We start from the raw sequence: 57,671 nt of genomic DNA on the forward strand, positions 1-57,671 counted from the left end.
TGTCGGCGGTGTCATCGGCGTACCTCGCTGCCTGCAGATAACACCGTCGCCCACATATCCCGAATCCGTGGAAGGAAGCCCAGGATGATGTCAACGGCACTACCTACTAGCTACGGATTACATGTAGTCGCACTCTCGGACGCCTGGCAGAAGGGCGCACAACAGCTCGATACACAGACGCGAACCAATCTGGCCAACGACCCTCGAAACCTGCGCGCTGTCGACGGGCCCACGAACCAGAAGAAGTCGGATTCCGACGCGGCGACCTGGCTGCCACCCAACAAGGCCTACCGCTGCCAGTACGTGACTGCTCAAGTGGAAGTCAAAGCGGCATACGGTTTGTGGGTCACCCAAGCCGAACACGACACCATCGCAGACATTCTCGCGACCTGCTGAACTCTTGCGGTGATCAGCGGCCCTTGATCAGATACCGCACAATCGCCATTCCGAGCGCGAGGCCCACTACGGTGGCGAGCGCTGCAACCAGACCGTGACCGGTCAGTGCGACGAACACACCGGTGATGACTGCGACGACGGCAATGATCCCCGCGTCCACTCTGCTTTGACCACGTTCAGGCATGGCACTCTCTCGTGCTGTCAGGTCCGTCCGCTCCCCTCGTAGCGGACGGACCCAGCGGCAATCTGTCGAAATGCGCGAACTCCGGTGGCCTCACCGGGCTGACTTTGCGGGCGGTCCTGCGAGGCCGGCACGTCCCCCGGAGCCAACTCACATCGGTTCACGAAGTCCGTACCTTCGCAGAATATACCGATTGGTAGGTAATTACCGAGGGCTAAAGTCCCTGGTCATGGACTCATGCGACGAGTGGTCGGAAACTCGAGACGAACGAGCACATCCGCGAGGCGAGCGTCAGCCGAGATAGCAGAGGTCCGTGGCCACGGCCAGAGGCCCATCTGGAATCAGAGCGGCGACGTCTATAACCCGAAAAGTGATCCGAGATCCAACGATCCGACTGACGACACTCGCTTCCAATCAGAGCAATATGCGGTGGTGAAGCGAGAATCCGTCAAGAGAATCGTGACTGTCGCCGGTTCGAGGGTGCTTTCGAACTCGAGTACATTCAATTCACCATCGCCGTCGACTTTTGCTCGGCCGTATATGCACGGCATGTCAGCTGATACGGGCCCAGACGTCGTGTAGGTTCCCGGCAACACCTCCCACGGCACGTCGAACAGCCCGTGACCGGGAATCGTTCCCGGCGCTGCTGAGGCCGCAGACGTCCCGATCATTGCCACACCGACAGCTACTGCTGCAGCGGACGCGAGCAAACTAACCTTGCGCATTTTCCCTACCTTGTTCATACCTGAACCGCAGCGGCGAGTTCGAAGGCTTGTTGATGTAAGAACCCGCGGTTCGCGCAGTTCTTCAACTAACGGTAGTAAAAGGGCACGAGTTTTGGTGAGCTACCTTTTTGTGGTTCTGGCCCGATTTCCGTGACGGAGACTCCCATTGAGAAGATCAGAGAACGCCGGCGTTGCGGCTCTCGGCATGATTCGAACCTGTCATTCCAGCCTTCGATCACACACCCGCATTCGAGCCGAAACGTCGACGCTCCCCTGCCGTTTGGGTGACTCAGCCTCCGAGTGAGCCCGTCGGCAGCTTCGAGAAGATGTCCCCGAGGCTTCCGGTTCCACCAGGAGTTTCCGGTTCCGTCGGATCCACCGGCTCGACGACGATGACACCAGGCACGGTGACGGTCACGGTCTTGTCCGCAGATTCCGAAGAACTGAACTTCTTGGTACCCAAGAACTTTGCGGTGATGCGATGCTCGCCCTGGTCGCGGAACGGCCAGACCAGTTCTGCATGGCCATTGGAATCGACTGTGGCGCTGCCGATCTTCGTATCGCCGTCGAAGAACTCGACCGTTCCCTCACCCGGGTTCGGGTCGATACTCGCCGCAATCTTGACGTCTTCGCCCGTCAGTGCCTCCAGTGCGACAGCGACCATCGTCTCGGTCTGGTTGGTCGTGAAGACCTCGGTAGTCGAGAGGGCGTTGCGTCCTTCCCCCGCAGCAACACAATACCCAGCGGCATTGACCCACCGGGACTCACCGAAACTCATGCTCGTGTCTTTGATCTTGATGCTCGGGCTCGTCGCCCCGGCGCGCAGGTGCGTCGTCGCATTTCCCTCGTCGGACCGAGCTTCGAGTTTCAATTCGACTGCCGGCAAACGAAAGTCCGTGTTCGCCTTGACTTGCAGCCCTTCCTTGGGCTTGTTGTCGTTCGCGCTCGGACCGTCGTTGACTGTCTTGTTGCCGGTACCGGTAATTCGCAGGTACTCACCCGCCGGGTTCGCGTTTCCGTCTGCGCCCACCCGGAGCAGCACCGCAGTCTCGCCGGTCAAGTTGGACGACGAATCACCGACGAGGGAGTACGAAACCAGGGTTGCCCCTTGCGGTAGTGCGATGTCGTACTTGATACGACCGGTGTCCGAATCCGAACTACGCATGGTGCCTGGATGCAATTTCACTGTGAACTGTTCGCCGGGACGCACGGACGTGGGCGCCGTTACCTCCATGTTGTCGGAGAACGACGAATCCCAATCGGTGGCGCCGTCGACCCGGCACTTGTGTTCGAAGGAAACTGTCCGCGTCACGGTATCGGAAGCCGCTGCCACCGGCGCGGACACAGCGAGGAGTCCGGCCGCGAGTGCTGGTACGACAGCGCAAACTGCCAGAGTGCGGGGGTTCATGTGTTGCCTTTCAGAAGAACTCGGCCATTGAAAGTTCAGTGAGGTAGGACCGTGATCACTTGCCACCGAGCGAACCCGTTGGCAGCTGCGGCAGAACGGACTCGAGGCTGCCGAGACCGCCCGGAGTGCCCGGATCGGTCGGGTCGGGATCGACCGGACCTGTGGTGTCACCGGTCACCGTGAGTACGTGTGCCGCCGACGTGTACTTCGCCTCGTCTCCGGTAGCGGTGAATACTGCAGTCACGGACTTGGTACCCGCCTTACCGAAGGTGAGATCCAGGCGCGCAATACCGCGAACCACCGGCCGCGGGTCACCGACGGGTTTGCCGTCGACCATGAACTGTACTGTTCCCGTTGTGTTTTCCGGATCGACGTGAGAAGCAAAAGACACCTTGGTACCGGTCGCGGCGGTAGCCGGTCCTTCGAGCTTAGTCACGATGTCCGCGCCTGGCTCAGGATCAACGGGCCCCAGGTCCCCGTCGATCTTCGTGGATGCCAGGGCGCCGGCACCGGCATTGAGGGGGCCGGTCTCAGCGTCGCGCGGCGAGCAGGATGTGGGCGCCCAGATGGTTCCCGCGAGCCAGTGACTGACCTGAGGGAGGAAGGTCAAAAATGACTCGGGCCCGCCGAAAGTACCTGCAGCACCCGAAGTCCGGACATTGGTTTCGACTGCGCCGGACGGCCCGGCCTTTACGGTGATTCTGATCTTCGGAAAGACGATGTTGGTCTCGACTCCGGACTGAGCATTGATCGCAAGCCCGCCGTGCGCACCCGACGACGATGACGGACTGTTGCCGATCGCTTCGTTTGCGCCGGACAACCGGAGTATCGGACCGTCCGCTGCGGGAGTGCCGTCTTCGTTGACACGAATCACCGAAGCAGGTTTCCCGGCAATAACATTGCCCGGATCGGTGACCGTCGCCGAAACGAACTCCGCGTTGGTCGGAATCGGCAGATCAATCTTCAGACGCGAGATCTTCTTGACGCTTGCGCCGCTCACATCGTTCGGGATCTGGACGCTACCCGGATCCACGTCGATGTCGAAGACCTGACCTGGCGCGACTACCGTCGGAGCCGAAACCCGCACCGTAGCAGGCTTTCCGTCTGACGAAGGACCGGAGAACGCACTCGGAACTGCGCGGCACGTGACCTGGAACGTTGTCGACGTGGTTTCTGCAACGGGCGCCGCGGTTGCCGGAATCACGGACACAGCGGTTCCACCGGCAAGGAGGCCGGTAAGGAGCGCAGCATTCAGTAGGCGTTTTGACATGATGTCCTCTCGGAACAACCTGATTGACGTTTGCCGCCGAACTGTAACGGAGCCAGCGCCCGAGTTGACCCTTTTTCAATAAACAAAAACCACACAGTAGGTAAATACTTGGTAAGGGTTACTGGTCGTCACATCTGACCGCCGCCGCAGGCCTTTCCCCTCTCGATCAATCTCGCGATTCGAGATTCACTGCGGGGAAACACAATTCGACAGAAGTTCGCACCGTAGCGAGATCTCCGGTCATACTCTACCCTTACAGGAGGGTAGAGTATGAGAACCTCGTCAGGACGGAATCTCATGGCAGTAACCATCGCTTCATCCACCAACGACAATTCGGTTCGGGCCGCGCTCCGGTCACCTCACCGTCTCAAAACGGAGGTTTTGGCCGGACTGGTCGTGGCGTTGGCACTGATTCCCGAGGCGATCTCGTTCTCGATCATCGCCGGCGTCGATCCGCGGGTAGGACTGTTCGCGTCGTTCACGATGGCAGTGACCATCGCCGTCGTCGGCGGACGACCCGCAATGATCTCCGCAGCTACCGGCGCCGTCGCACTGGTCGTCGCTCCACTGACGCGCGAGTACGGAATCGACTACCTGATTGCGACAGTCCTTCTGGCCGGCCTTCTCCAGATCGTGCTGAGCCTCCTGGGCGTCGCAAAGTTGATGCGCTTCATTCCGCGCAGCGTCATGGTGGGATTCGTCAACGCACTCGCCATCTTGATCTTCATCGCCCAACTCCCCCACCTGATCGATGTTCCGTGGCTCGTCTACCCACTCCTTGCAGTCGCACTTCTGCTACTCGTATTCCTGCCGAAACTGACGAACGCCGTCCCGGCTCCACTGGTGGCAATCGTGCTACTGACAACCGCCACAGTCGTTTTCGCGTTCGATGTCCCCAACGTCGGCGACGAGGGCGAGCTTCCGTCGAGCCTACCGACGCTACTGTTCCCCGATGTCCCCCTGGACATGCACACACTGTCGATCATTGCGCCGTACGCATTGGCCATGGCGCTCGTCGGACTCCTCGAATCGTTGATGACGGCCAAGCTCGTCGACGGCGTCACGGATACTCAATCGAACAAGACCCGAGAAGGGTGGGGCCAAGGCGTCGCGAACATCGTCACCGGCTTCTTCGGGGGCATGGGAGGGTGCGCGATGATCGGCCAGACCATGATCAACGTCAAGGTCTCCGGCGCTCGCACTCGAATCTCGACTTTCCTGGCGGGCGTGTTCTTGCTGATACTCGTCGTCGGCCTCGGCGATGTGGTGGCGTTGATTCCCATGGCCGCATTGGTGGCCGTCATGATCATGGTCTCTGTCGGCACTTTCGATTGGCACAGCATCAATCCGAAGACCCTGCGCCGCATGCCGATCGGCGAGACAGTGGTCATGTTGGTCACCGTGGTAGTCACCGTCGCGACCCACAATCTTGCCTACGGCGTGATCGTCGGAGTGATCACCGCGATGGTCATCTTCGCTCGCCGCATCGCGCATCTCACCGAAGTGATCGACGTCGCGCATCCGGACGAGGACACCCGTGTCTATGCGGTTCGAGGCGAACTGTTCTTCGCATCCAGCAACGATCTGATCTACCAGTTCGACTACGCCGGCGACCCGAAGAACATTGTCATCGATCTGTCCGAGTCTCATGTCTGGGACGCGTCGACCGTCGCGACACTAGACGCCATCACCACCAAGTACGCGGCCAGAGGCAAGAATGTCGAGATCGTGGGGCTCGACGACGCATCGGCCGAGCGCCACCTGCGCCTGTCCGGTCGCCTGGGTGACGGTCACTGAGAGTATGGAGGCCCAGCGCGAGGAAAGTGGGAGTGATGTCTGAGCCGGAACATGCGGGCCAAGGGCCGAACATGCAGATCGGACAGGTTGCCGAACGCACCGAACTGTCGATCAAGACGATTCGTCATTACGACGAGGTCGGTCTGGTTACTCCGTCCGAGCGGAGCGCCGGAGGATTCCGCCTCTATACCGAGGCCGATGTCCAACGGCTACTGGTAATCCGACGAATGAAGCCGCTCGGATTCAGTCTCGAAGAAATGAAACAACTTCTCGATTCTCTGGCAGTGCTCGACGACGAAGCTTCGGACGCGTCAACGCGCACCGCTGCAACCGAATTCGTCACCGACTGCCACACCCGGGCGGAAGAAAGCTGCACACACTTACGTAAGCAACTCGCCTACGCCGAAGAGCTGACGGGTTTGCTCGCCGACCACAGTCTCAACGGTGAACGGCATTCGTGATCTGCAAGCTGAACTAAGCTGAGTTGATGGCCCGATACTTCGACGTTCACCCGGAAAACCCGCAGCCGCGCGCGATCAGCCAGATCGTCGAAATGCTGCGCAACGACGCGGTCATCGCCTACCCCACCGACTCCTGCTACGCCCTGGGCGCCCGAATGGACAATCACTCGGGCACCGATCGGATCCGCGAGATCCGTCATCTGCGTTCGGACCATCACTTCACGCTGGTCTGTGCCGATTTCGCGCAGCTCGGGCACTTCGTCCACGTCACCAACTCGGCGTTCCGCGCGGTGAAAGCGGCTACGCCTGGGCAGTACACGTTCATCCTTCCCGCCACGAAGGAAGTTCCGCGTCGGCTGGCACACGCCAAGAAGAAGACCGTCGGAGTGCGTATCCCCAGCCACCCGGTAGTGCGGGCACTCTTGCAAGAGTTGGGTGAACCCATCCTCTCCAGCACCCTTCTCCTGCCCGGCGCCGAGGAACCGATGACGGACGGCTGGCAGATCAAGGAAGAACTCGACCACCAACTCGACGCCGTCATCGACTCGGGTGACTGCGGAACCGAACCCACCACAGTCGTCGACTATTCGTCCGGTGTTCCCGAAATCGTGCGGGTCGGCGCAGGAGATCCTTCTCGTTTCGAATGATCCCCCACCCGGGCCACATCATGGAGTCGACCAGTCACGGCGTGACGATATCGAACCACAGATCGAAGTCCTCCAGCAGCGAGATGAACGTCTCCAGTTCGGACCGATCTCCCACAGCTTTTGCCGTTCCGGCCTTGATGGATTCGGTGAGCGAGGTCGTTCCCAGATACACCTCGTTGAACACGGCACGGGTCAAGGTCAGAGTCAGGGCGGCCGAAGCATCTGCCTTGTCCATGTCGTAGTTCAGCACGCCGTTGCGCACTGTGACCAGGACGTTGTCCGCGGTGTCGGACAATACGAATCGCAACGACAGGTCTACATCGGCTGCTTTGGGACCGTCGAGGCGAACTGCCCAGAAATCCAGCATCTGTTCGAGCGGCATCACTGCGACCACGGCCGGGCCGGTGGGGTTGTTGGACGGCATCGGTGCCAGCGGATGCCGCAATTCCATCGCTCCGACCAGGTAGAAGTTGCGCCACGTACCGTTCTCGGCTTGGTAGCCGAGTTGTTCGTACGTGTCCGCCAACAACTCTCGCGCTTTCTGATTGCTCGGATCGGCGAACACCAGATGGTTCACCAGCTCGGCCGCCCAGCGGTAGTCGCCGTCGTCGAACGCCTGCTTGCCCTTGGTCAAAAGTGCGTCCGGTCCGCCGACGGCTTCGACGTAGCGCTTGCCGTTCTCCACCGGCGGATGGGGATTGAGGTGAGCGGGAACGCCGTCGAACCAACCGAGATAGAAGGTGTAGATCGCTTTGACGTTGTGACTGAGCGAGCCGTAGTACCCACGGTTGTACCACTGCTTTCCGATCGCGTCGGGTACCTCGATCTGGTCGGCAATCTCTACCGGTGTCAGTCCCTTGTTGGCAAGGCGCAACGTCTGATCGTGCAGATACTTGTACAGATCTGCCTGATCCGACATCAGCTTCAAGATCTTGTCGTTGCCCCACGTGGGCCAATGATGCTGCGCAAAGATGATTTCGACGTCGGGGAACAGTTCCATTGCCAGACGCACGTAGTGCGACCACGCTTTGGCGTCGCGAGTCTTGGCGCCGCGCAACGTGTATAGATTGTGCATCGTGTGCGTGACGTCCTCAGCTGACCCGAGCGCCTTGAAATCTGGTAAATAGAAGAGCATTTCGGATGGCGCTTCGGTTCCCGGCGCGAGCATGAACGTCACGCGCACACCGTCGATGACCTCTTCGTGCACCGGTTCGGTGATGACGTCGGTAGGCACGGCGAACGTCGAAGTGCCGTGCGAAGTGGACAGGCCGAGACCACCGGATACCTGCCCTTGTGGCCCCGGACGCAGGAACGATCCGTACATGTACATTCCGCGACGTGTCATCGCCGTGCCGGCAAGTACGTTCTCGGAAATCGCTTCCTCCGTGAAACTGTCTGGTGCGTAGACCTTTACGGCACCGGACTCGATCTCTTCGTCGGTGACAAATCCTTTGACACCGCCGAAGTGATCGCCGTGGGAGTGCGTGAAGATGATTGCCTTGACCGGAACCTTCGGGCGGTGCTGGTAGTACAACTCCAGCGCGAGAGCGGCTGTTTCCGCGGACATCAGAGTGTCACCGATGATCAACCCGGTGTCGCCCTCGATGATCGTCGTGTTCGACAAGTCCTGGCCGATCACCTGGTACAGACGATCAGCCAGCTTGAACAGTCCACCGCCCTTTCCCATTAAAGTGGCTTGGCGCCACAGACTCGGGTTGACGGTATCCGGTGCATCGCCGTCGGCGAACCCGTAGGCGTCGTACGAGAAGATGAACTGCCCTTTGTCACCTTTGACCAGTCCGCCATCGATGAGCGGTGCCACGAGACCTCGAGAAATCAGTTCGAAGTCGAAGGTGTCGTCGAAAGGAAGGTCACGGAGAACCTGGGCATTTGCCAGGCGAGTCGCTTCGGTGGCGGGCTTGGGGTCGAGTTCGGACGGTGTAGTCATCTTCTCTTACGCTCCTCGGGAACTCGCGGTGACCTGTGTCGGGATATCGGTTCATCCTCGATCCCCACGCAGCCCTCGCACATCACCCGGAAGGGATGATCAGGTGGCCCGTCCAGCAATCAACAGCGCAACGACGAACTCACGCACCAACGTCCGCTCGTCGTTCTCGTCCGCCCCCGGCACCATGAGCAGCGAGAGAATCACTCGCACGATCCAGCGCGCCCGCGACGCTGTGCCTGCTCCGAGTTCACCGAGCATGGCGACACCAAGTCCGTTGATGACGTCGGATGAATTGGCAAGTTCACCGGCAAGACTCGCATCGCCCGGGGTGAACCATGCAGCCAACGTCGGAGTGCTACGCACCGCGGACACTGCAGTGAGTATGGCCGTCTCCAGACGCTCACTCGGATCGTCGATGGTCGCTACCGATTCCGCGATCGCAGTTCCCAGCCTGCGAGCTTCGCGGTGAACGAACGCAATGTGAAGAGCCTGCCGATTCTCGAAGTACCGATACAAGGTGGCCCGGGAACATCCTGCAGCAGAGGCTATCTCCGCCATACCGACCGCATTGACGCCTTTCGCGACGAACAATTGTGCCGCGCTGTCGAGGATCTTCTCGGCTGCCGCCAAGGCGCGCCCCTCTCCGAGCCAGTCGTTGCTCATGGCCGAGTCACCGACATCGGAGCCGAGAGCGGACGGCGCACGTAGTTGCCCGGCGCGTATTGCATCGCGTCGATGTCGACATGGAAGTCGGGAATCCGGGAGAGTAACTCTTCCAACGCAACTCGAGCCTGCATCCGAGCTGCCGACGCCCCCAGACAGTGGTGGGCGCCATGACTGAAGGTGAGAATCTTCTGCGGTCGACGCAAGACGTCCAACTCCGCCGCGTCGGGTCCGTACTTCTCGGGATCACGATTGGCCGCACCGTACATCAGCAGAACCTTACGTCCTGCCGGAATCACTTTGCCACCCAAGGCCACATCTCGCGTCGTGGTGCGTGCCAGTCCTTGGACCGGCGAGGTGAGTCGAAGCAACTCGTCGACCGCGTCGGTGATCAATGCGGGATCGTCCAGCAGGATCTGACGCTGGTCGAGGCGTTCGGTCAGCATCGCCACCGAACCACCCAGCATTCCTGTCGTGGTGTCGTTTCCACCGGCCACCATGGTGAAGGCGAAGCCCAGAATCGACAGCAGGCCGGACATGTCGCCGTCTTCACCGAGTCCAGCGGCGAGTAGGTGCGAAATCGTGTCGTCACCCGGTTCGACCTTGCGGCGTTCGATCAGCGAAGCGAAGTACATCATCAGCTCACCGGTGGCGGCCTGCGCCGTCGTCGCTGCCGCGGCCACACCACCTGCCGAATTGGCAGCGACAATGGCTTCGGTCCAGCCGTCGAACTGGTCACGGTCCGATTCCGGCACACCCAGATAGTGTGCGACAACCATAGACGGCAACGGTTTGAAGAGCTCGACGACGATATCGCCGCTGCCACGCGCTTTCAGCGCCTCGATACGTTCGACGACAAATTCGCGAACCATCGGCTCGACCGCCGATACCTGACGCGGAGTGAAACCCTTCGACACCATGCGCCGGAACTCCGACTGCACTGGCGGATCCTGCATCACGAACGGCGGATTGTCCTGCATCCCGATCTGTTCGAGTTCACCGTAGACAGTGGTCAATCCCTTTGCCGACGAATACGTCTCGTAGTCGCGAGCGGCGTTGTAGACGTCTTCGTGACGGGTGAGCACCCAGTAGTCGTCCTGCGGCGCAGCTTCCGGCACAACGTTGTGCACCGGGTCGTTCTCGCGCAATGCGTCGTACATGGCCCAGGGCGAACGCCAGGACTCCCCGGTGGAAGGTACAAACCGTGGCGAATGTGACACAGAAGTTGTCATGACTCGACTATGAGACAAATAGCCGAATGTGTCAACGTTCTACGATCAACCGTTCCCACGAGCAGCATTGAGTAACTCGCATCCACGCAGAGCACTATCGTGTGTCGGGTGATCACGGATCCGAAGAATCATCCGAACAGCGCTGACGCCGGGCGCCGCGCCGTGGTTGCGGTCCTGCTCCCCCGCGAACATCTCCCCTTCATCAGAGACTGGTGCCTGCACCACATCGAGCAAGGCTGGGAGGTTGTTCTCTACGACAACACCGGTTCCGTCGGGTCCACCCGCAAGACAAGCGCATTCAGCCTCAACCGTTGGCACGGCCGCAGCGAGGACAAGAGAGGCAACTCTTACGGCGCCTTCACCCGATCGATGTCGGACAGTGAAGTTCAGGTCGCATTCCGCAAAGAACTGCACGACCTTCCGGTGACGATCGTCGACTGGCAACCGCGCGACGCGGACGGTCGGATCGTGCACGGACAGGTAGAGGCGTACGTCGATTACGTGAGCCGGTACCGCGACACCGTCGCATGGGCAGCATTCATCGACGCCGACGAATACCTCCAACACGCACCAGGATTGGACTGGGAGGTTCTACTTGCCGGCGTTACTCAAGCGGGTTCGCACCGCGTCGTTCTCGATGCTCTGGTCTACGAATCCAGGTGGACGCGCGACGGGCAATTGCGAGACGTCGAGGAATTGAAATGCCTTGGGCTACAGAGCCATGGTTGCAAGAACATACTGAGGCTGTCGGAGATTTTGCGAGCAGACGTCTACTGGGGATGGAAGACAAGCGAACCGGCCAGCCTGGTGCGGCCCGACCGATCCCTCTTCTACTTCCGCCATTACCGCGGTTCGGAGGCGGCACTCGACTTCTCTCCGCTGCCGAACTTCGGGCCCCAGGTCCACGAAGAAGGTGTGGATGTGCCGGCAAAGATCGACGTATCACAAAAATGAATGTGCCTGCAAGACACAGGTATTCATCTGCAGGCAAACCTCCGGCCCGCATCCACGAAGGCAATATCTTCAGAATGCGAGCCGGAGGAAATCTGACTGCAGAAGCAGATCAGGAAGCGCTGTTGCCACCGAAGAGTGCAGCAATCGTGGCGACGGCTGCGATGCCGCTAACGATGCCGGCGATCGGGCCGAGAACCTTGGCCAGGTCCGTGAGCGGTCCGGTGGTTGCGTTGGCTGCAATGCTGCTGGTGTATGCCATGTCTAGCTCCTCATCATGGAATGTGTACGCGGTCCGCGCGCCCGGTATGTAACGGCGCTCACAATATACGTAAGACGACCGAAATTTGAAGCGGTGCCGCTGAGTGGGACGTAACTCACATCTCATCCAGCGGGAACCCACGAGTAACAATGCGCGATTCGGACAACGCTTCGGGAACCGTTGAATGACGAGCAGGAGAACAGCAGTGGGCAAGTTGGATGGAAAAGTGGCCCTGATCACTGGCGCAGGGCAAGGCGTCGGCCAGGGAGTTGCGTTTGCGCTCGCCAAGGAGGGCGCTTCCGTCGCGGTCGCGGGCCGCACTGAGTCGAAACTCGTCGTCACATGTAACGAGATCGCCGAACGCGGAGGCCGTGCCGAACCGGTGCTCATGGATATCGCCGACGCGGATTCCATCACCGGAGCCGTGGCGCGAACGGTGGAACTGTTCGGCGGCGTCGACATTCTGATCAACAACGCCAGCCTCAACCCGCTCGGCAACGTCCTCGACCTCACTCCGGAGCGCCTTGCCGACGGATTGACGTCCGGCCCCGTCGCGACTCTGCGAACCATGCAGGCCTGTTACCCGTTCATGAAGGAGCGCGGCGGCGGGGCAATCATCAACATGGTCAGCTCCGTGGCCGTCCGCTGGGACGCTGCCGGCTACGGCGGCTACGCGGCCGTGAAGGAATCCGTCCGAGCCCTCAGTCGCGCGGCAGCATGCGAATGGGGCGTCGACGGGATCCGGGTCAACGCGGTTGCTCCCCACGCGTCGTCGCCGGGGCTGCAGCGGTGGGCAGATGCACGCCCGGAGGAGGCTGCCGCCTTTGTTGCCGGGATTCCGCTACGGAGGATCGGCGACTGCGAAACGGACATCGGAACCGCGGTGGCTTTCCTGGTCGGCCCGGATGCCGCGTATCTGACTGGAGCAACAATTCCGCTCGACGGTGGTCAGTCGCGCTGGGGCTGAGAGCTGGCGTCGTCGAAGGCAAGCACCGCCGACTTGGCTTCGGCGATCGGGCGGCGGAAAACGAAACCGACCAGAACGGATGCCAAAACCAACGCGGCCAGCACTATGAGCCCGACCATCCACCACATGGTTTTCAGTATGCCCGAACCGACCTCCGCCGGACGCGCGCCACGGCCGCCGGACAGCGATGACAACCGCGAAAAGTGCTGAACACCAGTCAAATTCCGTTTTGCCCGTTTCCTGAGCTTCCTGAGAATCCGTGATCGATGACACATATTCGGATCCCGAACCGGAACGAGTGCGTGACTACGACGACACCTCGGTGCATCCTGGCAGGTATGGAATCCGCTGTTTCGGCCCAACTCGTCGACGGAAGCACCCTCACACACCCGTGGGGCGGGACAAGCAACATCACCGATCTCGGCGGTGACGTTCACTGGATCGACTTCGGCGGTCCCAGCGGAGCGCCGCCCATCGTGCTCGTTCACGGTCTGGGCGGCTCGCACCTGAACTGGGTGCGGGTCGCACCGGCGCTGGCGGCGCGCACGCGCGTGTACGCACTTGACCTCGCCGGATTCGGACTCACCTCTGCCCGTGGGCGACACACCGGCGTCGACGCCAACGCAGTACTTCTGAATCGCTTTCTCGACACAGTGGTGGGTGAGCCCGCCGTCCTGTTCGGCAATTCCATGGGCGGAATGGTCTCGGCAATGTCGACCCATGCCAGTCCCGAATCAGTCGCCGGCCTGGTCCTGGTGGATCCGGCGCTCCCCCTGCCCGTCCAACTTCCCGATCTGACCGTCGCCGCCCAATTCGCGCTCTACTCGATGCCGTACGTCGGTGAGCAGGTTCTCGGCTTCGGACGCCGAAAGATGTCAGACCGGCAGTTGGCCGCTCAGATGACCAGATTGTGTTTTGCCGATCCGACGCGAGCCGACCCCGCGGTCCTCGACGCGGGCGCTGCCTTGACGGCGATTCGCCGCAACGAACCTACCCAGGATGCCGAATTCCTTCAGGCAGCACGGTCACTGCTGATGACCCTCGCCCGTCCTGCCTCCTATCGAAAGACATTGCGAGAGATCACGACTCCGACGCTCCTGATGCACGGCGATCGCGATCGGCTTGTCCCAGTCGAGGCCGCACGGGCAGCCGCTGCTGCACATCCACACTGGACCACCATCATTCTCGGCGACACCGGTCACACCCCACAATTGGAGATTCCGGACGAGTTCACCCGTCATGCGCTCGCGTGGCTCGATCGCACGGGGCTGATCAGGAGCTGACACGTACCAACACTCCCCGGTGGAACGCCCTTGCCGATCGAGCAAGTGCCCCATCAACTTCGGAGTATCAAGAACGATTCGGCGGTCGTCTACGTTGGCAGGTCCGGCCCACCGGGGAACGCGAAACGGACACATACCCCAAAGCTCTCGAACCCTGGGAATGTGTCGGGGTACGCGCGTAGCGTGAGATTCAGGCCTTCCTCGGCCAAGCATTTCCGCGTCCCCTGCTTGTGTATCCGTTTCGGTTAAGGAGAGTTTTCAGATGCCCGCACGCACAGCGCTCGACGGAACACCCTGTTGGATCGACCTCACCAGCTCCGACACCGAGGTTGCCAAATCCTTCTACACCAACGTGTTCGGCTGGCAGGCTGACACAAACGACGACCCGCAGTACGGCGGCTACGCGATCTTCAGCAAAGACGGGCAGCCCATCGCCGGGCTCGGACCCCAGCAGGAGGGAAACCCCTACGGCAACGTGTGGACCACCTACATCTCCTCGACTGATGCGGCAGCGTCGGCGTCCAAGGCCCAAGCCGCGGGCGGAACGATCATGATGCCGTCGATGCAGGTCGGTCCTCAGGGCAGCATGGCGATCGTGGGCGATCCGGCCGGTGCCGTCGTCGGCATCTGGCAGGCAGATCAGCATCACGGCTTCGGTTTGGTCGGCGAGGCCGGAGCGCCGGTCTGGCACGAGACCTTGTCCAAGAACTACGCCGCGGTCCTGCCGTTCTACACCGACGTGTTCGGCTGGACTTACGAGTCGATCGGTGACAGCGACGAGTTCCGGTACTCACAGGCCAAGCAGGGCGACACCGTCGTCGCCGGTTTGATGGATGCCAGCTCGTTCCTCCCGGCAGAGGCGCCGTCGTTCTGGCAGGTGTACTTCGGGGCGGACGACACCGATGCGGCCGTCGCCAAGGTCGTCGAATTCGGCGGCAGCGTCTTGCGCGATCCCGAGGACACGCCCTTCGGTCGTCTCGCGTCGGTGGCCGATCCACTAGGTGCCAAGTTCCAGATCTCCACGATCATGGAATGACTCTCCGCGCGGAGGCCGCACCGGTCCGCGGTCTCTGCGCGCTGATCATCTGGAAAGTCCGGATTTGACCGCACAGATTTGAACACTCGCCCAGAAGGTATGCAGTTTTCTGCGTCCAACGCCTAATCTCATGGGATGCCCGCCCCCGCCCCTCTCCTCGATGTGTACTCGCAGCCGACTCTGTCGACGCTTGCGCCGTCGGTACTCGCTTCTCTCGGAGTGAGCGGCGAAGCGAACCGTCTCGATCTACAGCCCAGCAAGAAGACCGTAATTCTGCTGGTAGACGGGATGGGCGCGAATTTGCTCGCCCGCAACGCCGAACACGCACCATTCCTGAATTCACTGATCGGAACGCCCATCCGGGCAGGCTTCCCCACGACGACGGCCACCAGCATCGTCTCACTGGGGACCGGTCTGCCTTCGGGAGCGCACGGCATCACCGGCTACCAGTCCTACGTCGAAGAAGCCGATTCGGTGTTCAACTGGCTGGGTTGGCACAGCGCGGGCAAGAAGGAATCTCAGACCGACTCCATCGTCCCGGAGACCCTGCAGCCGCAGGCAACGACGTTCGATCGCGCCGCCGCAGCCGGCATCACCGTTACAACCGTCGTACCGTCGAAGTTCGACGGCAGCGGCCTCACCCGTGCCGGGATGCGCGGTGCCCAGTTCGCCGGAATCCAGGCATACGGAGACCTCCTCGCTCGCACCGTGGCGGCGTCGAAATCTGCCGACCGCACGTTCACGTACTGCTACATCAGCGAGATCGATGCACTCGGCCACGTCTACGGACCCGAGTCCGAGCCGTGGATCTTCCAACTGATGCTGGTCGATCGACTGGTCGAGCAACTGGCCGCGGCTCTCGGCCCGGACGTGAGATTGCTGGTGACGGCAGACCACGGAATGGTCGACGTGTCGGACGAGAACAAGATCGACTTCGACAACACTCCGATTCTGTCCAAAGATGTACTCGCTCTTGCCGGTGAACCTAGATGTCGTCACATCCACACCCGAGAAGGCGCTGCACAAGATGTTGCGGACCGCTGGCGCGCCGAACTGGGTGACCGCATGTGGATCGGGACGAGGTCCGAGGGCATAGTCGCAGGATTGTTCGGGCCTGCAGTGCATTCCGAGTATCACGGCCGGATCGGTGATGTCATCGCCATTGCGTCCGGGGACGTGGCCGTCGTACGTCGATCTGTCGAATCGGGACTGTCCGGCCTCCGTGGACAGCACGGCGCCCTCACTCCGGACGAACTGCTGGTACCGCTCTTGTCCTCAGGACAGCAGTAGGGTTCGCGCCCGGCGAATCTCGGGAACACCGACGACCTTGCATGCACCCAACAGGACGACGGCACCGATGGCCGCACCCGCCGACAATGAAATAACAGCAGCAAGCCTGGGCTCGGGAACTCGGTTCTGAACCGCCACCACCAAAGCGAGCGCACAACCACCTGCCAGAATTGCCGCCGCCGAAATCCTTCCGACGGTGGCCTGCACGCGACGGAATCCCAACAGCCCGTATCGCTTTCGAAGAAGGATGTGGCCGAGTACCGCTCCACACACGTAGGAGAACGAGCCGGCGGCACAGACGGCCAGGACCAGCCTTTCGTCACTCGCCGACAGTGACGCAAGAAGGACGAGCACAGTCTTGGCGACCACCATCACCAGGGCGATCACCGCGGGAGTTCGGGTGTTGTTGTCGGCGTAGAACACTCGCAGCTGAAGCATGACCATCGCAAAGGGCACCAGCCCGAATGCACTGACCGCAACGGCCGTCCCGATCAACCGGGCACTGCTGCCGTCGACCCGGCCGAAGAAGATCAAGGTGGTCAACGAGGGGCCGAACACCATGAGCGCCACAGTGACCGGAATCAGCGCCACCACTGAATACCGGGCTCCCCGGCCGAGATCGGATACGACGCCGACGTCGTCACCCGCAGCAACCGACCTGGCGATCCGCGGCATCAGCACCGTCAACAACGACACACCGAGAATGCCGTACGCCACTTGAAACAGCAGATCCGCGTGCGTGTACATCGAGTAGACGTGACGGGAGAGAGTGACCTTCATCGTCACCCACACACCGATCTGGCCGGCAACGACGTACACAAGTACCCAGCCGAGCAACGGCGCCCCGACGCGCACCGGTCGCCAGGTGTGCGGTACGACGCGCACGCGAAGGCGCCACCGAAACCCGTTGCGGTGCAGCGCTCGAGCAACGACGGCGGTTTGCGCCACGATCCCGAGCAGAGTGCCGATACCGATCACCAGAACCTGCGCGGTGGTCATCGACTCGGGAGTCAGAGCCACCGGTCCCGGGATACACAGGAAGACCGCGACCGTCACCAGAAGGACGACGTTGTTGATCACCGGTGCCCAGGCCGGCGCGCCGAACACCGATCGAACGCTGAGCACAGCCGTCATCATCGCCGTGACGCCGTAGAAGAAGATCTCCGGAAGAAGCAAGTACGCGAAGAGCGTCGTGAGCTCTCGTTGAGCCGGATCATCGATCACGGCCGAGACCAGAGGCGGCGCGCACACCACGGCCACTACCGTCACGAGCGCAAGAGCCAGCGCTCCGACGGTGAGAACGCGCTGCGTCTGCTCTCGTTCGAGCGTCCGCCCACGGCTCCGTTGCCGCGTCAGATACGGAAGCAGGACGCTGGCGAGAATCCCGCCGAGGAGGAGCTGATAGACCATGTTCGGGAAGCTGTTGGCCGCGTTGTACGCATCACTGACCAGGGCGATGCCCAGGACCGCGGCAAGGGCAAGGGTGCGGACGAAGCCGGTGATCCGACTGACCGTGCTGGCGAGCGCCACTTGCCCGCCCATCTTCGCCAAGCTGCCGCCCGTCACACCATTACGTTCGGACTCCCGTTCGGACTCCCCCACGTTCTCGACCATCTCGCCAGAGTGCCACATCGCAGATGTTCGACGATCCGGACGGAAACGGAAGGGCGCCCCGAACCGTGGGTTCGAGGCGCCCTTCCGTAAGGAAAAATCAGGCGGATTCTGCTCCAGCCAACGGCGGCATGACGACAACCTGACCGGCGAAGGACAGACCCGCACCGAAGGCGAGAAGCAATGCCTTGTCGCCCGGCTTGCACTGGCCGTCGCGCAGCATCTGCTCCATGGCGAGCGGGATCGAGGCCGCGGACGTGTTGCCCGTCTCGGCGATGTCGTTGGAGACGGGGAAGCCCTCGGGCAGCTTCATGCTGCGAGCGATGACCTCGTTGATGCGCTGGTTTGCCTGGTGCGGCACAAAAGCGTCGATGTCCTCGATACCCAGCCCCGACTTCTCCAGGGTGCGAGTGGCGACCTTGCCCATCTCGAAGGCAGCCCAGCGGAACACCGCGGTGCCGGCCATCTTGATCCACGGCCGAGGTCCGGTCGGGTTCTTGGTGTAGTCGAGCCAGCTGGGCTCCTGAACGATGGCGTCGGACTGGCTGCCGTCCGAACCCCACTCGACCGGGCCGATTCCGACGGTGTCGCTCGGGCCGACGACAACTGCGCCTGCGCCGTCACCGAAGATGAAGCGAACGCTGCGATCGGTGGGCTCGGTGGCCTCGCTCATCAACTCGACGCCGACGACGAGTACGTGATCAACCGTGCCACCGCGAACGAGATCGCTGGCCACTGCAAGAGCGGTACAGAAACCGGCGCAGCCTGCCGCGACGTCGAATGCAGCCGGACCCTTGATGCCGAGCTCGTGGGCGACGATGGACGCAGCCTGGGGAGTCTGCAGGTCCCACGTCGACGTCGCGATGATCACGGCGCCGATCTGCTCGGGTGCAATGCCGCTGACGTCCAGTGCTTTACGGGCAGCGCTGATCGACATCGCGAGGATGCCTTCACCTTCGCCGGAGAACCGGCGCGACTTGATACCCGATCGCGTCTGGATCCACTCGTCGGTGGAATCGATCAGCTCGCAGATCTCGTCGTTGGTCACGACTCGCTCCGGGCGGTGAACGCCGAGCCCGAGAAGGACGGACTGCCGACCTCCGGCCACACTGGCAATCGGCTTACCCATTGATCGATCTCCTCGTTGGTTTCTGGTGATGACGCGCATTCGACATCACACGTTACGTACAGGACATAAGCCCCTGCCTCTCAGGTCACCGTTCGATCACGGCAACAACATGAGGCTGGCTCACATTACGCTTCGGTCAGGTATGTAGTCCAGATCCACGATCAGGCGCGCAAATGAGCTAGAACTGCCAAAACACGACGATGCCCGCTTTCGGAAGCCGACAGGCCGAGTTTTGCGAAGATATTTCCTATGTGCTTGCTCACAGCGGTGTCGCTGACGACCAGTTTCCTGGCGATTTCCTGATTTCCCAACCCCTCCGCCATCAGTCCGAGAACCTCGGACTCGCGTGGCGTCAGCGATCTGATCGGATCGTCGGCGCGTCGACGGCTCATCAGTTGGGATACGACCTCGGGATCCATCACGGTTCCACCGTCGACGACCCGGTTCAATGCGTCGACGAACTCGGCTACCTTCCCGACTCGTTCCTTGAGCAGGTACCCGACCCCGCCGGCGCCTCCTGCCAACAATTCACCGGCGTAGCGATCCTCGACGTACGCGGAAAGGACCAGGACGGGAAAGCCCGGGCGAAGCTTGCGCACCTCGATCGCCGCTCGAAGTCCCTCGTTGGTGAAAGTAGGAGGCATCCGGACGTCGAGCACCGCGGCATCGGGGGCGGTCTCCTCGAACACCGTGAGGAACTGCGCGGCGTCGGAGACAGCAGACACCTCGAAGCCCTCTCCGCGGAGCAGCAGTGCCAGCCCCTCTCGCAGGAGAGCGTCGTCCTCGGCAATCAGAATCCGCACGGTAGTTCCACCCTCATCGTTGTCGGTCCACCCTCCGGGCTCTCCAATACTGCGGTTCCTTCGAAAGCCTCGACCCGGCGTCGAATACCCGCCACGCCGCCGCCCGGGCGTTCGTTCGCGCCGCCGTGACCGTCGTCGATCACGTCGATGAGCATCGTCTCACCCGACGAGTCGTCCGACGTCTCCGTCCGTGCCGTGACGGTGACCCTGCGGGCTCCGCTGTGTTTTGCGACGTTGGTCAAGGCCTCGGCGACGACGAAGTACGCAGCAGCCTCGACGGCAGCCGGGGCACGGCGGAGCTCGTCGATCTCGAGTACGCAGGGCACGGCGGAGCGCCCGGCGAGCGCCGAGATCGCGCCCTCCAGACCCAACTCGTCGAGGATCGGCGGGTAGATGTCGTGCACCAACGTCCGGAGTTCGCTCAACGCCTCGGTGGCCGCATCTTGGGCCCGATGCAGTTGTGGCAGAGCCTGGTCCGGATTGTTCTGCAACGACCGCTCGGCCATCCCCAACATCATCACCACCGCGACCAGACGGTTCTGCGCTCCGTCGTGCAGATCCCGCTCGATGCGCTTGAGTTCGGCCGAATGCGCGTCGAGCGCCGCAGCGCGGCTGGCCGTCAGGGCGGTGACGCGCTTCGAGAGGTCCGAACGCGTATCCGGCGCAAGCAAAGTCGTGGTCGACCAGCTGATCCATTTCGCCATCGCGGGGATCAACCACCACGCGATCAGGAAGTACAGGATGCCGATCAACGGCATTCCGGCAGCGCCCAGCCACGACGTCACGGGGTACGGGTTGTTGACGGGTTCGCCCGCGGGCATCTGCTGCCAGTACAGCGGGACGGCAATCGCATTGAGCGCACCGAGTGGCAGAGCAATGGTCAGCATCGCCGCGACGAAAGCACCCAGACCATGAATCGACAACCAGGCCGCGTCGCGCCTCGTCGACTGATCGGTGAGGAACCGGCTCCAGTCCCCGAATGTCGGATTGCTGGGCATCGGTGGGTATCGCTGCAGAACAGGGCGTCCGGTGTACGCAGCGGTGCGTTTGCGAGCCAGGCCGGCCCACCACCGGAGCACTCGCACGTACGACGGCAACAGCAACCAGCCGACGATCAGAATCGAGAGCGACAACAGAATGAGACCGACCATCAGCAAGAACAGGGAAACAACAGCTGCCGCACCCTCGACGAGCACGTACACCGCAGCCCTGGTTCTCTTCTTCACTGCCCCAGCATGCCGCACCACACCGCACGATCCACTACAGCTGGCTACACCATTGATTCGGGACTCTGCTGGATGTCGACGAATGCCGAATCTCCATAGCGTTCTTCCCATGAAGAATCGACACTCGGTCCTCGCCTCGCCGGCCCCTGGTGCCACGGGAGCTCGAACATCTGCCGTGCGACTAGAAGGGGTCAGCAAGGTCTACGGCAACGGCCGCGGCGCCGTGACCGCCCTCGACAACGTCAGCCTCACTCTGCCGCGCAGCACCTTCACCGCAGTGATGGGCCCATCCGGCTCGGGCAAGAGCACTTTCCTGCACTGCGCCGCCGGGCTCGACCGACCGAGCAGCGGATCGGTGTGGCTGGGCGACACCGAAATTTCACAACTGAAGCCGAAGGCCCGCAGCATCTTCCGTCGCGATCACATCGGTTTCGTCTTCCAGGCCTACAACCTGCTCGGCGCTCTCGACGTCGAGCAGAACGTCACGCTCCCCCTACTCCTCGCCGGGCGACGAGCCGACAAGCAGTACCTGACCTTCGTCCTCGAATCCGTCGGACTCGGATCACACCGAAAGCGCAAACCCTCCGAGTTGTCCGGCGGTCAGCAGCAACGCGTCGCCATCGCGCGCGCCCTCGTCACTCACCCCGACGCACTCTTTGCCGACGAACCGACCGGCGCCCTCGACTCCCGCAGCGCCAAGCAGGTTCTGGAGTTGTTGCGCCGGACGGCTGCCGAGTTCGATCAGACCATCGTCATGGTCACGCACGACCCGGTGGCCGCGTCGTACGCCGATCGTGTGCTGTTCCTCGCCGACGGGAAACTTGTCGGGCACATCGACCGCCCGACCCCGCAGCAGATCGCCGAGCGCATGACACACCTCGGGGACTGGTGATGATGAAAGCGCACACCTTTGCGCACCTGAAAGCGCATCGCTCCGGTTTCGTCGCCGTGTTCGTCTCCGTATTCTGCGCAGCGCTCCTCACCTGCGGTCTGGGTGTGCTGCTGGAATCGGGAGTGCGAGGCGGTGTCTCACCACATCTCTACGCCGGTGCCGACGCCATCGTGAGTGCACCACAGGCGCTCGAGGTCAAGGAAGACGCCGATCAGCCCTTTGCCGAGCGAGTTCTCCTCGCCGGCGATACGGTCCGCAAGCTCGACGCACTCGATGTCACCGTGGTTCCCGACATCTCCGTCCCCGTCAGCACGGCCGAGGGCGTCGTACTCGATGCACATCCTTGGAACACAGCACAATTGGCGCCGTACTCGCTCACCGAGGGGCGCGCTCCGCAGAGCCGCGACGAGGTGGTCTCGACCACGGGCGCCGCGCTCGGCGAGCGAATCACGCTGGCTCACGGCGCGGTAACGGACGAGTACACCGTCGTCGGCACAGCTGATTCGGCTTCGGTGCCGTCACCCGACCGTCCGGCACTCGTCTTCCTCGACGACGCAGAGGCCGAACGGTTGTGGCCGCACCAGAACGCTGTCACCGCAGTCGGATTGATCGCTCCCGAAGGCGTGGATGCTGCCGCTCTCGCCCGCGATGCACTCGCCGGAACCGGTGCGGAGGTCTCGACCGGCACTGCACGCGGAGGCATCGAATTCCTCGACGCCGGTGCTGCGCGGACGCAGTTGATCGTGCTCTGCGCGTCGTTTGCCGGTCTCGCGTTGATGGTCAGTATGTTCGTCGTTTCCAGCACGCTGTCGCTCTCGATCAACGCCAGGCGCCGAGAGTTCGCTCTGTTGCGGGCAATCGGGGCCACCACGCGGCAAGTGCACGTCATGATCGGACGTGAAGTGCTGCTCGTTGCTGCTGCGGCGGCAGCTCTCGGCGCGGTGCCCGGATACCTGCTCGCCCGAGTGCTGGGCGCACAGTTCGCCGACGCCGGGGTCATGCCCACCGATTTCGCGCTGGCCTACAGCCCGCTTCCGGCGATCGCAGCTTTCCTGATCTGCGTACTCACTGCCCGCGCGGCAGCGGCGATCGCGGCACGACGACCGGCGAAGCTCGACCCCGTCGAAGCGCTTCGCGAATCCGAAAGCGGCCCGGCGAAACTGAGCCGCGGACGCATCGTCACCGGGCTGATCTTCGGCGCCGCCGGCCTCAGCGCCTGCGTCCTCCCTGCTTTCCTGCCCGGCAGCGTGGCGGCCGCTGGAGCCGGTTCGAGCGCACTGTTGTTGATCTTCTCGGTCGCGCTGCTCGGCCCCTTGTTGGTGCGCGGCATCATCAAGGTGATCGGCGGTCCGCTGCGCCGCAGTGGGTCGGCGTCCAAAGTTCTCGCTGCCGCCAACGCCGAATCCAATTCGAGACGGCTCTCGTCGGCGGTTGTTCCGTTGGCTCTCGCAATCGCGCTCGGCTCGGTGCAGTTCTTCAGCCAGAGCACCGTCGCCGCCGAGGCGACCAACCAGTCGATCAAGGGCGTCACCGCCGACCTGATCGTCGGCGCACCAGCCGGTATCGCTCCCTCGCTCCTCGAGTCGATCGCATCGGTGCCCGGAGTGAGTGCGGCAAACCCGGTGGTCCGCAGTCAAGTCCTCCCGGTACCCAGCGGTGAGGAAGGCGGCTCAGCCGACAGCGCGATCGCGGCCCAGGGCATCGACGCCGCCAGCGCCGACGCGACCCTCGATCTCGCGGTGACCGAGGGCGACCTCAGCGCTCTGACGGGCGATACCGTTGCCGTGAGCGAAGACGGCGCCTTCACCCTCGGAGCCAAGGTAGGCCAGCGCGTCGACCTCTATCTGGGTGACGGAACACTGGTACATCCCATGGTCGTCGCAAAATATGGTCGCGGCCTCGGATTCGGGGACGTGACCATGCCGATCGAGACTTTGCGTCAGCACTCCACCGACGCTCTGATCGACACCGTTCTGGTTGCTGCCGAACCCGGACGGTCGGCCGAAGTCCAGCAGTCGTTGCGCTCGTTCCCCTCGATCGCCGCGATGAACCAGGACCAGTTCGGGGCCGCGGGCGAAGATCAGCGTCGTATGCAGTCGTGGGTCAGCATCCTCGCCGTCCTCGTCCTGCTCGGCTATCTCGCAGTCGCAGTCGTGAACACCCTGGTCGCCGCCACTGCCGAGCGTTCCCGCGAGTTCGCGCTCCTTCAACTGGTGGGCTCGCGGACGAGGCAGGTCCGAGCAATGATGCGCATCGAGTCGTTGATGGTGGTGGGAATCGCCGTCGTGGTCGGATCACTGATCGCCCTGCCGCCTCTGATGGGCATTGCCGTAGCGGTGTCCGGGCAGCCGATCCCGGCGATTTCACCGGCGATTTACGGTTCCATCGTCGCGGTGACCGCTGTTCTGGGATTTGTCTCCATCGCGCTCCCGACGCGCGCCGCTCTACGCAAGAACCCGATGGACGGAGTGCGTAACCACTGAGTGGCACTACCGTCGTCATCTATGGATGCGGCGGCCTGGGACAAGAAGTACGAAGAAACCGAGCTCGTCTGGGGCGCTCCTCCCAACGAATTGCTGGTGGAATACGCGACGGCCCTCCCCCACGGCCAGGCACTGGACCTGGCGTGCGGCGAGGGTCGTAACGCGTTGTGGCTCGCGACTCGCGGTTGGGAGGTCACCGGCATCGACTACTCGGCCGTCGCGATCGAGAAAGCCCGCACGATCGCGGCCCGCTCACCCCGATCGGTTCTCGACCGGCTCGACTACCGATACGGCGACGTCACCGTCGCGGATTACGCCTCGAGGAACGAGCAGGGATACGACTTGGCCCTGCTTCTTTACCTTCATCTGCCCGCACCACAACGCACCCTGGTTGTGAACCGTGCCATAAATTCTCTGAAACCTGACGGAATCCTCATGATTTTGGGTCACGACCGAAGCAACATCGACTACGGCGTCGGCGGGCCACAAGATCCCGAAATCCTTTACACACCAGAAGAATTGATGCAGGAGTTCCGCGGAAAGCTCGAGTTCGAGATCGCCGGAAATCCCCACAGGCACACCGAAACGGGAATCGCGGTCGACGCGCTTGTCATCGGACGCAAATCCGGTGTTGGCAATGCAAAGAACGGCTAGTAACATGTATTAAGTTACCGACGAGTAATAAACTTCGGGCGGTACTAGGAGTGCTGGACCGCACCACCTCACTGGGAGAAGCAGAAGACATGGGCCATTACAAGAGCAACGTTCGGGACCTGGAGTTCAACCTCTTCGAGGTTCTCGGACTGGAGAAGCCACTGAGCGAAGGCGCTTGGGGCGACCTGGATGCCGACACTGTCCGCAACATGCTGGCAGAGGTCGCACGCCTGGCCGAGGGACCGCTTGGCGAATCTTTCGCCGATGCGGACCGCAACCCCCCTGTCTTCGATCCCGAGACGCACACCGTTGCACTTCCGGAATCCTTCAAGAAGTCGTTCAAGGCTCTGTGGGATGCCGAGTGGTACCGCATGGGATTGAGCGAGGAGGTCGGCGGCGTGCCGGTTCCCCGCTCCGTCGTGTGGGCCATCGGTGAGCTGATCCTGGGCGCACAGCCTGCAGCGCACATGTACCAGGCCGGACCCGCCTTCGCGGACGTGCTGTTCAACAACGGCACCGAAGAGCAGAAGAAGTGGGCAGCCACCATCGTCGAACGCGGATGGGGCGCCACGATGGTCCTCACCGAGCCCGACGCCGGCTCCGACGTCGGTGCCGGACGCACCAAGGCGATCAAGCAGGACGACGGCTCCTGGCACATCGAGGGCGTCAAGCGCTTCATCACCTCGGCCGACTCGGACGACCTGTTCGAGAACATCTTCCACCTCGTTCTCGCTCGCCCCGAAGGCGCCGGACCGGGCACCAAGGGCCTGAGCCTGTTCTTCGTCCCGAAGACGCACTTCAACTTCGAGACCGAAGAGTTCGGCGAGCGTAACGGTGTCTTCGTCACCAACGTCGAGCACAAGATGGGCCTGAAGGTCTCCGCCACGTGTGAGGTCACCTTCGGCGGACACGGCATCCCCGCACAGGGCTGGCTGGTCGGCGAGGTCCACAACGGCATCGCCCAGATGTTCGACGTCATCGAGCACGCTCGAATGATGGTCGGCACCAAGGCAATCGCCACCCTCTCCACCGGTTACCTCAACGCTCTCGATTACGCCAAGCAGCGCGTGCAGGGCGCAGACCTGACCCAGATGACCAACAAGGCAGCACCGCGCGTGACCATCACGCACCACCCCGACGTGCGTCGTAGCCTGGCAATGCAGAAGGCATACGCCGAAGGCCTGCGCGCGGTGTACCTCTACACCGCAGCTCACCAGGACGAGGTTGTCGCCCAGCTCGTCTCGGGCGCAGACAAGGACACCGCGTTCCGCGTCAACGACCTGCTGCTCCCGATCGTCAAGGGCGTCGGCTCCGAGCGTGCGTACCAGTACCTGACGGACAGCCTGCAGACCCTCGGTGGCTCCGGCTTCCTGCAGGACTACCCGATCGAGCAGTACATCCGCGACTCCAAGATCGACTCGCTGTACGAAGGCACGACGGCCATCCAGGCTCAGGACTTCTTCTTCCGCAAGATCGCTCGTGACCGCGGCGTCGCGCTCGCTCACGTTGCCGGACAGATCAAGACCTTCATCGACAGCGAAGCCGGCAACGGTCGTCTGAAGGCGGAGCGCGCACTGCTCGCCACCGCACTCGAAGACGTCCAGGCCATGGCCGCCACGCTCACCGGCTTCCTCATGGGAGCTCAGGAGCAGCCCACCGAGCTGTACAAGGTCGGCCTCGGCTCCGTCCGCTTCCTGATGTCCGTCGGCGACCTGCTCATCGGCTGGCAGCTGCTCCGCCAGTCCGAGATCGCTCTCGCAGCACTCGACAACGGCGCTTCCGACAAGGACAAGGGCTTCTACGAGGGCAAGGTCGCCATCGCTTCCTTCTTCGCCAAGAACGTCCTGCCCGAGCTCACCGCTTCACGCGAGATCATCGCGAACACCGAGAACGACATCATGGAGATCGACGAAGCAGCATTCTGATTCGTTCCTGATTCATGAAAAGTGCCGGTCCCGAGAACGTTTCGGGGCCGGCATTTTCATGCTCAGCAGTCCATGGAATCCGAGGTCATCTGCGCTCGACGGTCGGACAACTGATCTGTGCGGACAGTACGGACGTCGTCGGTTGTTCGCCGGGCCGTGCCGCCCTTCCCACCAGGGAAAGCGCCACGCGCCTGCGGTCCGGAGAACTGACGATTTCGATGGACTTGTCGTCACCGCCCCCGAAGGACACGAACTGTCCGCTCTGATCCGAGAACTTCATGATCGCCGACCCGTGCTGACCTGGTTCCGGTTTTTCGTTCACGTAGACCTGCAACTGGAAATCACGTCCCGGATACTCGCCGCCGCCGTCGTACTCGTAAAAGGAACTGGTGTGCACCTCGTAGGCCCACTGGCGGTGACCGGCGGGCAGCGAATCCGCCCAGTTGTGCTCGAAACACGTGACGGATCCGGGCAGCGAGACATTGGCTGCGCCGCTCCACCCACCGGACAGGGTGATGGCTCCGTACGGCGCTGCTTCGGACTCGTGCCGATCGGAAGGCAAGGGCGGAACGGTCACGGGTCCGACATTGCGACCGGTGAACTCGAAAAGCCTCTCGCTCGACACGAACGGGGGCGACTCGCGCTCGCCGGCACAGGAGACAACCGACAGGGTGGCCATGACCAGTAACGCACACATACCGCGTCTACGAACCGGCACCTCGACTCCCCCGTTCCGTTTCCAACAGAATACATACCGTTCGGTCTTCAAGTTGTCGAACGTGTCCGACACATCCCATTCATGGGACCGCTCGCCCGCTACCGATGTGATTGGGTGAGCACGAACGTCCACTGAACCAGCACTCGGTTCTTTCGCAGGCCGAGTAGATCAACAGACAGGTGATCATCGTGGTCGCACCAGAGCACGCACAACCCGATTACGCCCCTGACCTGGCATTGACCGCCACGGACTTGGCGCTCGACGGCCCATGGGGGCCGGTGTTCGGACCCGTCAATCTCGAGATTCGTGCGGGCGGTGTGACCATCCTCGAAGGCTCGGCCGGTTCAGGACGTACGTCCTTACTTCTGACACTCAGCGGACGAATGAAAGCCAGTTCCGGCTCACTGACCGTCTTCGGTCGAACGCGTCCCCGCGAGATCTTCGAGATCGCCGGGGTCGCCGGGTTCGAGGACATCGACGAGCTTGCCGAATCCGTCACCGTCCGCGATCTGATCACCGAACAAATTCGCTGGGATGCGCCCTGGTACAAGCTCATCGGACGCGCCGGAGACCGCGAACTCGAAGCGGTGTGCGCTCCCGTCTTCGGCGATCATCCGTTACCTGCGCTCGGCCGGTACGTCAGCGATCTCGGGGAACTCGAGGCGATCCTGCTGCGTATCGCCGTCGCGAACACGAAAAAGCCGGCCCTGCTTGTCGTCGACGATCTCGAACAGGTGCGGCGCGACTCCGAACGCGCATACCTCGTCGAGCGACTCGTCGAGATGGGGAGCTACCAGACCATCATCGCGTCGACCGTCAACCCGCTGCCAGACGGATCACCCATCGATGCCGTCACCCTGCTCCAAGAAGTCACCAATCCCGACCAAGAAGGGGCGAGGTAACCGCGATGCTCGCTGGAATGTCTCTCGGAACCGAACTCAAGCGGTTCTCCCGCGGCGCGATGCCCAGGATCGCACTCGTCACCATCATCTTGATGCCACTGCTGTACGGCGCGATGTACCTGTGGGCATTCTGGAATCCGTTCGGTGAGGTCAACAAGGTCCCCGTCGCGCTGGTCAACACCGACCGCGGCGCGATGGTGCAGGGTCAGGAGCTCAACGCGGGCGACGAGGTAAGCCAAGCGCTGCTCGATTCCGGTGAGCTCGATCTCCACCTGGTCTCGCAGCAGGAAGCCGCTCAGGGAGTCTCGGACGGCACGTACTACTTCTCTCTCACATTGCCTGAGAATTTCAGCGAGGCCGTCGCCTCCCCGACGACCAAGGACCCCCACAAAGCTCAGTTGCAGTTCACCTTCAACGACGTCAACAACTACCTCGGCACCATCATCGGCCAAAACGCCGCCCAGCAGGTCCTCAGTCAGGTCAGCGACAAGATCGGCGCGCAGTCCGTCGAAACAGTTCTGGTCGGATTGACCGATGCGGGTGCTGGTTTGAAGCAGGCCGCCGACGGAGCGCTCCAGCTCTCGGCCGGAGTGAACACTGCCAACGCCGGAGCCGGCGAATTGGCGTCGGGCTCGAAAACTCTGGCCGACAACATGGTTACCGCACGTGACGGTGCAGCCACTCTTGCCGGCGGTACAGCGCAACTCTCGACCGGTATCAACACCGCCACGGACGGCGTCCTCGCACTGACCGACGGTCTGGGGCAGCTCGATCTCGGAGCCGTCCAACTTGGCGACGGCGCAAGCCAACTCAGTGGTGGCGTCACCCAGGTCGTCGACCAACTGAGTGTCCTCGGGAACACACAAGCAGACGTCGCACAGCTGGTCGGGCAGGCAGTGGCCAGCCTTCGACTGAACCCGGATCCCGTCAGCCAACAGATCGCCAATGCCCTCGAGCCTGCCCAGGACATGCTGCGCACTCAGGGTTTCGGTGAAGCGACCATGGGCCAACTGGGCGAACTCAAGAGCGGTGCACAACAACTCGCCTACCAACTCGACGATCCGTCGAGCACCTTCCGAGCCGGGCTCAGCGCCGCGGCCAACGGCGGTGGTGAACTCCGCAACGGCCTGGTACAGCTGCGTGACGGCGGTCAGCAAGTCAACGACGGCGCTCAAACCCTCAGTAGTGGACTGGTTCAACTCACCGACGGAAGCGTTCAACTCTCCGATGGTGCAGCCAAACTCGCAGACGGCACCGAGCAACTCCGTGCCGGGTCTGCCGAACTCGCGACCAAACTCACCGAGGGCGCCGGTCAGGTCCCCAGTTGGAGCGATCAGCAGCGAACCGCAACCGCTCAAACCCTCTCCAGCCCGGTCGAACTACAGGAGACGTACGAGAACCGGGCAAGCACGTTCGGAACCGGTTTTGCTCCGTTCTTCCTGCCTCTCGCGCTGTTCGTGGGCGGCATCATCACCTGGATGCTGCTCAAGCCGCTCCAGAACCGGCCCATCGCAAACGGACTCGGCGCGCTGCGAGTGGTCCTCGCCTCGTACTGGCCGGCATTGCTCATCGGCATCTGCCAGGTGATCGTGATGTACCTGGTCGTGCACTTCGCCGTCGGCCTGCACCCCACACACGCCCTCGGCACCGTCGGATTCCTGATGCTCATCACTGCCACGTACATGGCGTTGATCCAGGCATTCAACGCCATCTTCGGAGTCTCCGTCGGACGCGTCATCACCCTGGCGTTCCTGATGCTGCAACTGGTTTCGGCCGGCGGCATCTATCCCGTCGAAACCACCGCGAAACCGTTCCAGATCATCCACCCCTTCGACCCGATGACCTACGCGGTGAACGGGCTACGACAACTCACCGTCGGCGGTATCGACTCGAGACTGTGGGTCTCGATCGCCGTCCTCGGCGGCCTTCTCGTCGCCTCACTCGGCGCCAGTTCACTTGCTGCACGCCGAAATCGGCAATGGACCATGGACAGGCTGCATCCGCCGATCGAAGTCTAGGTCAGGGTCTCCGGCCAAGGCTCCACGGTCAGCGCAGGCCATTCCCTGCGCCACCGTGCTGCCTTGGCCTCGTAAACCTCTCGCGGCGCCAGCACCGGGAGGGGCGGACGATCATGTTTTGAAGCTGCCTCGCACGTGATGCAGACCCTGCCAGGAACCTTTACGACAGGGTCTGCATTCGGCTATCTCAGATATCGTCGGAGCTGCCGATCAGCTCACGTCGAATATTCTATTTCGCGCTCATCGATCGAGGCTTGCCCACCCGCCGCCTTCCATTGATGCGGTCCACAACCCGACCAACGTCAGCCCGTAAAACGCTAGCGTGTTCTTGACACTTCCGGTCCAGAAATCAGACGACATGAGTTCACCCTTCTTTACGAGAGTCCGACAAGGAATTGTTGAAGCGGAAACCTAAGGGCGTAGAACGTCATGGTTGCAAGTTCAGCCAGGTCCGTGCTCATTGCGTTGAGCGACATCTAGTTTCTCCTCAGATTGAACAGGGTCACCGGGGGTAACCGAATGACAGTTGGAGCGGGATATCCATCAGATATGTAAATAACATCGGAAGCATCTGTTCTACGGTCTGCCCCAGCGACGCGGTACCTTGCTGCACGGATCCCATCAGCCCTCTCCTCCACTCGCGGACATGTCGAGCGAGATGGCGTTCAATCCATCAAGCCCGTCGCCTAACGATGTTGCAAAGGACGGGATAAATGCCCGCAGGAGGGCCATGAACTGACCTAACATTTGTTACTCCGTTTCCAGTAGGTAATTGCTCTGACTGTGGCGCGGGGCCAGGTCGGTTTATCCGGCACAACAGTGGTTGCCAAGCGAGGTTTTGGGGAAGCCCGCAACTCCTCGTGGTGCCGACAACTGTACCCAAAATTTGCAAATTAGGAACTCGTTCTAGGAATTTTTCTTGCCATAGATGGAATTCATTTAGTTAGCACTAAAGTCCTAGTACTATAGTTCGGTTCATTAAATCTTTAGGACTAGAAATTTTGCACCGAAAGCGAGATGGAACCGCTTGCAGGATCAGAAAGCCACCCGAATCACGGATTCAGGTCGCGCAGCCAACTTCCCGATCACGGCTTCACGAACACTATTCGGTGGCACAAGAATTGATTGCGAGCCAACCTTACGGCGATTGCCCATAAGCCATGACTTCGAGACGATACCGATGCCGTCCAATCCGTGCCGGACGACCGAATTACATCGAGCAGGCTGCGAGACAAAGCCGCAGAGACAGGCCTGCATTCGTCACAGCCGAAGCAGCATTCGCCATCTCCCTGGCGACACCCGCGCCCATTGTCACAATTGCCGAAACACACACCCGAACTCGCAACACGGCGTCATACGGCGAACGGGTTGGAGCACGGAGACCCGCACTCCAACCCGTCCAGGTTCTTACGATCAACCTTGCAGCCGATCGACTTACTGGTAGTAGAAGTTCACCTTCGAGGCCCTATCCGAAAAGATGAACGCATTGCCATGGAGGAGGAACTCCCCTGCATCGATGACGGCGTCCGCCCCGCCGCCCGACCACTGCCCTGTGCGAGTTGTTGTGCCGTCCAACACGGTCGGAGTGTCGGTGGACATCCTGACCTCACCACCGCTCGTCACGGTGCTAGCCATCGCCGAGTCACCCTGCATGCACCATCCACCCGCGGCATTCGTTGTGGCGGTGAAGGTCGTGATCGGAGTCGTGCTGGAGGATGAGCTGTATAGCTTGCCAGTGACCTGGGCGCCCACTACCGCTTTGGCACCAGAAGGCACGCCCGCCACGTGGGCGTCCGGGCCGACGTAGAAATTGCCACATACCTGATACGCAGAGGATGCGGAAAGAGTTACGGCGGAGCCAGCAGCGCCGACGGTGGCAGCGGATGCAATACCGGTTCCGGCGAGCACCATCGCACCGGCTGCGGTACCGAGCAGGACACCTCTGACGGAATTCTTGGCAGTCAACTTCACGAGTTCTTCCTTCGGTTGAATTGATAGACCCCAGGCGTTCAATTCATAGGCGAGAGCGCGGAGTCCTTAACGCTCCAACCCGATCTGTTCTGACCATCTCTTACCACCAACCGACCTGCTATCTTCGGGGCTATCGCCAACTTCGCATTTATGGCCCTGCTCGCAGGGCTACAGCTTTCCCTAAAAGGGAATGCCCTGGTGAGAGCTCGCATTGAACAGGACCCGAAGCTCTGGTGACGTGAGTCACCGTACTCACATTTTGTCCATCCGGGAACAGGTTCTAGAAATTTTTCGTCCAACCTCGATATTTTTCTCAATGAAATTTCGAGCATCGAATGCAAAGCGTTTAAACCGACAATCCAAATAGTCGAGAAGTTTGAAAAGCCACGACAGTCGTCGAGCAGAAAATATTCCGATATATCGCACGTTGCACGAAAAGTCACATAGACAAACCACACTTTCACCGTAGAATGTTCATTTGTTAGTGATGATTGCTATTCACATTGGAGAAACCTTATTAGCACTAAAGAATTAGACGTAAAGTATTAGAAACAATCCACCAAATATCGGAAGAGATTTTCACCATGAGGGGACCCAGACAATCATGGATGAACGTCGCAGCACACTGAAAGTTCGTGAAATTAGCGCAGACGATTCCGAAAGGCGCAAGGTCTTGCGGGGGTTCAACTACCAGAACTACAGCTGGATGCGTTGAATCCGGCCGGTTGTCTCCATGCACGGACGGACGAGACAGCAGGGTCGACACGGATCGGCCACAGTTCGTGGCCGTGGCGGACGCACTGCGACCAGGGAAGACACGCCTCTCACGCCGAAATCGGCAATGGACCATGGACAGGCTGCATCCGCCGATCGAAGTCTAGGCGAGGGTCTCCGGCCAAGGCTCCACGGTCAGCGCAGGCCATTCCCTGCGCCACCGTGCTGCCTTGGCCTCGTAAACCTCTCGCGGCGCCAGCACCGGGTTGGGGCGGACGATCATGTCGAAAAGATCGTCGTATCCATGCGGGGCATACACGTCCAAGGTCCCATCCGATCCCTTGGTGATCCCGAAACAGCAAGTTGTGGAAGCGAAGTGGTCGACAGCGTCGCGGCAACTGGTGAACGGAACGCCGGGAATCCCGAAATGCTGCTCGTACCACAGGTGCACGCGGGCTTCGTTGCGTACTTCGACATCGGCATCCACATCGGCGAACAGTTCTGCCGCCGAACGAATCACACGGCCCTCCGCGTCGTAGCTCAGATCGCCGGCGTCGAAGTAGAACAGGTCGTAGTCCTTGATTCCGGCGCCGAGATCACGGCCGTCGATGTGATTCCAGACGGTTTGGAAGAGCCCACCCGCCGTCAGGTACCACTCCGGCAATCCCAGCTTCGGCGCACGATCCACGATCGTTGCGACCACCGGATTGGCCAGGGCGATCTCGAGAAATCGTTCACGCATGCTCTTCAGCCTCTCATATGACAAGCAAACTTGACATCTAGTGACAAGTATTCTTTACTTTTTGCATGACTGGAAAGGCCGGCGACAACAACGTGCGGGAGCACCGACGCCTCGCCGGCCTCACCCAGGCGCAACTGGCCACGGCAGGTCAGGTGAGCAGACAGAGCATCGTCTCCGTCGAACGCGGTGACTATGCACCGAGTGTCTACCTGGCACTTCGCCTGGCCCTGACGCTGGGGACCACCGTCGAAGCGCTCTTCCCCTTACCCGAATCGGAACTCACCACAGAAATTCCAGAGGAGACGGCATGAGCACCATGATGAAGGCAATGCGGTTCGTCGGCGATCTGGACGACGACTTCTACAAGGACGAGCGTCAGCGCGACGTCTGGAACGAAGCCTCGGCGGTGGGACTCCAGAGTGTCTTCTGGGCAATATTCGTCAGCTCGGCGATTCTGCCCTGGATCGCCGGCCGAACAGGGGCGTGGATCTCGCTCGCGCTGCTGATCGTTGCGTTGTTCGGCTCGTTGATCACGATCATCTATGCGAAGCGCCGCGATGTGGACGTGTACCTGCTGTCCACCTACGGCCGCCCTCGCGTGGTGATCAGCATCGCGCTCTACCTCGTGGCCGCGGTCGGAATCATGGCCCGTCTCGAATTCGATTCGTACGAAGAATCGTCAACCTGGGTCGGCGCGCTGGTAGGCGCCATCATCGGCGGTGGCATCGCAATCGCAGTCGTCAAACTTCACCAGCAGCGCGCCAAGCGACGCGACGCGGCCGAAGAACTTCTCTGAATTCCGGAAGTCTGCCCAGCACAACGGAATCCATAGAGTTGGTAAAATCGTGCCAGGTCAACCGATCGCGAGTAACGTCGAAACGGTGAGCACTCGCCTCGGATACCAGATGCCCAACTTCAGCTACGGCGGTCCGGTCAAGGACCTCTTCCCCACCGTCATAGCGCAGGCCCGCGAAGCCGAAGCCGCAGGCTTCGACACTGCATTCGTGATGGATCACTTCTACCAACTCCCCGGAATCGGAGCGCCGGACGCCCCGATGCTCGAGGCCTACTCGGCGCTCTCCGCGCTGGCGACGGCCACCGAGACCATCCAGTTGTCTGCACTGGTCACGGGAAACACCTACCGCAATCCGCCCATGCTCGCCAAGACCGTCACCACCCTCGACGTGGTGAGCGGCGGTCGGGCCATCCTGGGCATCGGCGCCGGTTGGTTCGAACTCGAACACAATTCGTTCGGATACGAGTTCGGAACGTTCACCGAGCGCTTCCAGAAACTCGACGAAGCACTGCAGATCATCGCGCCGATGCTCCGCGGTGATCGCCCCACCTTCGACGGCAAGTGGTACCACGTCAAGGACGCCATCAACGAGCCTCGCGTTCGCGACGACCTGCCGATCCTGCTCGGCGGTGGCGGTGAGAAAAAGACGTTCGGCCTCGCCGCTCGCTTCGCGGATCACCTCAACATCATCTGCGACCCGTCGGAACTGCCGCGCAAGATGGAAGCACTTGCGGCACGCTGCGACGAAGCCGGTCGCGATCCCGCAACCCTCGAGACCAGCTTCCTCACGTTCATGATGATCGACGAGGACGGCGACAAGGCTCGCGCCCATCAGCGAACGTTTCTCGCGGAGCGTGGCCTCGACATCACCACGGCGCCGGAAGACGTGGTCGCCAAGGCCACCGAACGCCATTTCGTCGGCAGCCCGGACGACGTCGCCGAGCAGGTTCAGACGCGCATCCTCGACCAGGGCATCGACGGCGTCGTGATCAACCTGATCACCAACGGCGAAGAGCCAGGCATCGTCGACCTCGCGGGCCGCACCCTCGGCCCACTCGTCGGCAAGTAGTTCCCTACTCGCACTTCACGATCGGCACCGGGTCGTACTTGACGGTCCGGGTGTTCGAGGAAATCTCGGCGCCACTCGCGTGGTCGGTGATCACGCGAGTGTCGCTGACCGTGAACCCGGGCGCACCGCTCGAAGCCACACAGCCAGGCCCCTCCGGCAAGGTCACGGTGTTCGGCGACGTCGGCGACGTCCGCGGGCCGGTCGTCGACGTGACATCGACAGTTTTGGTTCCCCAGATCCGAACGGTGATGTTCGACGACGTCGCAATCGTCTCGATCATCACGCCGGTCTTCGCCGGATTACGGAACTGCAGGTCGATCGCACCATCGAAGATGGTCGCCTCACGAGCCTCGGGGTACCGCGAGATGTAGTAACTGTGCTCGGTGTGCGCGACGTCGTCCATACCTGCGAAATACGTCGCGTTGTAGAGCGTCGTCGCGAGCTGGCTGATACCGCCGCCGACAGCCTTGTCCGGGCGACCGTTGTTGATGATCCCCGACTCGATGTATCCCTGCGCCGCACCGCGCGGGCCCGTGTACTCGTTGAGCGAGAACGTATCCCCGGGCTTGATCACGGCCCCGTCGATCTCCGACGCGGCCAGGCCGATGTTCACACCAGACGCGTATTCGAAACCACCGGTAGTGAATTCGCCGATCACCTCGTTGATGCCGAGGGCCTCCGCGGCTTCGGTGGTCAACGCCGGCGGGACCGGTCCGTAAACGGCGGGCGTTGCCCGAGAAGCCGTGCTGCCCAACAGAACCGGAAGTTCCTTGACCGTGTCCGGCCAGTTGATCAGATCACCGACGACACCGGGCACAACCGACGGTTTGCCACCGGCGAAGGTGAACGACGCGTCCTTGGGTTGTACTTCCGTCGACGCCAACTGCGGAGTCAGAATCTTGATCGCAGCATCCGTGTTGTACTGCGGAGTCAGCCCACCCGAGCCGTCGGGTGTGAAGGTCAGAACCTCGCCGATCTGATCGACGCCGAGTGTCGCGACCTTGCCGTCACGGCCGTTGACCACGACGTCACCCGAGACAGCTGGAATAGCGATCTCCTGCAGCGCACGATCGACACCGGCCTGAGTGACCGTCACCGGAACCTCGTCGACCGGAAGATCGACGACGCCACCATCGGACCATTCAGCGGCGAAGGTCGAACCCGCCTGCTGCGTTTCGAGCGCCTGACCGGCAGCGGGCGAAACACCAGTCGCCTTCCCGTTCTCGAACACGACTGCACCTTCGACGGGCGCACGATCGCTGTTCGCCGCGAGCTGCGCCATCGACGCATCCAACGCACCCTGGTCGATTGCCGACACCACGGGCACCTCGCGGGAGCCGAAGAACGACGTGATGCGGGTGATCGGGTTGATGGGCTGAGCGTTCACGCCCGACAGCGTCGCCGACCAGTCGACGTCCACACCCGCAGACGCGGGAACGATCTCGGAGTCGACGCCGCCTGCATGTACCGCTACCGGTTCGACGAGCCTCGGGCCGAGTTGGGCGCGCAGCGTGGCTTCCGCGTCGGCGGGCGTGAGATCACCGATGTCCACCCCGGCGACCTGAGTGCCGCGTGGTGTCTTCCCGGACGAGGTGAAGATGTCCACTCCGTAGGCAATCGCTGCGACGGCAAAGATGGCGCCGACTGCTATCGCCGGTTTGACCCACTTGCGGGAAGACTGCGAAGCGGGCACCACCGGTTGTTGCGGCGCCGGGGGTGCAACTACCTCTGGTTCTCGGACAACAGGCTCGTACTGCTGCTGGATGGGTTCGAGTTGCTGGGTGTCGTACTGCTGCACGAACTCGGGACGCGGCGGCTTCGGGGGAACCACCACTGCCGGGGGCTCGAACTGCTCTGTCTGCTCGTCGATGGCTTCTGTCGCCGGAACCTCGTCGACTACTTCCGACGGCGGTGCGTCCTCCGCTGGGACGACAGGGATGACGGTGGTGACCTCGTTTGCCGATTCGTCGACTGTCGCTTCCGTGGAATCGCTTGCTTCTTCGTCGACAGGCCTTGGTGCTTCGGCTGGTTCAGGTTCTACTGATTCAGCCTCGACAACGGCCTCGGTGTCCTCAGGGGCCTCGGGTTCCTCGACCGACTGGGGTTCCTCGACCGACTCGGTCTCTTCGACCGCCTGAGGTTCCTCGACCGACTCGAGTTCCTGTTCCGGGAGGGACGAGTCCTCGCTGTTCGTCTTCTCGACGGACGGACCCTCTTCGTCACTCACCTGTTGGCTCCTCGCTGCATCAACCGTCGCTGCGGCGCTCACCGACAACTCAATACAGGATATCCGGACATACGAGAGCCCCGCGCTGCTGCCAGGTCGGGGGTCAGGCAGCAACACGGGGCTGTCATGAATATCGGTAGCTATTCTGCAGCGTTACACGCCTGCGCGAAAAAGTTTGCAAAGAGTTCGGGGATCCGGCCACCCCTCGTGGCCGGATCCCCGATTACGCATCCCCTCGCGACGATCACTGCAGGTGAGCGCAGTTTTCAGTCGCATGGGGAGATTGTGGAGCGGTTACCGCTCGATGATCGCCGTGACACCCTGGCCACCGGCCGCACAGATCGAGATCAGGCCGCGGCCCGAACCCTTCTCCGCGAGCATCTTTGCGAGGGAAGCCACAATACGTCCGCCGGTTGCCGCGAACGGGTGACCTGCAGCCAAGGACGATCCGTTGACATTGAGCTTGCTTCGGTCGATCGATCCCAATGCGCCGTCGAGGCCGAGGCGTTCCTTGCAGTACTCGTCCGACTCGAAGGCCTGCAGGGTTGCCAGAACCACCGAAGCGAAGGCTTCGTGGATCTCGTAGTAATCGAAGTCCTGCAAGGTCAGACCGTTGCGGGCCAGCAAACGCGGGATCGCGTACGTAGGAGCCATGAGCAACCCGTCTTTGCCGTGGACGTAGTCGACGGCAGCGGTTTCGGAATCGACGAGGTGCGCCAGAACCGGAAGATTGCGTTCGGCTGCCCACTCGTCGGTGGAGAGGAGCACTGCAGAAGCGCCGTCGGTGAGCGGCGTCGAGTTGCCTGCCGTCATCGTCGCGTCGCCGAGCTTGGTACCGAAGACGGGCTTGAGCGTCGACAGCTTCTCGACGGTCGAACCGGGACGGAGGTTGTCGTCGCGGGTCAGGCCGAGGAACGGGGTGACGAGGTCGTCGAAGAAACCGCGGTCGTAGGCAGCTGCCATGTTCTTGTGGCTGGCAGCGGCAAGTTCGTCCTGGTCCTCGCGCTTGATGCCGAATTCCTTGGCGGTGATCGCAGCGTGGTCACCCATCGACTTGCCGGTGCGAGGCTCGCCGTTGCGCGGAATTTCCAGGCCGAGCATGCCCGCACGGACGTTGCCGAGCAGCTTGATGCGGTCGCCCGTGGACTTCGCGCGATTGAGGGAGAGCAGGAACTCGCGCGCCTGATCGTTGACGCCGATCGGGGCGTCGGACGTGGTGTCCGTGCCGCCGCCGATGCCCGAATCGATGCGGCCGGCCGAAATGGCGTCGCCGACGGCGATGATCGACTGCAGTCCCGTGCCACACGCCTGCTGAAGGTCGTACGCCGACGTGTACGGGCTCAGCGCGCTGCCGAGAACGGACTCGCGAATGAGATTGAAATCACGGCTGTGCTTGAGCACCGCACCGCCGACGACCATGCCGAGCTTCTCGCCCTGCAGATTGAATCGGCTCACCAGACCGTCGAGCGTCGCAGTGAACATGTCCTGGTTGGACGCCTGTGCGTACGCCTTGTCCGAGCGTGCGAACGGAATGCGATTTCCGCCGACGATCGCAACCGGACGGCGCTGACCTGCAGAATTTGCAGCGGCTGCGGCCGGTGCAGTGCGCGGTGCGGCGGGCTTTGCATTTGAACGGGCTTTGCTTGTCACTTGCGTCTCCAAGGATGGTGCGATTACCTGTTGAAGACTATTCTTACTCAGTAGTAAGTTACTTGTCTATCGCCGCATTCTTTCGATTGCCCGGTGAGAGACAACCCGAAACACAACAGAAGGTAGGACCGTGGCAGCCAGCAAGGGAGCTCCCGACCTCTATTCACAGTTCCTCTCGTCCGCCCCCGGCGCATTCATCGCGTCGAAGGCCGGCCTGCCCAGGCCCGAGAACCTGCGTCGATACAAAGCAGGAGAACCCGCACTCGCCGGACCTGTCCTCATCGGCGGCAAGGGTCGACTCGCAGAACCACTTCGCGTACTGCTCTCCGACTACCCGGCGGCTCAGGCACACGACAGCAGCTTCGGTGGACTCGTGTTCGACGCCACCGGAATCACTCAGGTCAGCGAGCTCGAGCAGCTGTTCGAGTTCTTCCAGCCCGTAATCCGCAACCTCGCACCGTCGGCTCGCGTCGTCGTTCTCGGCACGACGCCGGAAGAAACGTCGAGCGTCGACGAGCATGTCGCGCAGCGCGCTCTGGAAGGCTTCACCCGCAGCGTCGGCAAGGAGATCAAGCGCGGCTCCACCGCTCAGCTGGTCTACGTCTCCCCCAAGGCATCCACCGGACTCTCCGGCGTGGAATCGACTCTGCGCTTTCTCCTTTCGGCAAAGTCCGCCTTCGTCGACGGCCAGGTCATCGTCGTCGGCGCTGAAGATTCCGTCGCGCCCGCAAGCTGGGACAAGCCGCTCGAAGGCAAGGTTGCCGTCGTCACCGGCGCAGCCCGCGGTATCGGCGCCACCATCGCCGAGGTCCTGGCCCGCGACGGTGCGCACGTCGTCTGCGCTGACATCCCGGCCGCCGGCGAAGCGCTGTCCGAGACCGCGAACAAGGTCGGCGGCACGTCCCTCGCCCTCGACGTCACGGCAGCCGACGCAGCCGAGGTCCTCGCAGCTCACCTCCTCGAGCGTCACGGCGGAGCGGACATCATCGTCCACAACGCCGGCATCACCCGCGACAAGACCCTCGCCAACATGGACGAGGGCCGTTGGAACATGGTCATGAACGTCAATCTTCTTGCACCGCAGAAGATCACCGAGCACCTCGTCGAGAAGGGCGCCCTCAAGGAAGGCGGCCGCGTCGTCGACGTCTCCTCCATCGCCGGTATCGCGGGCAACCGCGGCCAGACCAACTACGGCACCTCCAAGGCCGGCGTCATCGGTCTCGTACACGCCGAAGCTCCCGTCCTGGCGAAGAAGAACATCACCATCAACGCCGTCGCACCGGGCTTCATCGAGACCGCCATGACCGCAGCCATCCCCTTCGCCACCCGCGAAGCCGGCCGCCGCATGAGCTCGCTCCTGCAGGGCGGCGAGACCGTCGACGTCGCCGAGACCGTCGCATACTTCGCCAGCCCGGCCTCCAATGCCGTTACGGGACAGGTCGTTCGCGTCTGCGGCCAGAGCCTCCTGGGCGCATGATGGCAACAAAGACCGTCGCGCTCACCGAGCAGCCGAAGACCCTCGACATCTACTCCCGCGCGGTACTGGGATTGTTGCCGTGGAACAAGTCCAACTCGCGCTCGGTGCCACAGCAGACCTTCACCCTCACCGGACTGAAGGTCGACACCGACAATCTGGCGGCGTACTGCCGCGTGACCGGACTGCGGTTCGGCGACACTCTGCCGATCACGTACCCCTTCACCTTGGCCTTCCCGACCGTGATGAAGCTGATGGTGTCGAAGGACTTCCCCTTCGCCGCCGTCGGCTCCGTTCACGCCGAGAACGTCATCGAATCACTGCGGCCCATCTCCGTCAGCGAACCGCTTGACCTCTCGGTGCATGCCGAGAACCTGCGTGAGCACCGCAAGGGCCTGCTGATCGACGTGATCACCGAAATTCGGGTGGGACGGGAACTGGTCTGGCGACAGACCTCGAGCTTCCTGAACCAGCAGAAGACCTCCCTGTCCGGCCAGCCCGGTCCGGAGCCCAAGGCTGACGAGGTCCCGCCGATGCCGATGAGCACCATCCGCGTCGACCAGACCACGATCAGCAAGTACGCCGCTGTCTCCGGCGACCGCAATCCGATTCACGTCTCGTCTCTGGGCGCGAAGGCTTTCGGTTTCCCGAAGACCATTGCTCACGGAATGTGGAGTGCCGCGGCAGTTCTGCGGACTGTCGAGGGGTCCGTCGCGGACAAGGTCACCTACAGCGTGCGTTTCGGCAAGCCGATTCTGCTACCGGCGACGCTGAATGCCTACGCTGATCGCACCGACGACGGCTGGGATCTGTCACTGCGCCACCCGAAGAAGGGTTACCCGCACGTCACTGCGACGCTGCGCTGACCTGAGTTTTGTCGGGTTCCCACCCGCCCCAATTGAGCGAACGTACCTTTCGGCGCCTTGGATGCGCTGAAAGGTACGTTCGCTCAGATTGGTTTGAGAGCTATTCGGACTTCTTCTTGCCCGACAGACCGCGCCACGCGAGGGATTCGAGTAGATCCGCTGCGGCATCCACTTCGATTTCCCCACCCGCGACCCGGTCCGCTACCGCCTCACCGGCGCCGACGAGCGCGATGGCGATGATCCCGTAATCGTGCGCGGCATCAGGATCCTTGGTGCTGGACTCGAGCAGATGCGCGGTCAACTCGATCAACCGATCGCGACTGGACTGCACGGTGCCCGCAAAAGCCTGCTGCCCGACGGCCTGACGGTAGAGCACCATCCACGACTTGCGGTTTGCGCCCACGAACCCGAGGAAGCCCTCGAGAGCGGCGCGCAATTGTTCACGCGGAGTCAGGTTCGGCGCGCCGGCCGGGGCGAGGGCCTCAAGGAAGCGGAGTCCTTCACGATGAATGCACGCCGCGAACAGCTCTTCCTTCGAGCCGTAGTACAGGTACAGCATCGGCTTCGAGATCTCGGCCTTGGCCGCGATGGTGTCCATCGAAGTTTCGTGAAATCCCCTGTCGGAGAACACGTCCACAGCCGCGTCGAGCATCTGCTGCTCACGCACTGCGCGTGGCAGTCGCTTGGTACCGCCGGCCATGCTTCCTCCAACCACAGGGTAAATGTCGATCTTACTCTACGGTAAGATTGCGCGTCGAATCCTGACTTCGACTCAGCAGGTCACGGCACCTTTGGCAGCGGCAACTGTGACCACAGCCTGATCGACCCGCGTCTGCGGAAGCTCACCCGACGCGACGGCCTGCTCGAGATGGTCGAGAACCCGCGGAACGTCGTCGGTGGTCAGCCACAATGCCTGATCGACTCCAGCCACCAGCGCAGCCTGAACCGCGTCGGCAATATCGTATCGGTCGGTGATCGCCTGCATGCCGCTGAGGTCGTCGGTGAACACCGGGCCGGTGAACGGCGCTGCGCCGTAACCCACTCCGTCGCGAAGCAACGCAACGGCTGCGGGGCTGATGCTGGCAGGGGTACCGGGCTCGGTCAGACCGGGAACCTCGAGGTGCCCCATCATGACGCCGACTCCGGTTCCCGACAGCTCGCGGAAGGGAATCAGGTCCGACGCGATCAGATCCTGTAGCGGCGGCGTTGTCACCTCACCCCGGTGCGAGTCACCCGACGCGCTGCCATGCCCGGGAAAGTGCTTGATCACCGGGAAGATTCCGGCGTCGCGCATCCCCTGCGCGTACGCACCGGCGTAGGCAACCACGGTCTGGGGGTCGTCGGAGTACGAGCGGTCCCCGATCACGGAGTCGTCGGGTTGGCTGCTGACGTCGACGTCGGGTGCGTAGTTGACGGTGATCCCGAGATCCTTCAAACCGCGTCCACGCTCGAGTGCCATCTGGTACGTCTGTTCCACTGTCATGGTCTGCGCCGTTTCCCTGGCCGACGGATCGGGCCCGAGGATGTCCGCGACGCGCGAAACCCGTCCACCTTCTTCGTCGATCGTCACCATCAACGGCAACTTCGACGCCGAAGCAACCTGCGGCACTTCGCGATTGGTGAGCATCGACTGATCGGTCCAACTTCCGACGAATATGCCGCCGATCTCCTCGTTCTGCACTATCGACAACGCGTCGTCGGTCCCGGTGACGCCGACGTTGAGCAGCTGGGCAAGTTTCTGACGCAAGGACAGCGAGGCTAGAAGGTCACTACCGCACGATGCGGCGACGGGTGCGGAGCTCGATGCCGCAGGCGTCGACGTGATCTCGGTGCTGGTGCTGGTCGGGGCGCTCGAAACCGGATCGGCGGTCCCGTTTTCGCCCGAGCATCCCGCAACCAACCCTCCGCACAAAGCAATGGTCGTCGCAGCCTTCAGAAACTTGATCCGCATACCTCGACCGTAACGGACCCGGTACCCATACACTCCCTCACGGGCACATCGGGACGGTAGCCTGGAAGAGAACCGATTCCCCCGCTGACGAGGAGGTCGTGATGCCACAAGGTCTGATGCTCATCGCGTACGACGGTTCCGACAACGCCAAGCGTGCAGTCGACTATGCGGGGCGTTTCCTCTCCGCCAATCGTGCTGTTCTCGTCACTGCCTGGGAGCCGATGGTTCGCCAGGCCGCTCGCATGTCCGGCCTGTCCGGGGTGATGCAACCGGAGTGGGTTCCCGACGACGACGTCGAGGACATCGCGTACACCGACGCCAAAGTCACCCTCGCCGAGGGCGTCGCACTGGCCGAGGCCGCAGGCCTGACCGTCGAAGGCAGAAGCGCCGAGTGCCGATCCGCGATCTGGTCTGCAATCTGCGAAACCGCAGACGAATTGGACGTCGACATCATCGTGACCGGCACCCGTGGCACCACGGGTTTGCGGTCGCTACTGCAGAGCAGCGTCGCGGATCATGTTCTGCGTCACAGTCATCGGCCGGTGTTGATCGTCCCTCCGGGGAAGTGACCTTCGCGCATTCCTGATCCGTGGCCGACTAGTGTCGAAAGCACCATGGACGGTTTTGTTCTCTCGCGCCCCGATCACAGCGTGGTCACCCGCGGCGTACGACGCAGCTTCGACAGCTCCGACGCGGCCACCAACGCTCTGTCGGCAGGTACGACAAAGCTGATCGTCGGAGCGCTCCCCTTCGACCCCGCTGCCGCAACGGCGTTGTACGAACCCGCCGAGGCGACGATCGCGTCGCGGCCGTGGCAACCGCGCGATCCCCAGGCCCTGCCCACGACCCGAGTTGACCGGGAGATCCCGTCGTCGTCGGAGCATCTTCGTCGAGTGGAAAAGTTGATCGGACGCCTCCGCAGTGGAGAGATCGACAAGGTTGTCGCGGCTCGCACTGTGGAACTTCGCGCGCAGACCCCGATCTCCCCAACCGCGCTCGCCGCACGCATGGCGGCGCTCAATCCCGTCGCCAACACCTTTGCCGTCGACCTCTCTGCTGCGGGAGCCGAATTCGAGGGCCACAGCCTGGTCGGCGCGACGCCCGAAGTATTGGTCAGTCGACGCGGGCGCGTCGTGACGTGTCGCCCGTTGGCCGGGACCACCAAGCGATCCGCCGACGCCGATCAAGACCGCGAGGCAGGCGAAAGCCTTCTGCATTCGACGAAGAATCTGGCCGAGCACGCCTTCGTGACGTCGTGGATCCGCCAGGTCCTGCAACCGATGTGCAGTGATCTGTCGGTGCCGGCAACTCCCGAACTGACCAATACTCACGAGGTCTGGCATTTGGCCAGCCCGATCCGCGGCACACTGCGAAACGACACTACTGCGCTCGACCTCGCCATCGCGCTGCATCCGACGCCCGCGCTGTGCGGAACACCCACTGACACGGCACTGAAGGTCATCCGCGAGACCGAGGAACCTCGGCGTTTCTACGGCGGCGCCGTGGGATGGTGCGACGAGGCCGGTGACGGCGATTGGGTGGTTGCCATCCGCTGCGCCGAGATCGGTGCAGACGGCTTCACTGCCTGGGCCAGCGCGGGTGGCGGAATCGTCGCCGAATCGGATCCGCAGGACGAACTCGACGAGACGTCCACGAAACTGCGCACTCTGTTGACCGCGCTTGGTGCCGAAACCCTCGACTGACCAGCACGTCACGAGGGTAATCGTCCGGATTCTCGAGTGCGGGTGATACCTTGACCCGAGCAGTTCGTACGGGCCGGTAAGTCCGTCCGACCGCGAACGACCGACTAACGACCAATTGGGAGATCCGCGATGACGAAGTTCCTTGTCCCCGGTGTGGCCAGCGCTGTCATCGGTGCCGTTCTGGGTGCCGGCGTCATCTTCGGTGTCACGGCCGCCGCGTCGGACAACACTCGTCCCGAGATCGACCGCAGCGGAAACGCAGATTCTTCCGTGCTGAACCAGGTTGAGTACGGCAGCCGCTGAGAGCGCAGGCCTCGCGAGTTCCCGTTCTTCCGCCGACGCAGCGGTGTCTTCGGTAGACACCGCCCCGTCGGCAGAGCCCCTGTCGAAGCGGTGGCTGTTCGGCGCCTCCGTCGTAGCGTTTCTTCTCACTTTTCTGCAATCGCCGGGTCTGATCACCGCTGACACCAAGTACGACCTGACGCAGAATCCGTTCGGTTTTCTCGAACGCGCCTCGCATCAGTGGAGTAGTCAGGCCCCGCTCGGCCAGGTTCAAAACCAGGCCTACGGATATTTCTTTCCGCACGGGCCGTTCTTCGCGCTCGGCGAGTTGGCGAACGTTCCGCCGTGGGTCACCCAGCGCATCTGGTGGGCGCTGCTTCTGATCGCAGGTTTCTGGGGCATCATCCGAGTTGCCGAGGCTCTCGGCATCGGCAGCCGTAGTTCGCGCGTGATCGCAGCGGTTGCCTTTGTTCTTTCTCCCCGCGTGCTGACCACGCTCGGTTCGATTTCCTCGGAAACCCTTCCGATGATGTTGGCGCCGTGGGTGTTGTTGCCGGTGGTTTTGGCCTTCGGCCCTGTGCGTGGAAAAGGAGTCCCTGGACTCCCTGACCACTCACGGGGGTTGAGGCGGTTGGCCGCACAATCCGCACTTGCCGTCGCACTCATGGGTTCGATCAACGCCGTCGCCACCGCCGCGGCCTGCCTGGTCGCGATCATCTGGTGGCTCTCGCACAAACCCAACCGAACATGGCTGACGTTCACCGCGTGGTGGGCGCTGTTCGTCGCTCTCGGCACCCTCTGGTGGATCGTGCCGCTACTTCTGCTCGGCAAGATCAGCCCACCGTTTCTCGACTACATCGAGTCCGCCGGTGTCACCACTCAGTGGGCATCGCTCGCCGAGATACTTCGCGGCACGGACAGTTGGACCCCGTTCGTCTCCCCCGAACGCATTGCCGGCGCCGTCCTGGTCACCCAACCCGCAGCAGTCGTCGCCACCGGCCTGGTTGCCGCCGCCGGCCTCGCCGGGCTCTGCATGCGGTCCATGCCTGCTCGCGGCCGGCTGACGCTCATCCTGTTCGTCGGTATCACCGGCCTGGCCGCGGGTTACTTGGGTGAACTCAGCTCGCCGGTGTCGGAGTCGGTGCGCCTGTTCCTCGACTCGGCAGGCGCGCCGCTGCGCAACGTCCACAAGCTCGAGCCGTTGGTCCGTCTGCCGCTGGTGCTCGGACTCGCACACCTGCTGGCCAAAGTGCCACTGCCGGGATCGGTTCCACTCGCCCGATGGCGCCGCGCGTTCGCCCATCCCGAGCGCGAACCGATGGTCGCACTGACCAGCCTGATCCTCGTTGCCCTCACCCTCTCGACCGCCTTGGCCTGGACGGGAAAGCTCGCTCCCCGCGGTGCGTATCCGGACGTCCCCTCGTACTGGAACGAGGCGGCGCAGTGGCTCGAGGACAACACCTCCCCCGGATCGGAAGCCGAACGTGCCCTGGTCGTCCCGGGAGCGCCCTTCGGCAGCCAGGTGTGGGGTCTGACGCGTGACGAACCGCTTCAGGCGTTGGCGAGTACGCCGTGGGCAGTACGTGACTCGGTCCCGCTGACCCCTCCCGGCGCCATCCGAGCGCTCGATTCGGTGCAACGTCTCATCGCCGACGGACGTCCGTCGGACGGCCTCGCACAGACCTTGCTGGGGCAGGGCATCCACTACCTGGTGATGCGCAACGACCTCGACGGCGAAACGTCGCGCTCGGCCAGACCGATACTCGTGCACCAGGCGGTCGAAGGCTCGCCGGGGATCAAGCGAGTCGCCCACTTCGGTGAAGACGACAGCCCCGAACCGATCGAAGGGCTGGTCGCGGACAGCGATCTGCGGCCCGGTTACCCAGCCATCGAGATCTTCGAGGTCACCCCGCCCGACGGCACCCCGGCGGTCAGCGGCCCGTACTCCGTCGACCTGAACCAGGTTCCGCGTGTACAAGGTGGGCCGGAATCGTCTGTGCGACTTCACGAAAGCGGGCTGGTTCCGGGGACCGGGCCGATGATTCTTGCCGCCGACGCCGAAGCTGCGGGACTGCCCGTCGATTCTGTCACCGTCACCGACACACCGCGCGATCGGGAAACCGATTTCGGTCAGGTCGACAACCACAGTTCCGCCCTGCGCACCCCCGACGACGCTCGTCGTACCTACAATCTGGTGCCCGACTACCCGGTTGCGAACACGCCTCTCGTGGAAGGCCGTTGGAGCGGAGCTTCGATCACCGTCTCCAGCGCCGCCTCGGATGCCACCCAGCTGGGCGGCACTTCACCGTCGAGCAGTCCCGCGTCGACGGTCGACGGCGATCCCGCCACCGGCTGGTTCAGCAACGGCATCGAGCGAGCCCTGGGCCAGTGGTTGCAGATCGACTTCGACACACCGATTTCCAGCGGGTTGCTTCATCTGACCACCAGTGCCGCGGCAATCGGTGCTCCCGTCAAATGGCTCGAGGTCTCGACACCGAACGGCAGCACAGCGGTGAAGGTGGAGCGTCCCGGTGAGCCCATCACCGTCTCGATCCCGGGCGGCACAACTCCGTGGGTACGCATCACAGCGACTCACACCGAAAACGGATCGCCTGGAACACAGTTCGGCATCAGCGAACTCTCCGTCGAAGACTTCTCCGATCGCAGCGCACCGAAGACCGTACCGATCCGTTTCGACACGGTCCTGCCGAATACGCCGACGGGCGCATCCGTGAACGCCTGGAATCTGAGCCAGGAGTTCCCCGGTCGCAACGCGTGCGCGGACTCGACCGACCGCGTGCGGTGCAGCAATGCATTCATGGCGATACCCGAAGAGCCGAGCCGTTTCCAACGCACACTCACGGTGCCCGAAAATACAGTCGTTGCACCGACACTGACCGTCCGGGCGCGTCAGGGCAACGCCCTCGAAGATCTGCTTTCCGTCCCCGGCCGAATCACGGCTTCGGGTTCGAGCGACATCGGCGACACACGCGGATCTGCCTTCGCTGCCACCGACGGCGACGCACGCACCACGTGGTCGGCGCCGCAGAGCACCACCGAACCGGGCGGCCCGAAACCGACGCTGACTCTCAATCTTCCCGAGCCGACCCTGGTCACCGGCCTGGACATCACGCGGGGACTCGGCACCCTGCCGTCGCTGCCGACCAGCGTCGCGGTGAATCTCGGCAACGGGCCGCAGGTGCGAGAGCTGCCCGAACCCTCGGACGATACGCCTCGAACCATTCGAATTACCCTCTCCCCCTTCGTCACCGACAAGATCGTCCTGAGCATCACCGATTGGGAACCGGTCCTCGATCAGACGGCGCTCGGCTTCGCCCAGGCGCAGCCCACCGGCCTCGCCGAGGTCGGCGTCATCGGTGCCGACGGAACCCCGATCGCCGGTTCGGGAGTGCAGGGCTCGGACTCATTCGACAACCGCACCGTCACCGTCACCTGTGGCGATGGCCCGACCATTTCGGTTGCCGGACAGCAATTCCCCACCTCGATCACGGCGACGGCGACGCAACTTCGGACCGGCGCACCCGTCGAGGCACGTGTGTGCGGTCTGGACGCTTCGGCGACTTTGCCGGCGGGACAGCCTGAAGTGGTCGTCGAACCAGGCCCCGCATTCTCGGTCGACAATCTCGACCTGACGGCGGTCGGTCCTTCAGCCGCGCAGCGGAATACACCGCTCGAATCGACCGCGTGGACGGCGAATCACCGCGAACTCACCGTCACGAACTCGTCCATCGATCAGCTGATCGTCAATCCCGAGAGCACCAGCATCGGTTGGATCGCCACCGCGCCGGACGGTTCCGAGCTGACGCCGGTGGTCGTGAACGGTTGGCAGCAGGGCTGGATCGTGCCGGCAGGCACCGCGGGAACCGTCACCATCGACTTCCCCAGCGACCGTTGGTACCGCCTCGGCATATTCGGCGGGCTCGTGTTGCTGATCCCGCTGCTGTTCGCGGCACTTGTCCCTACGCGCCGAGAGCCCAAGTCCCTCACACCACCCCGTCCGTGGCGCAGCGTCGCGGCCGGATGGGTGGGCGTGCTCGCGGCGGCCACCGTCATCGGCGGCGGAGTGGGAGCGGCGATCGCAGTTGTGTGCTCGATCCTCGGACTTGCCGCGCTGCGAATCTTCGGCCCGGCTCGGACCGCACGCATTCTCGTCGGCACCGCCGGCGTGGCCGCGATGATCGGCATCACGCTGCTCTCGACCGGACCGTGGCGAGCACCGGGCGGCTATGTGGGCGACTCGTTCGCGATTCAGTTCTCGATGTTGGTGGCCTTGGTCGTGACCGGGTTGGCCGCGTTGCCCTTTGCCGGTTCACCGATATGGCGGCGCTTCTCCCAGCGCGTCACCGCGACGCGCGCCGGTTCCTCCACCAAGGCGTAACTGGCCGAGGCCACAGCGACGCTCAGGACGACCGTCAGCGCCAGGACGTAGAAGAAGCTGCCCGAGAACGGAACTATGCCGAACACGGGGAACACAGCGTTCAGTACGGCCAGGTGCCAGATGAACAGGCCGTAGGACCAGCGTCCGATTGCCAGCGCCAGCGGGCTCGCCAGGAATCGATGCTGCGATTGATCGCGCAGAACCAGTGGAGCGATCAACGAGAAGCTGATGATCGCACCGAGTGCAATCTTGATCGCGTACTGCCACGGCTCAGGCCGCACCAGACCTTCGGGCCCGGCCAGATCGGTGCACGAGAGAACGAAGGCCACAAACGCAACAAAAGTCAGGAGCACCCGCCGGTGCGCGAGGCGATGCATCCACGTCGACGGGCCCACGGCCAACTCGGCCAGCACCATGCCTGCGCCGAACCACGGCAGGTAGCCCGGCAGCCAGTTGTCGTGGTGAATGGCGTCCGGAGTCGGGATCGGAATGAAAGCCCACGTCAGCGCCAACACCGACACCCCGAGCAGAAGCGGTAGCCCGAACCGGGCCGAGTTTCCGCGTAGTCGCACCATCAGATACGCGAACAGCGGCAGCAGAACATAGAACGCCACCTCGACCGACAGGCTCCACATCTGCGTGAGGCCCTCGGTGAGTGTCAACGGCACGAAGACCTGCGCCAACCCGAGATTCGCCAACCACACTTGGTAGCCCCCGCCGGCACCGGGCAGGAACAGCAGGATCAGGACCACTGCCACCCAGTACGCCGGCAGAATGCGCGTCGCGCGGGAGATCCAGTACCGGACGGTCGACTGCGGCTGCCCGATTCCGCGGGCCTTTGCCGCGTGGGGGCGCCACAGGAGAAATCCGGACAAGGCAAAGAACACCGCTACGGCGAGATCGAGTCGACCGAACGCGCGCCCGATCGCGCCGGACTGCGCTTCACCGGTTTGGAACGCGACATGGGTGACGAGGACACCGAGCGCCGCCAATCCACGCATACCGTCCAAAGCCGGAACGAAGCCCCGAGCCTGTGGCGGGACCGTCTGAGGGGAATTCGTGGAACTGATCATCACGGATAAGTGTGCACCCCAGGCCGATTGAGGGAAACCACCAGGGACTCACAACAAAATGCCTGGCCAATTCATGCCCTCATGCGACAAACCGGGCCGGTGGACTGTTAGTGTTCTGCCACACATGGTGTCCATCGGGGGCCCCATGCGATCTGCGCAGCTCATATTGTGCCGGTTGGGGAACCTCGAAAGACTTAACGGGTTAGGAGTCACAGCATGGCGGAACGCTCAGGGCCGAGCCGGATACTTCCTTGCATTCTGGTGGGCCTCGGTGCCTTCCTTTTGGCCATCGCCATCCTCATTCCTACCTACACGGTAGGCAAGCTGGAGAAGACGCCACTCGACCTCGAGGTGACCACTGTCGCCACAGGCACCGGTAGCGTCCTCAACTCGGCGGCCCTCCTCGGCGGAAAGGCACAGGTCGACACCAACGTGCCGATCGTCGCTCAGCGCTACGTCACCACGCAGGACCCGTCCGACGCCGACATCATCACCGTCGAAGCCGGCCAGACCGTCCGTCGTACCGACAAGCAGGGTGACACCGGACTGCTGACCGCAACCCTGGACCGCGTCACGCTCGATCGCGTCAGCTCGATGCCGACCAACGATCCGGTCGGAACCGTCCAGACGTCCAGCGACCAGCCCGCCGAAGAAGTTTCCCGCGACGGTCTGCAGTACAAGTTCCCGTTCAACACGGAACAGAAGAGCTACCCCTACTTCGACCTGAACGCTCGCGCCACGAAGGACATCGACTTCGTCGAAGAGACCGAGATCAACGGTCTGAAGGTGTACCACTTCCAGCAGACGATCGATCCCGTCGACCTGTCGAAGGTCGTCAACTCCCCCACCAACAAGCTGAGCCTGCCCGCCGACACCTGGGGCGTTCCCGGTGGCGCTACTCCGATCACGATGACGCGTTGGTACACCAACGTCCGTGACCTGTGGGTCGAGCCCAAGACCGGCGTCGTCGTCAAGGGCCAGGAGCAGTTGCACCAGTACTACGGACGCAACAAGGACTCGGTCGACGTCGAGGTTCTCAAGGTCACGCTGCCCTTCGACGAAGCAACCATCGAGTACCAGGTCCAGCAGGCACGTGACGGCATGGACAAGCTCTCGCTGTTCGGCCGCACAGTCCCGATCGTGGCAGGTGTGCTCGGCGTCATCGCGCTGATCGCCGGTATCTTCCTCGGCATTCGCGGCGGCAAGGGCGGAACTCCGGCCCGCGCTGCACACGGCGGAACGAACCAGAATCCCAGCGGCCAGGGCTCGCCCGAGCCGGCTCCGGGTGAGCACGACTGGACCTCGGACGACACTCAGGTGATTCCGCGTCCGGATCTGCGCAAGGACTGATTCAGACAGTAAGCAGAGCGCCCCTTCCACACGGAAGGGGCGCTCTGCTGCGTTTCGGGGCTTTGTTGCCGGATCGGCGTACGGATTGGCGCAACGGGTCGTTCCCTCCGCGTGGTTGCGGGCTTAGCGTTTTCTGGAAGTCCAGACCACCCCGAACACGAGGAGCCACATGCCCGCATCAACAGTTCTGGGTTCGCACATCTGTGTCAGCGATCTGACGCGACGGAGATTTGTTGTCGGCACGGCTGCATTCTCCGGGCTGTTCGCCGCCGGTTGCGCGAGGTCCGCCGGTACCGAGGGCGATTCGGCCGGGATGCGCACGGTCACGACCTCGCTCGGAACCTACGACATTCCGGTGACACCGAAACGCGTCGTCGCCATCGACTCCAGACTCGACCTCGAACCAGCCGTTGCGATGGGCCTGCCGGTCATCGCGTACAGCTTCGACGCCGCCGAGCCGTGGGTTCCGGCCGATCCCACGGCACAGGTGTTCGAGGCACCGGTCAACGTCGAGGCAATTCTCGCGCTGGAACCGAACCTGATCATCTGCACCGACATCGGTGAGGCCTCCGACATGTGGCCGCTACAGCAGTTGAGCCAGACAGCGCCTGTGCTTCCGATGGACTTCACGCGTCCGTGGCGCGAGAACATCGATCAGCTGGCGAGTTGGCTGAATCGCACCGAGAACCCCGACGTCCGTCAGGTCATCGGAGCGTACGAGGACAAGGCAGCCGGATTGAAGGAACGTCACGCCCCGAGCTTGGCGAGCAAGCAGATCGTGCTGCTGAATTACGTGAATCAGAAGGTCAACGGCGTCAACCGCAAGGGCATCTCCACGCAGGTGGCCGAAGACCTCGGCGTCCAGCTCCAGTGGCCGGTCGAGGGACAGAAGGAGATCTCTACCGAAAACCTCGTGACTGCCCTCGACTCGGCCGACGGAATGATCGTCACCACCGCGCCCGGCGTGGATCCCGTCAGCGACGACCGCGCGATGTGGAACCGTATCCGCGCAGTACAAGGCGACAACGTCGTCTACACGGGTGGGAACATCAACTACGGATCCGTCTACACCGCGATGCGTACGCTCGACTACTTCGACGATTTGTTCACGCGTCTGGAGAACTGACAGAGCCGCGAGGTGCCGGCCCGGCGCGGTCGGCACTTCGCACTGCGGCGACGGACACCGCCAACGCCGTCGTCGACGCAGCCACCACGGCGACGCCGATCAACTCTCCCGGCGTCTTCGCCCACACCAGCATGACCGTCGCCTCCACGGCCAGTCCTGCCCACGCCAGAAGGGCCACTCGCGTGCGTTCTGACGCGATTGCGGACAGCAAAGCACCCTGGAGTACCGCCAACGCTGCACCGTGCAGAGCGAAGGCCCACAGCATCGGAGCCACGGCGGCGTACGCGTCGCCCACGAGCATCGGCACCAGCGGGCCGGCAACCGCGGCCCCCAGAACCAGGACGGCGCCGATACCGACGAGCACCGCCAACGCCGAGCGAACCGCCTGCGCCGAGTGCGCCGGGTTCGCCATCTTCGGGTACAGCACGACGCCCACTGCCTGTGGCAGCCAGAACGCCACCTTCGTCGCGACGGCGCCGAGTGCGTAGACACCGGCGTCGTATTCGCTGAGAACGACACGGACGATCAGCAGGTCCAGCGAAGACAACGCGATCAGCGCGAGCTGAACCTGAGACGCCGCGAGCACGGAGACGACGCCGATACGCACCGGACGGTCCTCGCTCACCGAGACGGTTCGATCGACCACTCGAACTATCGCCACCAGGAACGCAGTTCCGGCCGCGCCCGCGACCAATGCCGCGCCTGCTCCGCCGCCGAAAGCCAGAACGATCACTGCCGGAAGGACTTTCATCACCCCGGCCCCGGCCAGTACGGCGCTGAGAGTGCCGAATCGACCGTGTCCTTGCAACAACCCCTGCTCCGTGGCCAGCAGAACCAACATGGGCGCAGTCACCAATGCCGAGAACGACGCCACGATTCCGGTGTCGAGCAGCCACGCCATCGCCGGAGTGAGCGCCACCGCGAGGACGGCGACGATCGCGGTGCATCGATACCCCAACGACCGCAACGCATCTGTGCTCTTGCCACGCACCGCCTCGCGGGCGACCACCGTCTGCAACGCCAAAGCCGGAACCGCAAGTACCAACTGGGCGGCAAGCAGACTCGCGAACTCGCCGTAGCCGACCGGACCCAACCATCGGCTGGCCAACCATGCCAACAGGTACGACGCGACATTGGCCGTCATCGATCCCACCAAAACCATGCCGACCCCGGCCGCGGCGGCGCGATCGAGTGGTTGGCGAGGCATGGCAGTAATGATGCACCACGTATCGTGCGCGTCATGACAGTGCAAGCCGGATACCGCCGTTACCTGCCTGCGGCGTACAGCCTGGCGCTGGCACTGTTGATCCTCCGACCGCTGCTCGGCCCCGGCTACCTCCTGCTGCGCGACGCCGTCAGCACGCCGCGCTCGTACCTGACCGACTCCGCCCTCGGACTCACCGACGCCGCGGCCCGCGCCGTTCCCCAGGACGCACTGATCGCAGCGTTGAGCACCGTGATCGACGGCGGACTGGTGGTCAAGTTCATCCTGCTCGTGGCGCTCTGGCTCGCCGGTTGGGGTGCGGCGCGCATGGTCGCCGTCCTGCTGCCGACGGCCGGTGTCGGTCCACAACTGGTCGCGTCGACGGTGATGCTCTGGAACCCCTACGTGGCCGAGCGCCTGTTGCAAGGACATTGGAGCCTGCTGACCGGATATGCCGCACTGCCGTGGATCGTGTGTGCCGGAATCGGAGTTCGCCGAGCCACGCCCGGGTCCTGGTGGGCGTTGGCCGCGTCACTGGCATTCGCGGGCCTGACACCTACCGGCGCTCTGCTCGCTCTGACGGCCGCGCTGGTGGTGGTAGCCACCCCAGGAGGCCGAACCTCGGCCATGCGGCGTGTCTGCGGCACGATCGGACTGTTCCTCGTCGCCGCCTCGCCGTGGTTGGTAGCCACCTTCGTATCCGGCGCAGCAGGCGACGGTTCCGATCCGGCGGGAGTCGCCGCCTTTGCCGCCCGAGCAGAACCGGGACTCGCGACGCTGGGCAGCCTCGCCGGTCTCGGCGGTATCTGGAACTCGGCAGCGGTACCGTCCACGCGCACAACACTCTTCGCATTGGTGGGAACGGTTCTTCTGCTCGTCGTCGTGTTCGCCGGTATGCCCGCTCTGTGGCGCCGACGCCGGAATCCTGTTGTCGGTGGACTCGGACTACTGGCCCTGTTCGCGGTGCTGGCTCCGACCATGGGCGCTACCCCGTGGGGTCTCGACGCCGGCCGATGGTCGGTCGAGGTGTTCACCGGCGCCGGTCTACTGCGTGACGCGCAGAAGTGGGTCGCGCTGGCCGTCCCGTTCTACGCACTTGCTGCGGCCGCCGCGGTGATGTGGGCAGGCAATCGGTTCTCCCTCCCCCGCCCGGCATTCTCGGTTGCCGCCGTCGTGGTGACGATCGTGGCACTGCCGGATCTGGTGTGGGGTGTCGGCGGCGCGTTGAAGCCCGTGCACTACCCCGGTTCCTGGACCGTGGTGACCGAGCAACTGCGAGACGAAACCGGTGACGTTGCAGTGCTTCCCGCCGGAATGTTCCGCGCGTTCCCCTACAGCGGTGATGCGCCGGTACTCGACCCCGCACCACGCTTCCTACCCCTCGACGTGCTGCAGACCGGCCAACTGGTGGTTGCCGGTGGTGCTGTCGGCGGCGAGGGGACTCGGGCAACTCGGGTCGAAGACCTACTGCTGGCCGGCGGAAGTCCTACGCAGTTGGCCGATCTCGGAGTCGGATGGGTACTGATCGAGCGCGGGACACCAGGTCAACTCGGCAACTCGGCAACCACGCTCGACGGCTTGGAACAGGTCTTTGCCGACAACGATCTCGAGCTCTACCGGGTACCGGGAGATGTTGCCGCGCACGAAGCCTCGACCCGCGCCCGAACGGCCGTCATAGTTGCGCATCTCGCCTGGATACTGATGGGCGTGATCGCGCTGATCTCAGTCGGACTGAACCAGAACCGAATTCGACTCGCGAGGCGCGGCCAGTCCTGAGACCCACCGACCGTCCTTGTGCGCGGTCAGCACCTCGAGCACTCCGGTGCCGGTCTGCTCCCAGGAGAACTCGCCCGACCACACCCGAGCTTTCTCACCGAGCACCGTGCGGAGTTCGTGGTCGCGGAGCAGGGTGCCTGCCGCCTGCGTCAGATCAGCGATGTCGCCGTCGCCGGCGTGCTCACCGCCGACCAACAGCCCGGTCACTCCGTCGACGATCGAATCGGTCAAGCCCTTGGAACTGCGGTAACCGATCGTCGGAACACCGTGCTGCGCAGCCTCGATGACCGCCAGGCCCCACCCTTCCTTCCGCGAAGGCATGAGGTGAATCCACGACTGCGCAAGGAGTTCATGTTTACGAGCCTCGTCGACGTGACCGTAGAACGAGACGGCGTCACCGATTCCCAACTCGGCGGCGCG

The 57,671-nt window shown here is 62.9% G+C and carries 48 protein-coding genes and 2 pseudogenes (1 of these 50 running past the window's edge); 27 read left to right on the forward strand and 23 right to left on the reverse strand.

Translation table 11 applies throughout. The features are described 5' to 3' along the window. Positions 1-120: 120 nt before the first annotated feature. A pseudogene (locus ATN37_RS03670) lies at positions 121-393 on the forward strand (HNH endonuclease family protein); the annotation flags it as partial. 16 nt (positions 394-409) lie between these two features. Here ATN37_RS03670 and ATN37_RS03675 read toward each other — a convergent pair. From ATN37_RS03675 to ATN37_RS03690, 4 genes are all read right to left on the reverse strand, one after another. Next, the gene (locus tag ATN37_RS03675) at positions 410-580 is read right to left on the reverse strand and encodes a hypothetical protein (protein WP_007734610.1); all 171 of its coding nucleotides are present in this window, start codon (positions 578-580) and stop codon (positions 410-412) included. Between the two features lie 353 nt (positions 581-933). Next, entirely contained in the window at positions 934-1,302 is a 369-nt protein-coding gene (locus tag ATN37_RS03680) for a hypothetical protein (RefSeq protein ID WP_256933130.1), read from the reverse strand. A 289-nt stretch (positions 1,303-1,591) separates the two neighbouring features. Beyond that, positions 1,592-2,710 carry an Ig-like domain-containing protein gene (locus tag ATN37_RS03685; protein WP_042452525.1) on the reverse strand — a complete coding sequence of 373 codons (1,119 nt, stop codon included), beginning with the start codon at positions 2,708-2,710 and terminating at the stop codon, positions 1,592-1,594. Between the two features lie 55 nt (positions 2,711-2,765). Next, the gene (locus ATN37_RS03690) at positions 2,766-3,980 is read right to left on the reverse strand and encodes an Ig-like domain-containing protein (protein WP_218694769.1); all 1,215 of its coding nucleotides are present in this window, start codon (positions 3,978-3,980) and stop codon (positions 2,766-2,768) included. A gap of 297 nt (positions 3,981-4,277) precedes the next feature. Between ATN37_RS03690 and ATN37_RS03695 the strand changes: the two genes are divergently transcribed. Genes ATN37_RS03695 through ATN37_RS03705 form a run of 3 tightly spaced genes read left to right on the forward strand, consistent with a single transcriptional unit; the run spans position 4,278 to position 6,885 of the window. After that, positions 4,278-5,777 (forward strand): SulP family inorganic anion transporter, encoded by a 1,500-nt coding sequence (locus ATN37_RS03695; RefSeq protein ID WP_256933131.1) that lies wholly within the window; start codon positions 4,278-4,280, stop codon positions 5,775-5,777. A gap of 35 nt (positions 5,778-5,812) precedes the next feature. Then, complete coding sequence (locus tag ATN37_RS03700) at positions 5,813-6,238, forward strand: MerR family transcriptional regulator (protein WP_063314938.1); 426 nt, start codon at positions 5,813-5,815, stop codon at positions 6,236-6,238. A 26-nt stretch (positions 6,239-6,264) separates the two neighbouring features. After that, positions 6,265-6,885, forward strand: coding sequence for an L-threonylcarbamoyladenylate synthase (locus tag ATN37_RS03705; RefSeq protein WP_003945756.1), 621 nt, complete (start codon positions 6,265-6,267; stop codon positions 6,883-6,885). Positions 6,886-6,919: 34 nt separating this feature from the next. On the opposite strand, the gene ATN37_RS03710 is transcribed toward ATN37_RS03705, so the two are convergent. The 3 genes from ATN37_RS03710 to ATN37_RS03720 all read right to left on the reverse strand — a co-directional run bounded on the left by ATN37_RS03710 (position 6,920) and on the right by ATN37_RS03720 (position 10,728). After that, the gene (locus ATN37_RS03710; RefSeq protein ID WP_218694773.1) at positions 6,920-8,833 is read right to left on the reverse strand and encodes an alkyl/aryl-sulfatase; all 1,914 of its coding nucleotides are present in this window, start codon (positions 8,831-8,833) and stop codon (positions 6,920-6,922) included. 99 nt (positions 8,834-8,932) lie between these two features. Next, positions 8,933-9,496 carry a TetR/AcrR family transcriptional regulator gene (locus ATN37_RS03715; protein ID WP_054826166.1) on the reverse strand — a complete coding sequence of 188 codons (564 nt, stop codon included), beginning with the start codon at positions 9,494-9,496 and terminating at the stop codon, positions 8,933-8,935. Then, the gene (locus tag ATN37_RS03720; RefSeq protein WP_042920218.1) at positions 9,493-10,728 is read right to left on the reverse strand and encodes a cytochrome P450; all 1,236 of its coding nucleotides are present in this window, start codon (positions 10,726-10,728) and stop codon (positions 9,493-9,495) included. The genes ATN37_RS03715 and ATN37_RS03720 overlap by 4 nt, the downstream gene beginning before the upstream one ends. Positions 10,729-10,836: 108 nt before the next feature. Here ATN37_RS03720 and ATN37_RS03725 point away from each other — a divergent pair, with 108 nt between their 5' ends. Next, the gene (locus ATN37_RS03725; protein ID WP_218694775.1) at positions 10,837-11,682 is read left to right on the forward strand and encodes a hypothetical protein; all 846 of its coding nucleotides are present in this window, start codon (positions 10,837-10,839) and stop codon (positions 11,680-11,682) included. Between the two features lie 109 nt (positions 11,683-11,791). Here the strand turns inward: ATN37_RS03725 and ATN37_RS03730 are convergent, their stop codons facing one another. Next, positions 11,792-11,941 carry a hypothetical protein gene (locus ATN37_RS03730; protein ID WP_021343080.1) on the reverse strand — a complete coding sequence of 50 codons (150 nt, stop codon included), beginning with the start codon at positions 11,939-11,941 and terminating at the stop codon, positions 11,792-11,794. 205 nt (positions 11,942-12,146) lie between these two features. Between ATN37_RS03730 and ATN37_RS03735 the strand changes: the two genes are divergently transcribed. After that, complete coding sequence (locus ATN37_RS03735; protein WP_042452547.1) at positions 12,147-12,908, forward strand: SDR family NAD(P)-dependent oxidoreductase; 762 nt, start codon at positions 12,147-12,149, stop codon at positions 12,906-12,908. Here the strand turns inward: ATN37_RS03735 and ATN37_RS03740 are convergent. Next, on the reverse strand, positions 12,890-13,102 hold the full coding sequence (locus ATN37_RS03740) for a hypothetical protein (RefSeq protein ID WP_223304495.1): 213 nt from the start codon (positions 13,100-13,102) through the stop codon (positions 12,890-12,892). The genes ATN37_RS03735 and ATN37_RS03740 overlap by 19 nt on opposite strands. Positions 13,103-13,246: 144 nt before the next feature. On the opposite strand from ATN37_RS03740, the gene ATN37_RS03745 reads away from it, so the two are divergent. The 3 genes from ATN37_RS03745 to ATN37_RS03755 all read left to right on the forward strand — a co-directional run bounded on the left by ATN37_RS03745 (position 13,247) and on the right by ATN37_RS03755 (position 16,517). Continuing rightward, positions 13,247-14,191 carry an alpha/beta fold hydrolase gene (locus ATN37_RS03745; RefSeq protein WP_047269548.1) on the forward strand — a complete coding sequence of 315 codons (945 nt, stop codon included), beginning with the start codon at positions 13,247-13,249 and terminating at the stop codon, positions 14,189-14,191. Between the two features lie 262 nt (positions 14,192-14,453). Next, complete coding sequence (locus ATN37_RS03750) at positions 14,454-15,227, forward strand: VOC family protein (RefSeq protein WP_042452552.1); 774 nt, start codon at positions 14,454-14,456, stop codon at positions 15,225-15,227. A 135-nt stretch (positions 15,228-15,362) separates the two neighbouring features. Beyond that, positions 15,363-16,517 (forward strand): alkaline phosphatase family protein, encoded by a 1,155-nt coding sequence (locus ATN37_RS03755; RefSeq protein ID WP_042452555.1) that lies wholly within the window; start codon positions 15,363-15,365, stop codon positions 16,515-16,517. Here ATN37_RS03755 and murJ read toward each other — a convergent pair. The 4 genes from murJ to ATN37_RS03775 all read right to left on the reverse strand — a co-directional run bounded on the left by murJ (position 16,503) and on the right by ATN37_RS03775 (position 21,286). After that, a complete protein-coding gene (murJ, locus tag ATN37_RS03760; protein WP_234550669.1) occupies positions 16,503-18,131 on the reverse strand; it encodes a murein biosynthesis integral membrane protein MurJ in 1,629 nt (542 codons plus the stop codon). The genes ATN37_RS03755 and murJ overlap by 15 nt on opposite strands. A 97-nt stretch (positions 18,132-18,228) precedes the next feature. Continuing rightward, positions 18,229-19,257, reverse strand: coding sequence for a beta-ketoacyl-ACP synthase III (locus ATN37_RS03765; protein WP_003945837.1), 1,029 nt, complete (start codon positions 19,255-19,257; stop codon positions 18,229-18,231). Between the two features lie 161 nt (positions 19,258-19,418). After that, positions 19,419-20,060: a response regulator transcription factor gene (locus tag ATN37_RS03770; RefSeq protein ID WP_003945784.1), complete on the reverse strand. Its 642-nt coding sequence runs from the start codon at positions 20,058-20,060 to the stop codon at positions 19,419-19,421. After that, positions 20,048-21,286 (reverse strand): sensor histidine kinase, encoded by a 1,239-nt coding sequence (locus ATN37_RS03775; protein WP_179090776.1) that lies wholly within the window; start codon positions 21,284-21,286, stop codon positions 20,048-20,050. The genes ATN37_RS03770 and ATN37_RS03775 overlap by 13 nt, the downstream gene beginning before the upstream one ends. 109 nt (positions 21,287-21,395) lie before the next feature. Here ATN37_RS03775 and ATN37_RS03780 point away from each other — a divergent pair, with 109 nt between their 5' ends. The 4 genes from ATN37_RS03780 to ATN37_RS03795 all read left to right on the forward strand — a co-directional run bounded on the left by ATN37_RS03780 (position 21,396) and on the right by ATN37_RS03795 (position 27,240). Next, positions 21,396-22,178 carry an ABC transporter ATP-binding protein gene (locus tag ATN37_RS03780; protein ID WP_042452563.1) on the forward strand — a complete coding sequence of 261 codons (783 nt, stop codon included), beginning with the start codon at positions 21,396-21,398 and terminating at the stop codon, positions 22,176-22,178. Next, the gene (locus tag ATN37_RS03785) at positions 22,178-24,661 is read left to right on the forward strand and encodes an FtsX-like permease family protein (protein ID WP_218694779.1); all 2,484 of its coding nucleotides are present in this window, start codon (positions 22,178-22,180) and stop codon (positions 24,659-24,661) included. Before ATN37_RS03780 ends, ATN37_RS03785 begins: the two co-directional genes overlap by 1 nt. A gap of 21 nt (positions 24,662-24,682) precedes the next feature. After that, positions 24,683-25,315 (forward strand): bifunctional 2-polyprenyl-6-hydroxyphenol methylase/3-demethylubiquinol 3-O-methyltransferase UbiG, encoded by a 633-nt coding sequence (locus tag ATN37_RS03790; RefSeq protein ID WP_063314945.1) that lies wholly within the window; start codon positions 24,683-24,685, stop codon positions 25,313-25,315. A gap of 89 nt (positions 25,316-25,404) precedes the next feature. Beyond that, positions 25,405-27,240, forward strand: coding sequence for an acyl-CoA dehydrogenase (locus ATN37_RS03795; RefSeq protein WP_007734578.1), 1,836 nt, complete (start codon positions 25,405-25,407; stop codon positions 27,238-27,240). Positions 27,241-27,325: 85 nt separating this feature from the next. Here the strand turns inward: ATN37_RS03795 and ATN37_RS03800 are convergent, their stop codons facing one another. Continuing rightward, entirely contained in the window at positions 27,326-27,958 is a 633-nt protein-coding gene (locus ATN37_RS03800) for a hypothetical protein (protein WP_230359540.1), read from the reverse strand. A 179-nt stretch (positions 27,959-28,137) separates the two neighbouring features. Here ATN37_RS03800 and ATN37_RS03805 point away from each other — a divergent pair, with 179 nt between their 5' ends. Both ATN37_RS03805 and ATN37_RS03810 read left to right on the forward strand, forming a co-directional pair. Next, a complete protein-coding gene (locus ATN37_RS03805; RefSeq protein WP_081557433.1) occupies positions 28,138-28,860 on the forward strand; it encodes an ATP-binding cassette domain-containing protein in 723 nt (240 codons plus the stop codon). A 5-nt stretch (positions 28,861-28,865) separates the two neighbouring features. Further along, positions 28,866-30,878 carry a YhgE/Pip domain-containing protein gene (locus ATN37_RS03810; protein WP_081557432.1) on the forward strand — a complete coding sequence of 671 codons (2,013 nt, stop codon included), beginning with the start codon at positions 28,866-28,868 and terminating at the stop codon, positions 30,876-30,878. A gap of 1,434 nt (positions 30,879-32,312) precedes the next feature. Here the strand turns inward: ATN37_RS03810 and ATN37_RS03815 are convergent. Then, positions 32,313-32,849, reverse strand: coding sequence for a hypothetical protein (locus ATN37_RS03815; protein WP_054781872.1), 537 nt, complete (start codon positions 32,847-32,849; stop codon positions 32,313-32,315). Between the two features lie 877 nt (positions 32,850-33,726). Beyond that, entirely contained in the window at positions 33,727-34,305 is a 579-nt protein-coding gene (locus ATN37_RS03820) for a nucleotidyltransferase family protein (protein WP_218694781.1), read from the reverse strand. 65 nt (positions 34,306-34,370) lie between these two features. Here ATN37_RS03820 and ATN37_RS03825 point away from each other — a divergent pair, with 65 nt between their 5' ends. From ATN37_RS03825 to ATN37_RS03835, 3 genes are all read left to right on the forward strand, one after another. Next, a complete protein-coding gene (locus ATN37_RS03825) occupies positions 34,371-34,616 on the forward strand; it encodes a helix-turn-helix transcriptional regulator (RefSeq protein ID WP_054826520.1) in 246 nt (81 codons plus the stop codon). Then, positions 34,613-35,101: a hypothetical protein gene (locus ATN37_RS03830; protein ID WP_218694783.1), complete on the forward strand. Its 489-nt coding sequence runs from the start codon at positions 34,613-34,615 to the stop codon at positions 35,099-35,101. Before ATN37_RS03825 ends, ATN37_RS03830 begins: the two co-directional genes overlap by 4 nt. Positions 35,102-35,186: 85 nt before the next feature. Beyond that, entirely contained in the window at positions 35,187-36,170 is a 984-nt protein-coding gene (locus ATN37_RS03835; protein ID WP_218694785.1) for an LLM class F420-dependent oxidoreductase, read from the forward strand. 4 nt (positions 36,171-36,174) lie between these two features. Here the strand turns inward: ATN37_RS03835 and ATN37_RS03840 are convergent, their stop codons facing one another. Both ATN37_RS03840 and ATN37_RS03845 read right to left on the reverse strand, forming a co-directional pair. Next, positions 36,175-38,397: a VanW family protein gene (locus tag ATN37_RS03840; protein ID WP_218694787.1), complete on the reverse strand. Its 2,223-nt coding sequence runs from the start codon at positions 38,395-38,397 to the stop codon at positions 36,175-36,177. A 294-nt stretch (positions 38,398-38,691) separates the two neighbouring features. Further along, positions 38,692-40,047 carry an acetyl-CoA C-acetyltransferase gene (locus ATN37_RS03845; protein WP_003945465.1) on the reverse strand — a complete coding sequence of 452 codons (1,356 nt, stop codon included), beginning with the start codon at positions 40,045-40,047 and terminating at the stop codon, positions 38,692-38,694. A gap of 130 nt (positions 40,048-40,177) precedes the next feature. On the opposite strand from ATN37_RS03845, the gene ATN37_RS03850 reads away from it, so the two are divergent. Together ATN37_RS03850 and ATN37_RS03855 are read left to right on the forward strand one after the other, a co-directional pair. Continuing rightward, positions 40,178-41,524 carry a 3-oxoacyl-ACP reductase gene (locus tag ATN37_RS03850; RefSeq protein WP_003945596.1) on the forward strand — a complete coding sequence of 449 codons (1,347 nt, stop codon included), beginning with the start codon at positions 40,178-40,180 and terminating at the stop codon, positions 41,522-41,524. Continuing rightward, positions 41,524-42,387, forward strand: a complete 864-nt coding sequence (locus ATN37_RS03855; protein WP_007734551.1) for a MaoC/PaaZ C-terminal domain-containing protein — start codon at positions 41,524-41,526, stop codon at positions 42,385-42,387. The genes ATN37_RS03850 and ATN37_RS03855 overlap by 1 nt, the downstream gene beginning before the upstream one ends. 100 nt (positions 42,388-42,487) lie before the next feature. On the opposite strand, the gene ATN37_RS03860 is transcribed toward ATN37_RS03855, so the two are convergent. Continuing rightward, positions 42,488-43,087, reverse strand: a complete 600-nt coding sequence (locus ATN37_RS03860) for a TetR/AcrR family transcriptional regulator (RefSeq protein WP_003945885.1) — start codon at positions 43,085-43,087, stop codon at positions 42,488-42,490. Between the two features lie 72 nt (positions 43,088-43,159). After that, entirely contained in the window at positions 43,160-44,338 is a 1,179-nt protein-coding gene (locus ATN37_RS03865) for a glycoside hydrolase family 3 N-terminal domain-containing protein (RefSeq protein WP_058039141.1), read from the reverse strand. Positions 44,339-44,439: 101 nt separating this feature from the next. Here ATN37_RS03865 and ATN37_RS03870 point away from each other — a divergent pair, with 101 nt between their 5' ends. The 4 genes from ATN37_RS03870 to ATN37_RS32900 all read left to right on the forward strand — a co-directional run bounded on the left by ATN37_RS03870 (position 44,440) and on the right by ATN37_RS32900 (position 50,722). Beyond that, complete coding sequence (locus ATN37_RS03870; protein WP_003945900.1) at positions 44,440-44,907, forward strand: universal stress protein; 468 nt, start codon at positions 44,440-44,442, stop codon at positions 44,905-44,907. Between the two features lie 45 nt (positions 44,908-44,952). Then, positions 44,953-46,041, forward strand: a complete 1,089-nt coding sequence (locus ATN37_RS03875) for an isochorismate synthase MenF (RefSeq protein ID WP_218694789.1) — start codon at positions 44,953-44,955, stop codon at positions 46,039-46,041. Between the two features lie 129 nt (positions 46,042-46,170). Next, positions 46,171-46,344, forward strand: a complete 174-nt coding sequence (locus tag ATN37_RS03880) for a DUF2613 domain-containing protein (protein WP_003945488.1) — start codon at positions 46,171-46,173, stop codon at positions 46,342-46,344. Between the two features lie 43 nt (positions 46,345-46,387). After that, positions 46,388-50,722, forward strand: a complete 4,335-nt coding sequence (locus tag ATN37_RS32900) for an alpha-(1->3)-arabinofuranosyltransferase (protein ID WP_218694791.1) — start codon at positions 46,388-46,390, stop codon at positions 50,720-50,722. A 23-nt stretch (positions 50,723-50,745) separates the two neighbouring features. On the opposite strand, the pseudogene ATN37_RS03890 reads toward ATN37_RS32900, so the two are convergent. Next, a pseudogene (locus tag ATN37_RS03890) lies at positions 50,746-51,795 on the reverse strand (acyltransferase family protein); the annotation flags it as partial. A 216-nt stretch (positions 51,796-52,011) separates the two neighbouring features. Between ATN37_RS03890 and ATN37_RS03895 the strand changes: the two are divergent. After that, entirely contained in the window at positions 52,012-53,145 is a 1,134-nt protein-coding gene (locus ATN37_RS03895) for a DUF3068 domain-containing protein (RefSeq protein ID WP_007734539.1), read from the forward strand. A 169-nt stretch (positions 53,146-53,314) separates the two neighbouring features. Further along, on the forward strand, positions 53,315-54,271 hold the full coding sequence (locus ATN37_RS03900; RefSeq protein WP_218694793.1) for an ABC transporter substrate-binding protein: 957 nt from the start codon (positions 53,315-53,317) through the stop codon (positions 54,269-54,271). On the opposite strand, the gene ATN37_RS03905 is transcribed toward ATN37_RS03900, so the two are convergent. Beyond that, positions 54,252-55,478: a lipopolysaccharide biosynthesis protein gene (locus ATN37_RS03905; RefSeq protein WP_218694794.1), complete on the reverse strand. Its 1,227-nt coding sequence runs from the start codon at positions 55,476-55,478 to the stop codon at positions 54,252-54,254. The genes ATN37_RS03900 and ATN37_RS03905 overlap by 20 nt on opposite strands. Before the next feature lie 33 nt (positions 55,479-55,511). On the opposite strand from ATN37_RS03905, the gene ATN37_RS03910 reads away from it, so the two are divergent. Then, positions 55,512-57,251, forward strand: a complete 1,740-nt coding sequence (locus ATN37_RS03910; protein WP_218694796.1) for a hypothetical protein — start codon at positions 55,512-55,514, stop codon at positions 57,249-57,251. Here the strand turns inward: ATN37_RS03910 and ATN37_RS03915 are convergent. After that, positions 57,198-57,671 carry the 3' end of a glycosyltransferase family 4 protein gene (locus tag ATN37_RS03915; protein ID WP_165638644.1) on the reverse strand. The gene runs 741 nt beyond the window's last position, so the window shows 474 of its 1,215 coding nt (coding positions 742-1,215); the start codon falls outside the window, past its right edge — the gene reads right to left on this strand; its stop codon occupies positions 57,198-57,200. The genes ATN37_RS03910 and ATN37_RS03915 overlap by 54 nt on opposite strands.

This window comes from Rhodococcus sp. MH15 (genome assembly GCF_019266045.1).
Taxonomy (GTDB): Bacteria; Actinomycetota; Actinomycetes; order Mycobacteriales; family Mycobacteriaceae; genus Rhodococcus_F; species Rhodococcus_F qingshengii.

Coding starts and splice junctions, on each gene's coding strand:
- ATN37_RS03905 (WP_218694794.1), bottom strand. CDS start 55,478: ATGCCTCGCCAACCACTCGATCGCGCCGCCGCGGCCGGGGTCGGCATG.
- ATN37_RS03900 (WP_218694793.1), top strand. CDS start 53,315: ATGCCCGCATCAACAGTTCTGGGTTCGCACATCTGTGTCAGCGATCTG.
- ATN37_RS03830 (WP_218694783.1), top strand. CDS start 34,613: ATGAGCACCATGATGAAGGCAATGCGGTTCGTCGGCGATCTGGACGAC.
- ATN37_RS03750 (WP_042452552.1), top strand. CDS start 14,454: ATGCCCGCACGCACAGCGCTCGACGGAACACCCTGTTGGATCGACCTC.
- ATN37_RS03720 (WP_042920218.1), bottom strand. CDS start 10,728: ATGACAACTTCTGTGTCACATTCGCCACGGTTTGTACCTTCCACCGGG.
- ATN37_RS03780 (WP_042452563.1), top strand. CDS start 21,396: ATGAAGAATCGACACTCGGTCCTCGCCTCGCCGGCCCCTGGTGCCACG.
- ATN37_RS03690 (WP_218694769.1), bottom strand. CDS start 3,980: ATGTCAAAACGCCTACTGAATGCTGCGCTCCTTACCGGCCTCCTTGCC.
- ATN37_RS03785 (WP_218694779.1), top strand. CDS start 22,178: ATGATGAAAGCGCACACCTTTGCGCACCTGAAAGCGCATCGCTCCGGT.
- ATN37_RS03855 (WP_007734551.1), top strand. CDS start 41,524: ATGGCAACAAAGACCGTCGCGCTCACCGAGCAGCCGAAGACCCTCGAC.
- ATN37_RS03745 (WP_047269548.1), top strand. CDS start 13,247: ATGGAATCCGCTGTTTCGGCCCAACTCGTCGACGGAAGCACCCTCACA.
- ATN37_RS03870 (WP_003945900.1), top strand. CDS start 44,440: ATGCCACAAGGTCTGATGCTCATCGCGTACGACGGTTCCGACAACGCC.
- ATN37_RS03865 (WP_058039141.1), bottom strand. CDS start 44,338: ATGCGGATCAAGTTTCTGAAGGCTGCGACGACCATTGCTTTGTGCGGA.
- ATN37_RS03875 (WP_218694789.1), top strand. CDS start 44,953: ATGGACGGTTTTGTTCTCTCGCGCCCCGATCACAGCGTGGTCACCCGC.
- ATN37_RS03675 (WP_007734610.1), bottom strand. CDS start 580: ATGCCTGAACGTGGTCAAAGCAGAGTGGACGCGGGGATCATTGCCGTC.
- ATN37_RS03795 (WP_007734578.1), top strand. CDS start 25,405: ATGGGCCATTACAAGAGCAACGTTCGGGACCTGGAGTTCAACCTCTTC.
- ATN37_RS03860 (WP_003945885.1), bottom strand. CDS start 43,087: ATGGCCGGCGGTACCAAGCGACTGCCACGCGCAGTGCGTGAGCAGCAG.
- ATN37_RS03820 (WP_218694781.1), bottom strand. CDS start 34,305: ATGCGTGAACGATTTCTCGAGATCGCCCTGGCCAATCCGGTGGTCGCA.
- ATN37_RS03680 (WP_256933130.1), bottom strand. CDS start 1,302: ATGCGCAAGGTTAGTTTGCTCGCGTCCGCTGCAGCAGTAGCTGTCGGT.
- ATN37_RS03895 (WP_007734539.1), top strand. CDS start 52,012: ATGGCGGAACGCTCAGGGCCGAGCCGGATACTTCCTTGCATTCTGGTG.
- murJ (WP_234550669.1), bottom strand. CDS start 18,131: ATGGTCGAGAACGTGGGGGAGTCCGAACGGGAGTCCGAACGTAATGGT.
- ATN37_RS03755 (WP_042452555.1), top strand. CDS start 15,363: ATGCCCGCCCCCGCCCCTCTCCTCGATGTGTACTCGCAGCCGACTCTG.
- ATN37_RS03765 (WP_003945837.1), bottom strand. CDS start 19,257: ATGGGTAAGCCGATTGCCAGTGTGGCCGGAGGTCGGCAGTCCGTCCTT.
- ATN37_RS03685 (WP_042452525.1), bottom strand. CDS start 2,710: ATGAACCCCCGCACTCTGGCAGTTTGCGCTGTCGTACCAGCACTCGCG.
- ATN37_RS03700 (WP_063314938.1), top strand. CDS start 5,813: ATGTCTGAGCCGGAACATGCGGGCCAAGGGCCGAACATGCAGATCGGA.
- ATN37_RS03825 (WP_054826520.1), top strand. CDS start 34,371: ATGACTGGAAAGGCCGGCGACAACAACGTGCGGGAGCACCGACGCCTC.
- ATN37_RS03910 (WP_218694796.1), top strand. CDS start 55,512: ATGACAGTGCAAGCCGGATACCGCCGTTACCTGCCTGCGGCGTACAGC.
- ATN37_RS03715 (WP_054826166.1), bottom strand. CDS start 9,496: ATGAGCAACGACTGGCTCGGAGAGGGGCGCGCCTTGGCGGCAGCCGAG.
- ATN37_RS03730 (WP_021343080.1), bottom strand. CDS start 11,941: ATGGCATACACCAGCAGCATTGCAGCCAACGCAACCACCGGACCGCTC.
- ATN37_RS03880 (WP_003945488.1), top strand. CDS start 46,171: ATGACGAAGTTCCTTGTCCCCGGTGTGGCCAGCGCTGTCATCGGTGCC.
- ATN37_RS03810 (WP_081557432.1), top strand. CDS start 28,866: ATGCTCGCTGGAATGTCTCTCGGAACCGAACTCAAGCGGTTCTCCCGC.
- ATN37_RS03710 (WP_218694773.1), bottom strand. CDS start 8,833: ATGACTACACCGTCCGAACTCGACCCCAAGCCCGCCACCGAAGCGACT.
- ATN37_RS03790 (WP_063314945.1), top strand. CDS start 24,683: ATGGATGCGGCGGCCTGGGACAAGAAGTACGAAGAAACCGAGCTCGTC.
- ATN37_RS03695 (WP_256933131.1), top strand. CDS start 4,278: ATGGCAGTAACCATCGCTTCATCCACCAACGACAATTCGGTTCGGGCC.
- ATN37_RS03705 (WP_003945756.1), top strand. CDS start 6,265: ATGGCCCGATACTTCGACGTTCACCCGGAAAACCCGCAGCCGCGCGCG.